A 48,020-nucleotide genomic window follows, 5' to 3' on the forward strand; every position below is an offset into this window, starting at 1 on the left:
GACGAGTCGCGTCGAGGAGTCGATCGCAGCACGGCTGAAGGCTTACTCCGCTTACGTGGCCGCGGGCGCGGCCCGCCAGGCGGGATACAGCGCGTGGATGCTCTTCTACGAGTACCAGCTGGCCGGACGTACGGCGGCGGCGGCCGGCCGGCTCCGCCGGGCAAGGCAGCACCTCGGCGGCGAGCCCGAGTGCGTCGAGCAGTGCTATCTCGCCTGGGTGGAGGCGACCGAGGCGCAGCAACGTGGCGCGTTCGACGAAGCCATGAGCTGTGCCCGCCGTATGGCCGGGATCGCACATCGCTGCGGCAGCCGGGATCTCCTCGCCATGAGCATCCAGGCGCAGGCGAGCGTGCTGCTGGCGCAGGGGCGGGTCGCCGGCGGGCTCGCGCTGCTCGACGACGCCATGTGCGCGGCCATGGCGGGCGAGCTCAGCTCTTTCTTCACCGGGTGGATCTCCTGCCTGGGTCTCCAGCAGTGCATGGCCTCCGCGGATCTGTAACGAGCCGCCGAGTGGACGGACGCGGCGATGGCCTGGTGCGCGTCGATGCCCGAGGAGAACAACTTCCGAGGTCTGTGCCGGGTCACCGGGTGGAGGTGCTCGAGCTGCGCGGGGACTGGCGCCAGGCCGCGGCCGAGGCCGCTGTGACCTGCGAGGAACTCCTGCCCTATGAGTCCCGGATCGCCGCGGAGGCGTTCTACCTGACCGGCGAGATCCAACGGCGCCGTGGCGACCTGCCCGCCGCCGAGGCGTCGTACGACCGCGCGCATAAGCTCGGCCGTGACCCGCAGCCCGGTCTGGCGCTGTTGCGCCTCGCCCAGCGCAAGACCGCATCCTGTGCCGCCGCCGTACGCCTCGCCCTCGCGGGCGAGGACAAGGACAGACGGCCCGGGCGCCTCGGGTACTGCCGGCTGCTCGCGGCTCAGGTCGAGATCTCGCTCGCCGTCGGGCAGCCCGCGGCGAAGTCATCGAGACGGCGCCGATGGACTACGAGTGGAGCCCCAACCGCAAGCGATGAGGCGTGCAGCCCGACGATCCGGCCGCCATCCCGAGTTCGATCCCAGGAGCCTTGAACACCGGCCACCGCCGGACATCGGCCACGAGCCCGTCCGGACGCTACCCGGGCTGCTGCGGTACGAAAGGCAGCAGTACGTCGGAACCGGGCTGGACGACTGAGTAACTGCTCTCCGGAAGTTCTTTCCACAGGCCTGGCAGGTCGCGCAGAGGCTCGGACACGACGATGCGGGTCTCGTCGGACAGCTCTCGCACGAACTCCAGGTCGGGGTGGAGCGCCCGCACCGTGTCCGCTCGGGAGCTGTAGAACAGGCTTCGTGAGTTGCCCTCGCTCGAGTACCGGAAGGCCCAGAGGCGTTCACTGTCGGTCACCGCGATCGTCATCTGGAGCGGGAACTCCACCCCCCGCTCCGCCCCCAGCCGTTCCACCAGGCCGGCCATCTGGGCCACGGCGGCCGGAGCGTCCTGGTCCAGCCCGAATGTGATCGCCAGGTAGAACATGACCTCGGAGTCCGTCGACCCCTCGATGGAGGAGAACAACGCCGGGTCGATGGCGAGGCAGAGATCTCGCCGGAGACGGTGGTAGTCGGTAATGGCACCGTTGTGCATCCACATCCAGCGACCGTGCCGGAAGGGGTGGGAGTTGGTCTGCTGCACCGCCGTACCGGTCGAGGCGCGGACGTGGGCGAAGAACAGCCCTGAGCGGACATGATTGGCGATCTCCCGGAGATTGCGGTTGTTCCACGCCGGGCTGGTGTCCCGGACGATCGCCGGAGTGCAAGCGTCCTGCCCGTACCAACCGACACCGAACCCATCGCCGTTGGTCGTCTCGACTCCCAGCCGCGAATGCAGGCTCTGGTCGATCAGGGAGTGCTCCGGTTTGTAGAGGACATCTTCGAGCAGGACAGGCGTTCCGGAATAGGCGAGCCATCGGCACATGGCCATCAATTCCTTCCGTGGCGCGGCGGATCACTGTGCTCGGTCGCACCGGTCCGAGGCGGTGTCGCACTGCGACACGCCTCCCGCCGCACAGTCCGAGAGTAAGCGAGCCCGTCCCGTCGTGCCTTTCCCGGAGACCGGTGCGCCCCCCGCACCGGTCGAACTGGTCGGTGCCGCCGTGGAGTGGGACGCTGGAGAAGGGTGTGTCTGCCGAGGAGACTCGGGAGGGCCGATGGGACGAGATGTCCCGGCGCTGGTGTTCACCCGTGATGACCGACGCCGGTACCGGAACAAGATGCAGAAGGGCCTCGACGCGTTCGCGCAGATGCTGCGCGAGGCACGCTTCGAAAGCGAGCGGCCTCAGGTGGGTCTGGAGGTCGAGCTGAACCTGGTGGACGCGGCCGGGGAGCCGGCGATGCGGAACACCGACGTACTCGAGTCGATCGCCGATCCCGCATGGTCCACTGAGCTGGGCCGCTTCAACTTGGAGATCAACGTCCCACCCCGACGGCTGACGGCGGGCGGCCCCGACGCGTGGGAGCAGGAGATCCGGGACGCGCTCAATCACGCCGAGGAGCGAGCCGCGGCGGTGGGGGCCCATCTGGTCGTGATCGGGATTCTGCCGACGCTGCAGCAGACGGATGTCACCGAGGAGGCGTTGTCGGAGAACCCGCGGTACCGGCTGCTGAACGAGCAGGTGTTCGCCGCCCGGGGCGAGGATCTGCTCATCGCGGTGGACGGCGTGGACCGGCTGCGGACCTATGCGGACACCATCACTCCCGAGGCGGCATGCACCAGCACCCAGTTCCATCTGCAGGTCTCGCCGGACGAGTTCGCGGACTACTGGAACGCGGCGCAGGCGATCTCAGGGGTGCAGGTGGCCCTCGCGGCGAACTCTCCGTTCCTGTTCGGCAAGGAGCTCTGGCGCGAGACACGTATCCCCCTCTTCGAGCAGGCCACCGACACCCGCCCCGAGGAGATCAAGGTGCAGGGGGTTCGGCCCCGGGTGTGGTTCGGCGAGCGGTGGATCAACAGCGTCTTCGACCTCTTCGAGGAGAACGTGCGCTACTTCCCGGCGCTGCTGCCTCTGTGCGACGCGGAGGATCCGCTGGAGACGCTCGACGGCGGCGATGTGCCCCAACTGGCGGAGCTCACCCTGCACAACGGCACGATCTACCGGTGGAACCGGCCCGTGTACGCCGTCGCCCACGGCAAACCGCATCTGCGGGTGGAGAACCGGGTGCTGCCGGCCGGCCCTACGGTGGCCGACGTACTGGCAAACGGCGCTTTCTACTACGGGCTGACGCGTGCCCTGGTCGACGAGGAACGGCCGGTGTGGTCACAGATGTCGTTCGCGGCCGCGGAGGAGAACCTCCATACGGCGGCACGGAACGGGATCGACGCCCGCCTGTACTGGCCCGGGATGGGCGAGGTGCCGGTGGCCGAACTCGTGCTGCGGCGCCTGCTGCCCCTGGCCCACCGTGGGCTGGAGGCCTCGGGCATGGACGCGGCGTGGCGGGAGCCGCTGCTCGGCATCATCGAGCAGCGGTGTGTCACCGGTCGCAACGGCGCGGTTTGGCAGGCCGAGATGTTCCATCACATCGACCACACCACCCACGTCGACCGTCATGAGGCGCTGCGGCGGATGACGCAGCAGTACATGGACTACATGCATCTCAACGCTCCGGCGCACACCTGGCCCGTGGAATGATCCCGGAAAAGCTCGGATGAGGTCACCGCGACACTGAGCGCCTGAGAGCAGCCCAGACAGGGGGCGGCACCTGACGGCCGCCCCGACGTGCTATTCCCCCTTGCGGCGCCGGAGTCCACAGGCGGAGGCATTTGTTCAGAGGCGCCTGGCGGAGTCGAGGTGGGCGAACACCACGACGTTGTCCACGTAGTCCTTGGCCTTCCTGTCGTATTCGCCGCCGCAGGTGATCAGGCGTAGCTGCGGGGAGGGCGTGTCCGCGTAGACGCGCTCGTTGGGAAAGTGCGCTTTGCTGAAGGTTTCGACGGAGTCGACTTTGAACGTGGCGACGGTGCCGTCCTCGCGGAGGATGTCGACCTTGCTTCCGGGCTTGAGCGTGCGGAGCTGGAGGAACACGGCCGGTCCGGTCTTGGTGTCGACGTGGCCCGCGACGATCGACGTGCCGCGCTCGCCGGGCGTCACACCGTCCTTGAACCAGCCGACCAGATTCTGGTCGTCCGGGGGCGGCGCATTGAGCTGCCCGGACGGGCCGATGGCCAACGGGACGAAGGGCGCATCGACGGCGATCTCAGTGATCGCGAGCCGCTTCGGAACGGAACGGGGCAGCACCAGCTCGTCTTCAGCGGCAGCTGCAGCCTTGGGTGACATGGGAGACGCGGGGGCAGAGGGGGACACGGGGGCTACGACCGCGGGGTGGGCCTGCGGCTTGCCCTCTGCGGGGGTGCCGGAGGAGTTGTACATGAGAAGAAGGCCCAGCCCGAACGCCACAGCGGGCCACAGGAAGGCTCGGGCAAGGGGACTTGAGGCGGGGGCGGTCCGGGGCTGATCCGAACCGTTCGGCTGCTGGGCGGCCATACGAGCGTGCCTTTCGTGTACGGGCGTTGGTGGGGTGAACGGGCGGCAGATGAGGATGCGGCTCAGGTGGGGGCACCGGTGTCGTGAGCGGCGCGTCGCCGGTGGCGTGAGTGGAGCGGGGTGCGGTGGGGTGCGAAAACGCAATCGCCGCGGCCACCGCCCGAGTAGGGCGGCGGCCGCGACAGCGCAGCGACGTGCTAGTGATTCGACCTGATCAGGCCGCCGCACCACCGGTCATGTTGCGACGACGCAGCTTGTACGCCGCGGCGCCGAGACCACCGATCATCAGGACCGAGCCGGCAGCCAGGCTGCCGCCCGACAGGGCCATGGCGCCGCCACCCGTGTGGACACCGCCGTACGGCTTGCCGTGGTTCCCGGAGTCGTGGTTGTCGCTCTTCCAGGACTTCTCCTGGCCGTAGCCGCTGGAGGAGCCGCCGCCCTCCTGGTCCCAGTTCCCCGTGAGGTTCAGGCTCATGGCACCGCCACCGGTGTGGACGCCACCGTCAGGCTTCTCGTGCTTGCCGTAGTCGTCGTCGTCCTTGTCGTGGTCGTCCTTCTTGCCGTGGTCGTCCTTCTTGTCGTGGTCGTCCTTCTTGTCGTGGTCGTCCTTGTCGTAGTCGTCCTTGTCGTGGTCGTCCTTCTTCGAGTCGTGGTCGTCCTTGTCGTGGTCGTCCTTCTTCGACTCGTCGTAGTCGTCCTTCTTCGAGTCGTGGTCGTCCTTCTTCTCGTCGTCGCCCTCGGCTACGAGCATCGCCAGGGCGCCGCCGCCGGTGTGGACGCCACCGTTCGGCTTCTCGCCCTTGTCGTGGTCGTCGTCGTCCTTGTCGTGGTCGTCGTCGTCCTTGTCGTGGTCGTCCTTGTCGTAGTCGTCCTTCTTGGAGTCGTGGTCGTCCTTGTCGTGGTCGTCCTTCTTGTCGTGGTCGTCCTTCTTCGACTCGTCGTAGTCGTCCTTCTTCGAGTCGTGGTCGTCCTTCTTCTCGTCGTCGCCCTCGGCTACGAGCATCGCCAGGGCGCCGCCGCCGGTGTGGACGCCACCGTTCGGCTTCTCGCCCTTGTCGTGGTCGTCGTCGTCCTTGTCGTGGTCGTCGTCGTCCTTGTCGTGGTCGTCCTTGTCGTAGTCGTCCTTCTTGGAGTCGTGGTCGTCCTTGTCGTGGTCGTCCTTGTCGTAGTCGTCCTTCTTGGAGTCGTGGTCGTCCTTGTCGTAGTCGTCCTTCTTGGAGTCGTGGTCGTCCTTGTCGTGGTCGTCCTTCTTCGACTCGTCGTAGTCGTCCTTCTCGTGGTCGTCGTTGCTGGCCAACGAGCCGACGTCGTAGCCCCAGCCCCCGTTGGTGATGGCATTCGCGACGGGAGCGGAGATCGCGAGCACAGCCGTGATGGTGGCTGAGGCGAGCAGGGTGCGGGCAGAGCGCATTGGACACATTCCTTTCGACGCCACCGCGAGGGCCGACACATCGTCGGCTCATCGGATCGCAATAGCGACGTGATCTACCGTCAGCCGGATTTCAAGTTCGCACCAGCCGGGAGCCCGCAATTGAGGGACATCATGGGCTTATCGAGTGGCGCGGAGTCTGATAATCACCCATTGGACGGCACGCCACGCCGAAGCGAGGTTTGGCACTCACCGTCGCGTTCTACCGCCGCCGGTTCGTCACCCTGATGGAGCAGCGAATGACCCGGCGCGAAGCAATTCGTGGCCTTCTCCTTGGTCTCCAGAGCGTTTCGCGCAGGCTCCTGACCTGCAACGCACCGGGAAATGAGCCCAGTCACCGCCCGGGGCGCCGGAACCGGCGGACTTCGCCCAAGCGGTGCCCGTCACGTCTGCAAGGCTCTGAGACTGTGCCGCCCCACTGAATTGCCGGAATAGAGCCACCTACGGAACCCGACGGCACAGCTTCCCGTACACGTATCCCTGCACACGTGACAGTTGGGTACGGCCCCGCCTTCGAGGTCGTCCGGTTCCGAACCCGCCGAACCTTGAGGAGCCACGGCATCAACTACGGGTCCCGCCGTGTCCCTGGCCGAGGAATTCCATGACGGTCCTGGTGAAGCGGATCGGGTCGTCGAGCCATCGGAAGTGGCCGGCGCCCGGCTGGACGGTCAACTCGGCCCGGGGAAACAACTGTGCAATCCCGGCAGCCACGCGGGGAAGCGGACCGCCGTCCACTTCGCCTGCGAGGACCAGTACCCGCGCATCCGATGCGGCCATGGCGGCGTGGGCTGCGGCCGGGGCGAAGGCGCCGGAAGACGCAGGCCGAGTCGGGCGGCGTCAGGGCGGGCTGCCGGAACCCATCGACGGAAGTGCCTGCTCCGTCCAAATGGTCTTCCCGGACCGGTTGTAGCGCGTTCCCCACCGCTGGACCAGCTGCGCGACGATGAACAGTCCGCGCCCGCCCTCGTCGTCCTCCGCGCTGTGCCGGAGGTGCGGTGAGGTGTGGCCGGCATCCGCGACCTCGCACAGCAATGTGCGGTCACGGATGAGTCGCAGGCGCAGCGGCCCGTCGGCGTGCCGGACGGCGTTGGTGACCAGCTCGCTGACGACGAGTTCGGTCGAGAACGACAGCTCGTCCAGTCCCCACTCGTGCAGCTGCCCGGTGGCCAGCTCCCGGGCATGGCCCACGGCGACCGGTTCTGCGGGCAGTTCCCAGTCGGCGACATGCTGGGCGCCCAGTTCACGGGTTCTGACCAGCAGCAGTGCCGTGTCATCCGCCGTCGTGCCGTCGGGCAGGAGTTCCGACAGTACCCGGTCGCACAGTTCTTCCAGAGATCCCCGGCGGTCGCTGAGCACCCTGCCCAGAGTCTCCAGCCCCTCATCGATGTCGCGCTTGCGGGCTTCGACCAGGCCGTCGGTGAACAGGGCCACCATGCTGCCCACCGGCAGTTCGAACTCCATGGACTCAAACGGCAGGCCGCCGAGTCCCAGTGGCGGGCCGGCCGGAAGGTCGGGGAAGGACAGGCGGCCCTCGGGGTCCACGATGGCCGGCGGCAGGTGCCCGGCCCGGGCCATGGCACACCGTCGCGAGACCGGGTCATAGACAGCGTAGAGACAGGTCGCCCCGGTGGTCACGTCGTCGAAGTGGTCGGCGGGCGTGCCTTCGGCTCCCGCCTGATCCTCCGCAGACTGGCCCACCAGGTCGTCCAGCCGGGTCAGCAACTCGTCGGGGGACATGTCCAGTTGGGCGAGTGCGCGTACGGTCGTGCGCAGCCTGCCCATGGTGGCCGCCGCTTGCAGGCCGTGGCCCACCACATCCCCGACGACGAGTCCGACCCGGGTTCCGGACAGCGGTATGACGTCGAACCAGTCGCCGCCGACCCCTGCCAGATCGTCGGTGGGCAGGTAACGGTAGGCCAGGTCCACCGCTGACTGCTGCGGCAGGTGCTGAGGCAGGAGTCGACGCTGCAGGGAGAGGGCTGCGGTTCGCTCACGGGTGAAGCGGCGGGCGTTGTCGATGGATACCGCCGTACGGGCGACGAGCTCGTCCGCGAGCGCGACCTCTCCGCTGTCGAAAGTTGCCGAAGGAGAGCTGCGGACGAAGGTGACGAGCCCCAGTGTGCTTCCCCCAGCCCGCAAGGGCACGACCAGGGCATTCTCGTCGAGTACCCGCCCACCCGAGGCGAGGCTGCGCTCCTGGGGCGAGCCCGGCGGATACTGCACTGAGCGGGGCCGATGACGGTGCGGTTTCGCCCGCTCCCCCGGCCGGCCCGCCCCCGGCCCGCCCGCACCCGGGTCGCCCGGCTCGGCCTCGTCGGCCGACCGGGAAGCGACCCGTACGAGTGCCCTGAGCTCGGAGCTGCCGCCGCCCGGCACCTCCCCCTCCAGTACGGCCTTGGCAAGATCGACGCTGACGGTGGCGGCGAAATCCGGGACGGCCACTTCGGTGATCTCCTCGGCGGTGACCATGGCGTCCAGAGTGGTGCCGATTCCACGGCCTGCCTCCACGAGCAGGGCCAGCCGCCTTTGCGCCTCGTACCGATCGGAGATGTCGAAGGCGTCCTCGCACAGTCCGAGCACCCGCCCGTCAGCGTCCTGGAGCCGGTAGTAGGAGCAGGACCAGAGGTGTTCCCTGCCCGGGTCACTGGGTGGCTGACCGCGAAAGTGCAGGTCGAGGAACGGCTCGCCGGTATCGAGGACGTGGCGCATGACCGCGTCGAGGGTGTCCGGGTACCCCTTGGTGACGAACCTGCCTTCGGAGTACAGCTCATCGGCCCGCAAGCCGCGGAACTCGGCGAGCGGCTGTCCGATCTCCCGCTCGTACGCTGCGTTGCACCAGGTCAGACGGAGGTTGGTGTCGTAGATGGCCAGGCCGACGGGTGACTGCGTGGCCAGTCCGTGAAGCATGGACAACCGCGATTCCCACATCCGCAGACTCCCGAGTTCCGCAGCGACGAGTACGCGCTCCGCGGCTCCGGTACCGGTACCGGCCAGCGGACACACGGCGGTGGCGACCAGCAGCCGCCGGCCGTTCCGATGCAGGGCTACGTGGATCTCGCTTTCGCCGAAAGCGGCCAGTGCCAGCGCCGGATCCTCGGTCGAAGGGAAGCCCGTGTCGGGCGGGGGCGGCAGGAACGTGTCCAGGTGGCGTCCGATGATGTCGTCCGGCGTATAGCCGAAGAGATCCTCGGCCATGGGGCTCCAGCCGATGACGATGTTCCGGGCGTCGAGAACCGCCGTGGCTGCCCTGGTGACGTCGAGGGGGCCACGGAAGTCGGCACTCTGCGCCGCGTGCCACGCGCTCATGGCGCCACACCAGCCCGGTTCATTACCTACAGAATCCGCCCTGCCCAGAAGCTGCACAACCGGGTCGCGGTGCCCGTGTCGCAGATGCGGCGCGGGGCCTGACAGCCGTCCGGCAAGGGACCTGAGGGGCTGGGCAGGGAGGTTTATCCCGGCGAGTTCCCGGAGGCGGCGCGCTGAGGTGCGGCGGTATGCGGTCTAGAGCAGCCGCTCGAAGCACAGGGAAGTCTCCAGGCCGGCGTAGGCGCCGAAATTCGGGATCCGCCCATAGCCGGAGCGGGTGTAGAAGCGGACGGCGGCGGGCTGGCGGTCCCCGGTCTCCAGCCGAAGACTCGTCCATCCTTGCCCGCGCGCCCACTCCTCCAGCGCGCGGAGGATACGCGCGGCGATGCCCGAACCGCGCCGGGCAGGGTCGACGTACATGCGCTTGACCTCGCCGGCCCCTCCCCCGAGGTCGCGCAGTCCTCCGCACCCCACAGCGGTGCCGTCGTCCTCGCACGCCACGAAGAAGACCGCGATGTCGGCTGCCGACGGCGCCACCCCGGGCTCGCTGTCCGGAGTCCCGTACACGTCGGCGATCTCAGCTCGCTGCCGGGCGCGCAGTGCGGTGGCGGCCGGGTCCGTCCAGGACACCTGTTCGATCTTCATGCTGCGAATTCTGCCGAGAACGTGTTTCCGCCGGGTAAACCGACAGCGCCGGCGCTTCGCTGGGTACGACGTTTCTGGCGTGTACGAGACAAGGGTCGCGCGCGGGTGAGTAGGACGTGTTAGATGAAGTCATGGGCGGAACCCTCGGGCGCCTGCGCGCGATCCTCGGAGTGCGAACCGTCGCCGGTCAGGTTTTCGTCCTACAGGTGGCGGTGGTGGTGCTGCTCGTGGTGGCCGCCGTGGTTGCGCTCGTACTGCAGTCCCGTACGGACAGCGAGCGGGAGGCCCGCAACCGGTCGGTCGCCGTTGCCGAGACCTTCGCGAATTCCCCTGGGATCGTGGAAGCCCTGGAAGGTCCCGACCCCACGAGTGTGCTGCAACCGCGGGCCGAGGAGGCACGGAAGCGGTCCGGGGTCGACTTCATCGTCGTGATGAACACGGATGGAATCCGCTACACCCACCCCCTGCCGGACCGGATCGGGAAGCAGTTCGTCGGCAATCTGGAGCCGGCACTGGAGGGGGGAGTCGTCACGGAGACGATCACTGGGACCATCGGGCCATTGGTGCAGGCCGTGGTTCCCGTCACCGCCAGTGACGGCAGAGTCGTCGGGCTGGTGTCTGCCGGGATCACCATCGAGAACGTGAGCGGCGTCGTGGAGGAACAGCTTCCACTGCTGCTCGGCTCCGCTGCCGGGGTACTCGTCCTCGCCACGGCCGGCACGGCGCTGGTGAGCAGACGTCTGCTCCGCCAGACCCGGGGACTCGGCCCCGTCGAGATGACCCGCATGTACGAACATCATGACGCCGTCCTGCATGCCGTCCGGGAGGGCGTTCTCATCCTCGGCGCGGACGGCCGGATCCTTCTCGCCAACGACGAAGCGCGCCGGCTGCTCGACCTGCCTGCCGACGTGGAGGGCCGCCCGGTCGCCGATCTCGGGCTGGACCCCGGCACCGCGCGGCTGCTGACTTCGGGGCGGGTGGCCACCGACGAGGTGCACCTGGCCGGGGACCGGCTGCTGGCCGTGAACCAGCGGTCGACCGACCAGGGCGGCGGGCCGGCCGGCACCGTCGCGACGTTGCGGGACACCACCGAACTGCGCGCCCTGACGGGCAGGGCGGATGTGGCGCGGGGGCGCCTGAAACTGCTGTACGACGCGGGAATGGAGATCGGCACCGGCCTGGACGTGGTGCGCACCTCGCAGGAGCTGGCGGACTTCGCGGTCCCCCGGTTCGCCGACTTCGTGACCGTCGATCTGGCGGACCCGGTCCTGCGCGGGGAAGAGCCGGGGGACGGCACGGACATGCGACGCATCGCGTTCCGGGGCATCCGGGACGACACGCCGCTCTACGCGACCGGGAAGCTGATCCACTTTCTGCCGACAACGCCGCAGGCAGCCGGTTTCGAGACGGGGAAGGCCGTGCTCGAGGCGGACATGACCACCTTCTCCGGCTGGCAGGTACAGGACCCCGAGCGGGCCAGGAAGCTCGTCGAGTTCGGAATCCATTCGATGATCGCGGCGCCGCTGCGCGCCCGGGGCGTCATCCTCGGCGTGGCCACCTTCTGGCGGGCGGAGAAGCCCGAGCCCTTCGAGGACGACGACGTGTCCCTCGCCGAGGAACTGGTCGCCCGCGCGGCGGTGAGCATCGACAACGCCCGCCGCTACACGCGCGAGCACACCATGGCGGTCACGCTGCAGCGGAGTCTGCTGCCGCACGCCCTGCCCGAGCAGAACGCGCTCGACGTCGCCCACCGCTATCTGCCGGCGCAGGCCGGCCGGGGCGGAGTGGGTGGGGACTGGTTCGACGTGATACCGCTGCCCGGTGCCCGGGTGGCGCTCGTGGTGGGGGACGTCGTCGGCCACGGCCTGCATGCCGCGGCCACGATGGGCCGGCTGCGGACCGCGGTCCACAACTTCTCCACCCTGGACCTGCCGCCGGACGAGATCCTGTGGCACATGGACGAGCTGGTATCCCGAATCGACCAGGACGAGACCGACGACGGCGCGGTGGCCCCGGTCACCGGGGCCACATGTCTGTACGCGATCTACGACCCGGGCACCAGGGTGTGCACCCTCGCCCGGGCAGGTCATCTCGAGCCCGCGGTCGTGCATCTCGACGGCAGTGTGGAGTTTCCCGCCATTCCCGGAGGTCCGCCGCTCGGCCTGGGAAGTCTGCCGTTCGAGACGACCGAGTTGGAGCTTCCCGAGGGCAGCAGCCTGGTCCTCTACACGGACGGGCTGGTGGAGGACCACGGCCGGGACATCGACGAGGGCCTGGAGGTGCTGCGTCGCGTACTGGCCCACCCCGACCGGACGCCCGAGGAGACCTGCGACACGGTGCTGGAAGCCCTCTTGTCCAAGCGGCCGCGCGACGACGTCGCGCTCGTCGTCGCCCGTACGCGCGTCCTTGGCGCCGACCGCACAGTCACCTGGGACGTGCCACCCGACCCCTCGGAGGTTGCCCGGGTGCGCGCCGCGGCAGCCCGGACGCTGAGCGAATGGGGACTGGAGGAAGAGGCCTTCACCACGGAGCTGATCCTGAGCGAGTTGGTCACCAACGCCATCCGTTATGGCACGGACCCGATCCGCGTACGCCTGCTCCTTGACCGGTCCCTGATCTGCGAGGTCACGGACGGCAGCAGCACGTCGCCGCATCTGCGGCGGGCGGCCACGACGGACGAGGGCGGCCGGGGACTCTTCCTGGTGGCCCAGTTCGCGGAGCGCTGGGGCACCAGGTACACCGAGTCCGGCAAGGTCATCTGGACGGAACAACTGCTCCCCCAGGACTGACCACCCGCCGTCGAGCGGACATGCCGCGGGTCAGGCCGACGCGAGGCGCAGCACGAGGGACGCTCGACCTCGGTATGGACGACGTTCATCTCCCGCAGAGCCGCGCTCCCCTCGGGGGTGATGATGTGCCTGGCCCGGTCGCCGGGGTCGCGGCGGCGCTGGACCCGTGAATGATCTTGCACTGCTGCCCGCTTCAATGACCCCGAGCCGGGGGTCGGTCGGCGGATACGGATGGGGACCGGGCCCGGGCGATGAGCAGGGCCACGTCGTCGTGGTCCCCGGGGTGGCGCAGCGCGTGCAGCAGCACATCACACGTCTCCTCCAGGGAGCGCAGCGGCTCGCCGAGCAGACCGATGAGCTCGTCCAGTCGTTCGTCGATGGCTTGGTGGCGGGTTTCGACCAGGCCATCGGTGTAGAGGACGAGTACGTCGCCGGGATGCAGATCGACCTCGGTCGTGTGGAAGGTGGCCGCGCCTACCCCGAGCGGGGTGCCGGTGGGCAGGTCGAGCAGTTCGGGGGGCCGCCCGGGGCGTACCAGGACAGGGGGCAGGTGTCCGGCGCTGGAGATGAGGCACCGGTGGTTGCGGGGATCGTAAACGGCGTAGACGCAGGTCGTGATGGTCTGCCCCATGCGGTCGGTGATGCGGTCGAGGTGGTGCAGCACCTGGGCAGGCTCGAGATCCAGTTCGGCCAGGGTCCGGGTGGCGGTGCGGAGCTGGCCCATCGTGGCGGCGGCGCTGATGCCGCTGCCCATGACGTCGCCGACGACGAGCGCCGTCTGGTCGTCGGTCAGCGGGATGACGTCGAACCAGTCGCCCCCCACCTCACTGGCTGCCTGGGCCGGCTGGTAGCGGTAGGCGATCTCCAGCCCGGGCTGGTCCGGTGGCCGCTGGGGAAGCAGGCTGCGCTGCAGGGTCAGGGCGGTGTTGCGCACCTGCTGGTACCACCGGGCGTTGTCGATGCACACGGCCGCGCGCGCGGCCAGTTCGCCGGCCAGCACCTCATCGTCCGCGGTGAACGGCGCCGGGTTGTTACGGGTGCGCTTGAGGTCGAGAACGCCGAGGACCTCGCCTCGGGCGATCAGCGGAACGGCAAGGTAGGAGTGCACTCCAGCGGCGGACAGGAGGCGGGCGGCTTCAGGGCTGCGGGCGATGCGGGTCAGATCGTCGTCGCCGACCTGGGGCACACGGACCGGCCTGGCGGTGTTCACGCTCCGGGTGACCAGCCGGTCGGCCTCGTACCGGGCGACCTCGCCGGGCTGGTCGGCCGCCTCCACCGCCTCGGTGGGGTGAGCGGCGGCCAGCGCCAGAGCGCGGAAGACGGCGGGTCCCTGATGTGCGTCCGCGGACGGGCGGCCGTTCAGGACGAGATCGAGTACGTCCACCGCCGCCACATCGGCCAGATCCCGCACGGACAGCTCCGCGAGCTCCCGGGCGGTCTGGTCGAGGTCCAGCGTCGTTCCGATACGCATGGACGCGTCGGCGACCAGTGCAAGACGACGGCGTGCCTCGGCCGCCTCGGCCCTGGCGAGATACCGCTCGGTGACCTCCACAACGGAGGTCGCCACTCCCAGTACCTTCCCGTTCGAAGTCTCCAGCCGGTAGAAGGACACCGACCACGCGTGCTCACTCTCCGGATCCGCCGGGGTGCGCCCGATGTACTCCTGGTCGAGGATCGGAGTACCGGTGGCCAGGACCTTGCGCATCGCGGACTCGATGGCTTCGGCATCCAGGAACGGCAGGGCCTCGCTGGCACGCCGGCCCACGTGCTCGGCAGCGGGCAGGCCGTTGATGCGTTCCAGCGCCGGGTTGACGGCGACATAGCGCAGGTCGGTGTCGACGACCGACAGTCCGATCGGTGACTGGGAGACCAGTCGGGTGGACAGTGCCAGATCCCGCTCCACGCGGCGCAAGGTGGCCTGGCGCGTCGCCAGGCCCAGGGCGTACAGGTCCCCGTTCTCGTCCTCCAGCCGCATATTGCGGAATTCCACGAGCTTGGTGCTGCCGTCCTTGTGCCGTATGGGAAAGACGCCTGCCCAGCCCCCCTCGCCCGACATGACCCGCGTGAACAGCTGCGCCACCAGTTCCAGATGCTCCTCGTGAACCATCAGCCGGCCCGCGAACCCGCCGAGCGCCTCCCCGGCGGTGTAACCGAACAGCTCCTCCGCCTGCGGACTCCACAGCACGATCCGCCCGTCCCCGTCCAGCACCACAGCGGCGACGCTCAGCACGTCCAGCAGCCCGCCGGGCTCGGACGTCACGGCGCTCGCGGGCCGCCCCGGATCCGCCGGGAAGGACTCGGCTGCACACATCCCATTGCCTCCTCCGCCTGCCCGCACCGCCCGATGTGCCCGGCGCCTGCGCGGCCGGCGCCGCAGCTGTCCGGACCTCCCGGCGCCGTTCCATCGTCTCTCGGCCCCGCCCGAACCTGCACCCCCGCCGCAGGGGACGTCAACCGTGTAGCGGTCGGGACTGCCGGCCGGACTATGCCCCGCTCCGGTCCGCGGAGCGGGTGCACGGTCTGTGGCGGGGCATCAGTACTCACTACGAAAAGACCGCAGCCATCCACCTTGTCGGCATCTCCCTTTGCTCCGCCCGTTGATCCAACGGACCCCCTAGGCAGGTTCCGGGGTGGGGGCTGCGCCCTCGCGCGCCTTGAGGGCGTCGGCGGGATGGGCATAGGACGGCATCAGCCGGCTCACGCCGGTGAGGTCGAGCATCCGGGCCAGTCGGTCGGGAACGGCGGCCAGTGCCAGGGAGCCGTCGACGTCCTTGGCGCAGCGGAGAACGCCGATCAGGGCGTTGAAGCCGGAGGAGTCGCAGAAGGTGACGCCGCCCAGGTCCAGGATCAGGTGCGAGTGGCCTTGCGAGATGAGCTCCAGAGCACGGGCGCGCAGGGCCGGGGCGGTCTCGATGTCGATCTGGCCGCCGACGGTGACCTGGGCGAGGGGGCCATCGGTGGCTGCGACGGCCAGGGTGAAGTTGGTGAAGTTGGTGTCGGTCACGGGTCAGTGCTCCTGGCCGGTGCGGGCGTCATGAGAGGGCGCGGGTGCGCCGGCGGTGTGGGCGGTGGCGACGGTGCCGGGGCCGTCGGCCACGGGGCGAAGAGGTACGGACAGGGCGAGGAGGGCGATGTCGTCGCCGGCGCCCTCGGGTAGGTCCGTGATCAGGGCGACGGTGTCCTCCACCAGCGCGGTCGCGGTCGCAGGGCGGGTGCGCCGGGTGAGAAAGGCGCAGAGTCCGTGTTCGCCCAGCATGCTGCCATCGGCGAGGCGGGCCTCTGTGAGTCCGTCGGTGTACAGCAACAGGCTGTGGCCCGGGGCCAGATGGATGGTGTGGGAGGCGAAGTGGGCTTCGGGGAATGCGCCGACCAGCATTCCGCCCGCGGGGCCCACGCCTTCCACCCGTACCCCGTCGCCCGGACCTTCGGGGTGGAGATGGAGGATCGGAGGGTGGCCGCCGGTGGCGACCGTCACGGTGAAGCCGCCGCGCGGATCGGGGTCGAGGGTGCCGAATACGCAGGTGCAGAACCGGCTGCCGGTGGAAGGGTCCAGCAGCAGCGCGCTGTTGAGCGCGCCGAGCACGTCCTCGGGGTCGTCATGGTGCTGGGCGGCTGCACGCAGGGTGTAGCGGGTCAGTGAGGTGACGGCTGCGGCCTCGGCGCCCTTGCCGCACACGTCGCCCAGGAAGAACGCCCATCGGCTGCCGCCGAGGGGAAAGACGTCGTAGAAGTCCCCGCCGACATCGCGTGGCGAGTCGGTCTGGTAGTGGCAGGCCAACTCCAGCCCAAGAACGGCCGGAAGCGCCGGAGGCAGAAGCGTGCGCTGCAGTGTGGAGGCGAAGGAGGCGATGGCGGCCATGTCGCGTTCGGCCCGCTTGCGCGCCTCTTCCTGCTCCTTGCGACGCTCCTGTTCTCCGCGCAGCAGGTGCAGGGCCGACAGTCGCAGCTCCAGCGCGTCGAGCACCACCGTGGCGAGGTCGGCCAGGGTGGCGGTGTCCGCCTCGGTGATCAGACGGGGGCGCGTATCGAGGATGTTGACCGTACCCAACCGGTGTCCGTCGCTGGTGATGATGGGGGCGGCGGCGTAGAACCGTACTCCCATCGGGCCCGCGACCAGCGGGTTGCTGCAGGCGACCGGGTCGGTGAGGGTGTCGGGGATTACCAGGGATTCGTCGGCCAGGATCGCCGAGGCGCACAGGCCGGGGTCCCGGCCGATCTCCTTTACCCCTTCCAGGCCGTGCGCCGCCTTGAACCAGATCCGGTCGGTGTCGACGATTGTCACGGTCGCCACGGGAACGTCGAACAGGCGGGCCGCCATTGCCGCGACACGGTCGAACGCGCCGTCGGGCGGGGTGTCGAGGATGTCGTAGCGGCGCACCGCCGCCATCCGAGTCGCCTCTTCCCCGGCCGGCGGCGCGCACTTCAGGCCTGGCGCAGCACCGGGCGAGGCCGCAGGTACACGTGTCTGCATTTCTGCCCCCTTCTGACGACCTGACCATCTGACGGCTTATCGCCTCGGCGGCTCGGCCGCCGTGGAGCCGGTTTCCCCGGGCGACCTTATGACAGGGCCGGGCGCCGGAACACCGCGGTGGGGTCGCCGGGCAGGATTCCCGGCCTGGCGAGTCCATGGTCCGCGAGCCGGCCGACCGTCAGGCCGCGGGTACGGCACACGGCGACCAGTTCGGGCAGCGCGCCCAGTGCCGCGCGCCAGGAACCGGCGTGGAGGAAGAGCGGGGTGCTGTCGGGGTCGGGGCCGTCGTCGAACGTGAGCGCCACCCGGCGGGGATCGCCCCGGCCGTCGAGTGCGGGGCTCAGGGCGCTCCGGACCGGCGGCAGCCAGGTGGTGGCGGGGCCGATGTGCCATCCGGCGACAGTGAGCGCCGCGACGGCCAGACACGTACAGGCCGCTCCGCCGGTACCGGCCGACGACGAGTGAGGGACGTGCGTTCGAGGGCTGCTGAGCAGGCCTTCGAGTGCGAATGTTTGCCTCATGACAACTGTGGCACTATGAGGCCGGGCGCATGTCCGGACCGTTGAGGGCGTCTGTCGACCGACCCCATCCCGGGCAGTTGGCGACGGTTTTGCAAGGCGAGGGGCGGGAAACAGCATGGCTGTCGGGCAGGGGGCGGGCAAGAGGGCCACAGGGCGCGGCACCGGGAGGACAGCCCCGGCGGGTGCCGTGGGCGAACCGGAGTTGAGGCAGTTGCTCGCCGGCCTCACCGCCGTACGCGACGGCGACTTCGGCACGCGACTGCCGGCCGACAGCGGCGGTCTCCTCGGCGAGATCGCCACGGTGTTCAACGGCATGGTGGACCAGCTGTCCCTGTTCACCTCCGAGGTCACCAGGGTCGCCCGCGAAGTCGGTACGGAAGGCCGGCTGGGAGGGCAGGCCCACGTGCCAGGCGTCGACGGCACCTGGAAGGATCTGACGGACTCCGTCAACGCCATGGCGGGCAACCTCACCACCCAAGTACGTGACATCGCCCAGGTGGCCACCGCGGTGGCGCGAGGAGATCTCTCGCAGAAGATCACCGTCGATGCGCGTGGGGAGATCCACGAGCTAAAGAAGACCATCAACACCATGGTCGACGAACTGTCCTCCTTCGCCGACGAGGTCACCAGGGTCGCCCGCGAGGTGGGCACCGACGGCCGCCTCGGCGGCCAGGCTCAGGTCCCCGGAGTCGGCGGCACCTGGCGGGACCTCACGGATTCGGTCAATTTCATGGCCGGAAACCTCACCGCCCAGGTGAGGTCGATCGCGCAGGTCGCGACCGCGGTGGCGCAGGGCGACCTGACCCGCAAGATCGACGTGGACGCGCGCGGCGAGATCCTCGAACTCAAGACCACCATCAACACCATGGTCGACCAGCTCTCCGCCTTCGCCGCCGAGGTCACCAGAGTGGCCCGGGAAGTCGGAACCGAGGGACGCCTGGGCGGCCAGGCGGACGTCAAGGGTGTCTCGGGCACGTGGAAGGACCTCACCGAGTCCGTCAACGTGATGGGCGACAACCTGACCGCCCAGGTTCGGTCGATCGCGCAGGTCACGACCGCCGTCGCCCAGGGGGACCTCTCCCAGAAGATCCGGGTGGACGCGCGCGGCGAGATCCTGGAGCTGAAGGAGACCATCAACACGATGGTCGACCAGCTCTCCGCCTTCGCCGACGAAGTGACCCGGGTGGCCCGCGAGGTCGGCACGGAGGGCAACCTCGGCGGCCAGGCCACGGTCCGGGGCGTGTCGGGCACGTGGAAGGACCTCACCGACAACGTCAACGTCATGGCGTCCAACCTCACCAGCCAGGTGCGGTCGATCGCGCAGGTCGCCACTGCCGTGGCCCGGGGCGACCTCTCCCAGAAGATCACCGTCGAGGCCAAGGGCGAGGTCGCCGCGCTCGCCGGAGTGATCAACACGATGGTCACCACGCTCTCCGCCTTCGCGGACGAGGTGACCCGGGTGGCCCGCGAGGTAGGTACCGAGGGCATCCTCGGCGGCCAGGCTCAGGTGCCGAACGTGGCCGGCACCTGGAAGGACCTGACCGAGAACGTCAACTCGATGGCGAACAACCTCACCAACCAGGTCCGCAACATCGCGCAGGTGACCACGGCCGTGGCCCAGGGCGACCTCACCCGCAAGATCGACGTGGACGCGCGCGGCGAGATCCTCGAGCTCAAGACCACCATCAACACCATGGTCGACCAGCTTTCCTCCTTCGCCGCGGAGGTCACCAGAGTGGCCCGGGAGGTGGGCAGCGAAGGACGCCTCGGAGGTCAGGCCGAGGTCGAGGGCGTGTCCGGGACGTGGAAGCGACTGACGGAGAACGTCAACGAGCTGGCGGGCAACCTCACTCGGCAGGTGCGTGCCATCGCGGAAGTCACCAGCGCTGTCGCCGAGGGCGACCTCACGCGTTCCATCACGGTCGACGCGTCCGGGGAGGTCTCCGAGCTCAAGGACAACATCAACTCCATGGTGGAGTCGCTCCGCGAGACCACCCGGGCCAACCAGGAACAGGACTGGCTCAAGACCAACCTCGCGCGCATCTCGGGCCTGATGCAGGGCCGGCGCGACCTCAAGGTCGTGGCCGAGCTCATCATGGACGAACTGACCCCCCTCGTCGGTGCCCAGTACGGCGGTTTCTACCTGGCGCAGGACAGCGACGGGGTCAGCGAGCTCGAGCTGATCGGTTCGTACGGGCACCCCGACCGTCCCGACGACTCCAGTGAGCCGGTGCGCTTCCGGCTCGGCCAGTCGCTGGTGGGCCAGGCTGCCCGTAGCCGGCGCACCATCGCGATCGACGCCCTGCCGGCCGACTACATCACCATCTCCTCCGGCCTGGGTTCGACCAGTCCCTCGAGCCTGATCGTGCTGCCCATCGTTGTCGAGGACCAGGTGCTCGGCGTGATCGAGCTGGCCTCGGTCACCGCTTTCACCGAGGTGCACCGTGACTTCCTCGACCAGTTGATGGAAACGGTCGGGGTCAACGTCAACACCATCGTGGCGAACGCCCGTACCGACGAGCTGCTGGGTGAGTCGCAGCGCCTGGCTGCGGAGCTCCAGGCCCGGTCGGGCGAACTCCAAGTCCGCCAGGAGGAGTTGCAGAACTCCAACGCCGAGCTGGAGGAGAAGGCGGCGCTCCTCGCCACGCAGAACCGCGACATCGAGACGAAGAACCTGGAGATCGAGCAGGCCCGGCAGGAACTGGAGGAGCGCGCCCGGCAGTTGTCGCTGGCCTCCAAATACAAGTCGGAGTTCCTGGCCAACATGAGTCACGAGCTGCGCACCCCGCTCAACAGTCTGCTCATCCTCGCCCAGCTCCTGGCGCAGAATCCCACCCGGAACCTCTCGCCCAAGCAGGTGGAGTACGCCGGCGTCATCCACTCGGCCGGTTCCGATCTCCTGCAGCTCATCAACGACATCCTCGACCTGTCCAAGGTCGAGGCGGGAAAGATGGACATCAATCCCGAACGGGTGCCGCTGCGCCGCCTGCTGGACTACGTCGAGGCGACCTTCCGGCCGATGACCGCCCAGAAGGGCCTGGACTTCCGTATCAGCGTCGCCCCCGGCGTTCCCGGCGAACTGATCACCGACGACTCCCGGCTGCGGCAGGTCCTGCGCAACCTGCTCTCCAACGCGGTCAAGTTCACCGAGGAAGGAGCCGTGGAGCTGCGCATCGACCCGGCGGCCGAGTCCGATGTCCTGCCGGCCGTACGGAAGCACGGCCCGGCGCTGGCCTTCCGGGTCCTGGACACCGGCATCGGTATCGCCGAGCCGCAGCTCGAAGCGATTTTCGGTGCCTTCCAGCAGGCGGACGGTACGACCAGCCGCAAGTACGGCGGCACCGGCCTCGGTCTGCCCATCAGCCGGGAGATCGCCCACCTGCTGGGCGGATCCATCCAGGCGGCCAGCACGCCGGGCGAGGGCAGCACGTTCACATTGCACCTTCCCGTGGCCCGGTTCGACGCACGCGAGTCCGAGTCACTGGAGCCGGCGCTGTCGCCGGACGAGGACGAGTCGCGAGCGCAGGCGGAGCCCACGCGCAGGGCAGTCCCGGGCCGACGCCGCCTGCTGGTGATCGAGGACCGGCCGCATGGACTGCTGTCGCTGGTCGCCGAGAGCGCCGTCGCCGAGCTGGCGGACAATCACAGCCTCGTCGATGCGCGAGGTCCGGTGCATCTGCGGACCGCGGTGGGCCCGGAGGAAGCGGCTGCGGCCCTGGCCGCGGAGCCGTTCCACTGCCTCGTGCTTGGCCTGGACATGCCCGACGGCGCCGCCATGCACCTGCTGGAGGCGCTGAACGGTGACCCCGCCCTGCGGCACGTGCCGGTGCTGGCCCACCACACACGCCGGCTGGAGCACCAGCAGGAGACCCAACTGCTCGAGTGGGCGCGGGTGAAGCCTCTGGAACTTCTGCCCAGCCTCGACGAGCTGCGCGAGCGGATCGCGCTGCATCTGACGGCGGAGCGGCCGGCCGACGTCCTGCCGCTGGTGCGGTCGGCGACTGCCGAGGCTCAGGTCCCGAGACAGCAGGTGGTGGACGAGGGGCCGGACAGCGATCTGTCGGGGCGCGTCGTCCTGATCGTCGACGACGACGCCCGCAACGTCTACGCCCTCACCGGGATCCTGGAGTTGTACGGCTTGCGTGTGCTGCACGCCGACAACGGCCGCAAGGGGCTGGAGGTCCTCTCCGAGCAGAGCGATGTCGAGCTGATCCTCATGGATGTGATGATGCCCGAGATGGACGGCTACGCGGCGACGGCCGCGATCCGGGCCATGCCGGAGTACGCGGATCTCCCGATCATCGCCGTGACCGCCAAGGCCATGCAGGGCGACCGGGACAAGAGCCTGGCCGCGGGGGCCAACGACTACATCACCAAGCCGGTCGACTCGGCCGTGCTCGTGGCCTGCATGCGCCGCTGGCTGAACCGGTGAGCGGGGACGGACAGGGCGTGGAGGCCCTGGCCGCAACCGTCGAGCAGCTGCGCCGCGACCTCGCCCTCGCGCAGGAGTCCGCGGACGCCCGCGCGCTGATCGGGATCGCCACCGGCATTCTGGTCGAGCGCGGACACGGCGGCCCGACGGCGTCCGCGCGGTATCTGGAAGGCCTGGCGGAGGCCGCGCGGCTCCCGCTGCTGGAGCTGGCGGCCGACGTCGTCAACGCCGCGTCCCACGACGCCGTCACCGAGGCGCTGCCCGCCGGGCAGGCGAACACGGACGGAGACAACGTCGCGGGTCCGGTGCTGCGCCTGCGGGCAGCCGAGGCCGGTTCCCTGTCCAGCGACGCCCAGTCCGCGGCCGAGTCACTGCTGGACCAGGCACTCGCCCCGCTCGGCGCCAACGCGCTGGCGCTCTGGGCGGCAGGACGGGACGGCGCACTGATACTGGCCGGCCATGCCGGGTTCCGGCGCGGGGAGGCCGAGCGGTGGCGGTACGTTCCACCCGGCGTCGGCACCGTCGCGCAGCGGGTCCTGACCGAGCGGAGGCCCCAGTGGCACGGTTCCCTGCCCGCCGGCACGCTCGGCATCGGCCTCGGGCGCGGCGGTGCGGGAGCCCGAGCGGTGTTGCCGGCGGAGGTCTCGGGCCGCACACTCGGCGTCCTGGAAGTGTGCTGGCCCCATCCTCAGCCGCCGCTCACGCCCGCCACCACCCGGCAGCTCGACGCGCTCGCCGACCTGTGCGCCCACACACTGCCGGGTACGGACGTACAGGCGGCCGGCGCCGACGGCGAACCCGGTGACGCGGTGAGCGTGCTGATCGACCTGGCCGACAGTCTCCTCGACTCCGCGCTGGTGCTGCGGCCGCTGCTGGACGACCAGGACGCAGTGACCGATTTCCAGATCGCCTACACGAACGGGCACTTCACGGATCTGGCCGGGCGCTCACGTGCCGCGGTCACCGGTATGAGCCTGCTGGAGGCATACCCTCTGACCGCTCGGGAGAACGGCCTGTACGAGCACGTCCTGCGGGTCCACGCCACGGGCGAACCGTTCCGGGCCGAGCGGATGACTCTGGGAGCCCTGGTCGACGACGTACCCCTCAGCACGGTGGCGTCGGTGGGCCTGGGCCGGTACGGCGACACCGTGCTGCTCAGCTGGCGTCTGGAGAGCGAGGCGACACGGCTGGCCGAACTCCTCCAGCACGCGCAACGGCTGGGCCGGATCGGCGGCTTCGAGGAAAACACCGTCACCGGGCGGGTCATCTGGAACACGGAGCTGTTCTCGCTCTTCGGGCTGCCGTCCAGCTCCTCCGTCGTGCCGCTCGAACGGCTTCACAAGCACGCCCATCCGGACGATTCGGTGGCCATCGGCCGATTCCTGCGCACGCTGATGCATCACCGGCACTCCGCGTCCACGGCGTTCCGACTGCAACGTGCCGACGGTGTGGTGCGCTACATCCGCATCGTCGGCGAACCGGTCACCGACCCTTCCGGGCACCTGCTCGCAGTCCGCGGTGCCTACCAGGACGTCTCCGCCCAGCACTGGACCGAGGTCGCGCTGGCCGCCACCCGCGACCGGCTCGCCGACACCGAGCAGCAGTCAGCCGAACGCAACCGGCTCGCTCTGCAACTGCAGCAGGCGATCATGCCCCCCTCACCTGCCCCGGTCGACACGTCCGGACTGCGGGTGGCCGTGCGGTACCGGCCGGCCGAGGAAGGCCACCTGGTGGGTGGCGACTGGTACGACGCGGTGGTGCTGCCCACCAAGCAGGTGCTGCTCGCGGTGGGTGACGTGGCCGGGCACGGGATCAAGGCGGCGACCGGCATGGTGGTGCTGCGCAACGCACTGCGGGGCCTCGCCGCCACCGGTTCCGGACCGGCGCAGCTGCTCGGCTGGCTGAACTCCGTGGCTCACCACCTGACGGACCAGGTGACGGCCACGGCCGTCTGCGGCATCTACGAACCCACGACGCGGCAGTTGCGATGGGCACGAGCGGGGCACCCTCCGCCGGTGCTGGTCCGCGGCGACGAGGCCACGGCCCTGCCCCTGCCGGGCGGGATCCTGCTCGGGGCCACGGCCGAGGCCACGTACGAGGAACACCTGCTCACGCTGGAGGCCGGGGACCGGCTGCTCATGTACACCGACGGACTGATCGAGCGCCGCGACCTCTCGGTGGAGCAGTCGCTGGAGCACCTCTTGTCCGTCGCGCGCCAACCGGCACCGGAGCTCGAGAAGTATCTGGACCGCCTGCTGACCCACAGTCGCTCCGACACCGATGACGACACGTGCCTGATCGGTGTCCACCTCCAATGACATGACCGGCTGACATGCCTCACCCCCCGACCCCACTCCCAAGGCAGGAAACGTGTCCCCCAACGCCGAGAACCTGAACATAGAAGTCCGGATCCACGACGCCCGCACGGCCGTCCTCACCATCGGCGGCGAACTGGACCTCGACACCGCGACTCTGCTGCACACCCATCTGGCCAACCAGATTCATCACGGGCGCCACCGTCTGGTGCTGGACCTCTCAGCCCTGGACTTCATGGACTCGTCGGGTCTGAACGTCCTGATCAAAGCCGCTCGTGAGACGCGGCAGAACGAGGGAGACCTGCATCTGGCGGCCCCCACCCCCGCTGTTCACCGCCTGCTGGAGATCACCGGTATGAGCGCCGCCACTCCCATCCATGCCAGCGTCACCGACGCGCTCGCGTCCCGGTGAACGGAGCTGCCCAGGACGACGCACTGCCGCTCGTGACCGCTCGGGTCGGTGAAGCCGCTGTGCCGGAACCGTGGCCTCGGTGCATGTATCCGCTGCCCGTCGCCCCGGCGGCGATATGGTTGCCGGGTGGAAAGCGCAAAGGGCAGCGGCGGCGACCGGCCGTCCCGGCGGTCCCGGGACGCCGCCGGGGCCGCGGGCGACGTCATCGAGCTGCTCGAAGTGCTGTGGGAGCGGGGCCGGGACGCCGTGTCCGCCCACCCGGTGTCTCCCTCGCAGTTGCGCGTGCTGTACAGCCTGGACCGCGAGGAGGGCATCAACCTCCGCACCCTGGGGGAACTGCTGGGCTCGGCACCGCCGTCGGTCAGTCGCCTGTGTGACCGGCTAGAAGCGCTGGGCTTCATCGAGCGCGCCGCCAGTCCCGTGAGCCGGCGCGAGCTCGAACTCCGGCTCACCGGCCAGGGGAAGGCCTACCTGCGGGAGTTGCGGGTCCGGCGCGAAGAAGCCCTGGTCACCACGATCGCCGCCATGACACCCACCGCACGCAAGGCGTTGGCGGAAGGGCTCACCGGCTTCCAGAAAGCGGTGGACGCGGCGGAGACGGCCCGCAGGCCCAAGCCGGGCGACAGCACCATACGCTCGGCGTGACGCCCGGCCGTCGCCCCTACTGCCCGAAGGCGGCCCCGGTCTGCCGGCCGTACCAGTCGAGGCAGACCACGAGAGCGTCATCGTCCAGGGGGGTCTCTCCGCGGTAGGAGGCGAGTTCCCGCAGCACCGCTCCGGGTACCTGGGTGGGCGGCAGGAAACCGGTCCCGGCGAGGGAGCGGGCCAGGGCGCGCTGCCCGTAGCTTTCACCGCCCGGGGAGAGGGTCCCGTACACACCGTCGCTGCCGAACAGCAGCCGGTCGCCCGGAAGCACCTTGTGCTGCTCGGTGACGTACGCCGTGTCGCCGAACATCCCGAGGGGCAGCTGGGCGTCGAAGGAAATGGCGTCGACCGTGCGGTCCCGCATGCGCCACATGCGCGGAGACCCGGCGTCCACCGCCTCCACGTCACCGCTCGCGAGGTCGAAGCGCAGCAGCAGCACCGCGACATGCGCGGCACCCCGGTACTGGGCGTACACCGCCTGATCGGCGAGAGAGGCCTGGTCGGCCAGCCCGAGACCCGCCCGTCGTGCGTTGCGCAGGGCATTGACGGCCAGGTTGGTCAGCAGCGCGGCCTCGATCCCGTCGCCCATGCCGTTGGTCAGCGTGAGGGTGAGGTGGTCGGCGGAGACGGACCAGTCGAAGTTGTCGCCGAAGATCGCGTACGCGGGTTCGAGGTGTGCCCCCAGGGCGAACTCCGGGCGCGAACACGAACGGCCCGGCAGCAGTTGCCACTGCATCTCCGCGGCGAGGGTGAGGCGCGCGGCACGACGCGCCAGCAGGTACAGGTCCGTGTCGCGCTCCGCGACCAGGATCTCGTGCCCGAGCGCCTCGCAGATGTGCTGGATCTCCGGCAGGAGTGCCTGCGCGTAGCGGCTCTCCGGGAGAGTCACGCTGAGCACTCCCATCCGGTCCCCACGGATGGTGACCGGCAGGTGGACCACTACCGTGCCTGCTTCCCGGTCCGGCACCACGTTCGGTTCCTGTGACCCGAAGACGCGGCCCTGAGGGCTGTCGTGGATCGACACCGGCTCCGTGGTGAAAGGGATCTGCTCGACAGCCTGCAGCGACCTCATCCCGTAGTCGGCGAGCCGCAGCTCCACGCGGCCGGCCTCGTACTGTTCCCGCAGGGCCACCGTGACGACGTCGAGCAGCATGTGGGGTGCGGCGGTGCGCAGTGCACGCTCGACGGCAGCGATTCTGTCCACGTAATCCTGACTTTTCTGGCCCGTACGGATCCCTCGACCGGGTGCCTGGGCACTGTCCGATTTTACGCCGCCGGATCAATAGTTGTCATGCGGCAATATTGGAGCCTAGCGGCTGCGCTTCGCCTCCCGGGGTAGCTGCTCCACCATGAGACGACGGCATCACCTCCTCCACCTGCGAGACCGGGGCGGACCACGCTTCGCCCGAGCGGCCGACAGCGGACTGCTCTGGTACGGCGCCGCCGCGCTTCTCGGTCTGGCCGGCGGGCGCACCGCACGCAGAGCCGCGCTGCGTGGATCGGGGTCCTTCGCCCTCGCGTCCGCGATCACCAGGACGGTCGCCAAGCCGCACGCCCGGTACGAACGGACGGTCGTGGACGCGCTGCCCGTCCTGCGCCGTTTCCTGGGCCGGCCGCACAGCACGACGCCCACCGCGGGCCGGGCGGCCTCGGCCGCCGCCTTCGCCGTGGGGGTCGCCCTGGAGTCCCCGCGCTACGGAGTCGTCGTCGCCCCGTTCGCCGCGGCCGTGGCCGCCTCGCGCCTCCGGTCCGGCGTCCGCGCTTCCGGCGAAGTGCTGGCGGGGATCGCGATCGGCGCCTGCGCCGCCGCCCTGACGTCCCGTTGGTGGCCGGTGATACCTGACACTCCGGCGGTGGCGGTACGTCCCCGCCTCCCCGCTCCCCCACTGCCCGGCGGGGCCGGACTCACCCTGGTCGTCAATCCGGGGTCCGGCGTCGCCGTCGGTGCCGGAAGCTCTCACGCCACGGTGGAACGGCTGCAGTCGCTTCTGCCCGAAGCGCGGATCAGTGAGCTGGGCCCGGAGGACGACCTGGCCGCGCTGCTGGAGGGGGCGGCGAGGGAAGCCGCCGAGAGAGGCGGCGCGCTCGGCGTGTGCGGCGGTGACGGAACCGTAAACACGGCGGCGGAAGCGGCGGTACGGAACCGTGTTCCACTCGCCGTCTTCCCGGGCGGCACCTTCAACCACTTCGCCGCGGACCTCGGGATCGAGTCCATGCAGGACGTGGCGCGTGCGGTGGCCGGCGGGGACGCGATAACCGTCGACCTCGGCCGGGCGTCGTCTCCCGACGGCAACGAGAACAAGGTCTTCCTGAACACCTTCAGCCTCGGTGTGTATCCCGAACTGGTCCACGCACGGGAAAGCCTGGAGGCCAGGATCGGCAAATGGCCGGCCCTGGCCGTCGGCCTGGCCCGGGTACTGGCGAGCAGCCGCCCCATCACCGTCGCCGTCAACGGCCGCCCCCGACGGCTGTGGCTGCTCTTCGCGGGCAACGGCGTCTACCAGCCCTCGGGCTTCGCCCCGACCTACCGGACACGACTCGACGACGGCCTGCTCGACGTCCGCGCCGTGGACGGCAGCACCTCATGGGCCCGCACCCGGCTGCTCCTGGCGGTGCTCACCGGGACACTTCACAACTCGCGGGTGCTCGTCACCGCCCAGCTGCGCATGCTGCGGGTGGACGCACTGGAGGGAGACCCCCACTTCGCGTACGACGGCGAGGTCGCCCGAGTCGCCGAGGGAAGCCTGGTGCTGGAGAAGACACCGCGCGCACTGACGGTCTACAGCCCCGCCGGCGCCCAGGACCCCTGGCTCGGCTGAACCTTCCGAGGCCGCCGGGCCGACCGCCGGGCCGACCGCTCGCACCCGGCCGGCCGGTCGACGACGTCTGAACTGGACTCGGACCCGGGGTGCTGTTCCCATGGTTCTACGCACCACCGAAGCGAGGAACCATGGCCGAGGATGTCAAGGACGTACGGCCGCCCCGTGGTCTGAAACCCGATGCGATCGGCTTCGTCGACGCACTCGTCATCGGTCTGAACTCCACCTCCCCCGCGTACTCCCTGGCGGCGGTCATCGGTCCAGTCGTCGCGCTCGTGGGCATCTACGCCCCTGGCGTGGTGCTCGCGTCCTTCGTGCCGATGCTGCTCATCGCGTCGGCGTTCTTCTACCTCAACAAGGTGGACCAGGACTGCGGCACGACGTTCTCATGGGTCACCCGGGGCATGGGTCCCTGGGCCGGCTGGCTCGGCGGGTGGGCCATCATGATGACCGGCGTGCTGGTGGTCGGGTCGCTGGCCGATGTCGCCGTACGGTTCGGTCTGCTCGGCGTCGGTCTCGACAGCTGGGCCGACAGCGATCTCGTGGTCCAGTCGCTCACGGTGCTCGTCATCCTCGTGATGACGGCCATCTGCGTCATCGGCACCGAGGCGTCGGCCAGGGTGCAGAACGTCCTGATCCTCGCCCAGGTCACCTTTCTGCTGGTGTTCGCGGTGGTGGCGATCTACCGCGCCTACGCCGGCACGAGCACCCTCGACTCGATCACGCCGGACATCGACTGGCTGAACCCGTTCGGAGCCGGCGGCGCGGCGCTGACCGGCGGTCTGCTGCTGGGCGTGTTCATGTTCTGGGGCTGGGAGTCGGCGGTCAACCTCACCGAGGAGGTCAGGGGTTCCGCGAGTGCCCCCGGAAGGGCCGGAATCTGGTCGACGATCGTGCTGCTGGTGACGTACCTGTCGGTCGGCATCGCGGTCGTGGCGTACGCCGGACCGGCGTTCCTGACCGAGAACGCCGACGAGGAGGAGTCGATCTTCGCCCTGCTCGCCGGTGAGGTGATGGGCGGCTGGGACTGGGTGGTGCTGCTGGCGGTTTCGACGTCCGCACTGGCCTCGACCCAGACGACGATCATCCCGGCCTCGCGCACGGCGTTGTCCATGGCCCGCCGTCACGCTCTGCCGTCACCGTTCGCACGTATCCACCCTCGGTTCCGTACGCCGCACGTGGCCACCTGGTGGGTCGCCGGCGTCGCCATCGCCTGGTACCTCGTCGTCAACCGGATCAGCGAGAACGCCCTCTTCGACTCGCTGACGGCCCTGTCGCTGCTCATCGCCTTCTACTACGCGCTCACCGGCCTTGCCTGCGCGGTCTACTACCGCCGCCACCTGACCGAGAGCGTCCGCAACTTCGTCCTCATCGGAATCGGCCCGCTCGTCGGCGCGGCGCTGCTGGCCTGGCTGCTCGTGGAGTCGGTCATCGACATGTCCGACCCCGCGAACTCCTACAGCGGGGTCTCCTGGTTCGGACTCGGCCCCCCGCTCGTCATCGGCATCGGCATCGCGGCCACGGGAGTGGTCATCATGTGCGTGTGGCGTCTGATCTCGCCCGAATTCTGGGCGGAGCGGCCCGGGGTGGCCGACCCCGAGCTGGTCCGCGGCAGGGAGTCCTGAGATGACGGTGGTCCTGGGGTACGACGAGTCGCCGGGCGCGGCGCGGGCGTTGCGCGTCGCCATCGAAGTGTCGGCCGCGTTCGGCGAGCCGCTCGTACTCGTGTACGGCGCCGCAGCCCCCGGCAGTCCGGGCGAGGAATACCGGAGCCACCTCGAAGCGATTCGGCAGGCCGCGCGCACGGCGCTCGAATGTGCCGTCGAGGCGGCCGACGAGTCGGGTGTGCCGACGACGGTGGAAATCCTCGAAGAGAAGCCGGCGCAGGCACTGCTCGACGCCGCGTCACGTCATCACGCGCGGGTCATCGTGGTCGGCACCTGGGGCGAGAGCCCGATGCGCGGTGCGCTGCTCGGCTCGACGCCGCACAAGTTGCTGCACCTGTCCCGCATTCCGGTGCTCTGCGTTCCGACCGAGGACTGAGCCGTCCGGAACGGCGCAATGATCGCGGGAAGCCGGGGTACGCGGCCTGAGGGGAGACCCACGGCTCCCGTTCTGCGGAGCCGTGACAGACCGCTGAACCGAAGGAAGGACGCAACTGATGTCGCAGGTGGAAGAGTCCATCGAGGTCCACGTACCGGTCCGCATCGCTTACAACCAGTGGACGCAGTTCGAGACGTTCCCGGAGTTCATGGACGGCGTGGAGCGTATCGAGCAGCGCACCGCGACGCTCACCCACTGGGTGACCAACGTGCACGGTGTGAAGCGGGAGTTCGATGCCGAGATCACCGAACAGATCCCTGACGAGCGGGTCGCCTGGACCACTGTCGACGGGGAGAGCCGTCAGGCCGGCGTGGTCACCTTCCATCACCTCGGCGAGAACCGGACCAAGGTGATGCTGCAGATGGACTTCGCCCCCGAGGGGCCGGCCGAAACTGTCGGTGACAAGCTCGGCTTCGTCCAGCGGCAGGCCAAGGGCGACCTCGAACGCTTCAAGAAGTTCATCGAGTCCCGCGGCAGCGAGACCGGAGCCTGGCGCGGCGAGGTCTGAGGCGGCCTCGACCGCCGAGCGGCCGGCAGGTACGCGTGGATGGGGCCCTCGCCGGCCGACGAGGCCGGCGAGGGCCGCGCGTTGTTCAGCCGCTCCTGTTGGGATCACCTGCCACGGGGTAGAGGTGCGATATGGCTATTGATCAGCAGGGACCTGCCCTTCCGCTCGAGCGGGGGGAGCTCTCGGCAGCGGTGATCGGCTACCTGCGGGGAGACGGGGCACTGCCCGGCAGCGATCCGGTGCAGGGGGCCGCCCCCTACGGCGATGATCTCCAGCTCGCCCTGTACGTGTGCTACGAGCTGCACTATCGCGGCTATGCAGGAGTGGATGCCGCCCTCGAATGGGATCCGGCGCTGCTGGGGGTGCGGGCATCGCTCGAGAAGCGGTTCCTCACGGCTTTGCGCGCCGACGCCACCCGCCACGACGACGTGGACGAGGCATTGGCCGAACTACTGGTGGAGCCCGTCCACGGCACCGGCGTCTCGCATTTCCTGCAGGACGAGGGTGAACTGTGGCAAGTGCGCGAGTATGCGGCGCACCGGTCCCTGTACCACCTGAAGGAGGCCGATCCGCACGCCTGGGTGCTGCCCCGGCTGTGGGGACGGGCGAAGGCCGGCATGGCCGCCGTGGAGTTCGACGAGTACGGCGGGGGACGGGCGGAGCGGGTGCACGCTCAGCTCTTCGCCGACCTCATGGCCGATCTGGACCTCGAAACCGCCTACGGCCACTATCTCGACGCCGGTTGTGCGGAAGCCCTGGCCACCGTGAACCTCATGTCACTCCTGGGGCTGCACCGCCGCCTGCGCGGAGCGCTGGTGGGTCACTTCGCCACCGTCGAGGTCACGTCCTCACCCGGGTCCCGCAGGCTTGCGCTCGCCATGAAACGCACCGGCGCGGGTCCGGCGGCGGAGTTCTTCTACACCGAGCACGTCGAGGCCGACGCCGTGCACGAGCAGGTGGTCCGCCATCAGGTGATCGACGGTCTCCTGCAGGAGGAACCGCATCTCGCGGCCGATGTCGCGTTCGGCATCGACGCCACCGGCTACCTCGAAGGCCGGCTCGGCGACCACCTCCTGACGGCCTGGCGGGCCGGGAAGTCGTCGCTGCGCATCGCCGCCGTGTAATCCACCCCGGGCCCCTCTCAGCGCACGAGAGCGGCTGATCATTCCGCCCGATCCGGGTACCAGGGCAGGGTGAGATTCATTTCCCTGCCGGGCGTGTACGCCCCGCAAGACGACACCGCCCTGCTGGCCGGCGCCCTGCACGAGGAACCCCTGCGGGCGGGAACCCAGGTTCTCGACGTCGCCACCGGCACCGGCGCGCTCGCCCTGGCTGCCGCGCGCCGAGGCGCCGACGTGACCGCCGTGGACATCTCCCGGCGGGCCGTGCTGACCGCCCGGCTCAACGCCCGCCTGGCCCGCCTGCCGGTTCGCGTACTGCGCGGGAATCTCCTTGCCCCCGTGGCTGGACGCGCGTTCGACCTGATCCTGACGAACCCGCCCTACGTGCCTGCCCCGGATGCCGCACTGCCCCGACGCGGGGCCGCACGGGCCTGGGATGCCGGGCACGACGGGCGGCTGGTCCTGGACCGGATCTGCCGGGATGCGCCGCCCCTGCTCAGACCCGGCGGTGTACTCCTGATCGTGCACTCGGTGCTGAGCGACGAGGAGAACACCCTGCGGCAACTGCGAGCGGCAGGCCTGGACGCCACGGTCACCGAGCGGCGTTACGTCGCCTTCGGCCCGGTACTGCGCAGCCGTCAGCGCTGGCTGCACGCCCGCGGCCTGCTCGAAACGGACCAGAACAAGGAAGAACTGGTGGTCATCCGTGCCCGACGAAACCGATAGGCCTCGCCGTATCACCGTCCAGCGGGAGGGCCCGATCCTGGTCGAGGGCCCTGTTGAAGTCGTCCTGGAGGACGGCACCACCGCGAGGTCGGACCGGTTCTGCGTCGCACTGTGCACCTGCCACCGCAGCCGCCGGTACCCATGGTGCGACACCAGCCACCGCCCACGCACCCGCGGATAACACGCCGCCGGCAGGGTCCGGAGGTCGCACGTATCGGTGGCCCGTGGGGGGAAGATCTGTAGTGCGGGCTGGGAGCCGACCGAACATGACCGCCCTCTGCGGCGGTTGCCACGAGGAGAGCCGACGTGATTGGGACTGCAGACATCCGCGAGTGGCGCAACCGTGACGTGGTGGACGCCGACGGGCGCAAAGTGGGGTCGCTGGAGGCGGTGTACGTCAACACCCGCACCGACGAACCTGCTGTCGCGACGATCGTGACGGGATTGCCGACCCGCCGCCGGCTTGCCTTCGTACCCCTGGCCGGGGCAGTCGTCGGCCCCGACTACGTCAAGGTCGCCTATCCGAGATCGCTGGTGAAGGACGCGCCATCGATGGGCACCGACGACATCCTGCCGGCCGAGGACGAGAAGGCGATTTTCGATCACTACGACCTGCCCTATCAGCCGGGCGCAGGCGGAGAACGCGTGCTGGCCCGGCGCTGATCCCCGACCTCGCACGTCCTCGTAGAAAGCCTCCGATCATGGCTCTGGTGCTCTTCCTGGTCATTGTCGCCCTGGTGCTCGGCATCATCGGTGTTCTCGTCGAGGGGCTGTTCTTTTTGCTGATCCTCGGCGTCGCGGTATTCCTGGCCGATGTGGCCTATGCCGCTCTTCACTGGCGGCGCACCGGACGCCGCCCGGTGCGCTGAATCTGAACTCCGTCAGGAAATTCCGATTCCGATGTATGGCGGAACCTCCTCGGGGCACACGATCGCCTGGAGGTTGATAACTATGGTCCCCCTGCTTCTCGTTCTACTGCTCGCCCTGATCCTTTTCGGTGCGGGCTTCGCCCTCGAGGCACTGTGGTGGATAGCGGTCATTGTGCTGGTCGTGTGGGTGCTGGGCTTTATTGTCCGGCCGGCCGCCAGTGGCGGCCGACGCGGCCGCTGGTACCGCTGGTAGACGCTTTCACCCGCATTTCCTTCCAGGGAATGTCCGGAGAACAATGCACTTCGCAGTGCTGCGTAAATACCGCCGCTGCGTGAAATCGTCGATGAAGGAGACGCTCAATGAGTGAGAACATCTGGGGTTACCAGCCGACGACCGGTCATACCGTCGGCAACACCCTGATCGGCTACAAGGTCGAGGCGACGGACGGATCCATCGGTAAGGTCGACAAGCACTCCGACGATGTCGGTTCGGCGTACCTCGTCGTCGACACGGGCGTATGGGTCTTCGGCAAGCACGTCCTCCTGCCGGCCGGTACGGTCACGCGGGTCGACGCGGCGGAAGAGAAGATCTACGTCAACCGGACCAAGGCCGAGATCAAGGACGCCCCCGAGTTCGACAAGGACAAGCACATCGGCGATGCCGGGTACCACGAGCAGATCGGCGGTTACTACGGCGGTCACCGCGCCTGACAGACCGCGACGCCGGTGGGGCCGGCCGGACTTCTCCGGCCGGCCCCACCGGCGTGCTGCGTGCGACGTGCGTTACGGCACGGGCTCCCGGTCACATGTATCCGCCCTCTCACCGCCCACCACACTGTCAATGCGATCATTCCGGCGGGCGGCCGCCGTGGGGCCGGTCCCCCGGGGGTTGACATCGAGTGCACTTCACCCCCGGCGTGGTCAGCGGCGACCTGCCCGGCTACCTGCGCTCCGAGCCCGGCCTCGCGTTGGTCGCCTACTCACCCCTGCTGTCCGGCGGTTACGTACGCGAGGACAAGCCGCCGGGCCCCGCCTTCGACCACTGGGGCGCACCCGCCTGCCTGTCGGTGCTGGGGGAGGTGGCCGGGGAAACCGGCGCGACCGTCAACCAGGTGGTGCTTGCCTGGCTGATCGGTGCCGAGATCCCACGGGCGCGACGATCAGGGCGAAGCCCAGGCCACTGGCCCCCTGGACGAACGCGGCTTCGGTTCGTCCCTCGCCTTCGGTGAGCCGTCGGAGATCTTCCGCCGGGTCTGGGTGCCGCTGGAGAACGCGCTCGACGAAGAATCCGCCTACGTAGCAGCCAAGTTGGCGGCGCTGGAGTCGCTTCGCGGCGGTTTCACCACCGTCACCGACGCGGGCACCCGCGCGCCCGTGGCCGTGGGCGCGCGAGGGTCGCTCCGCGAGTTCGGCGTGCCGTGTCAAGGGGCAGGGGTGGTCGCCCGCGACCACCGAGCACGGTGATGACGGCGAACACCGCCATCGCGGTACCGCCGACCACGGCCGACGGGACGACGCTGATCGCCCGGGTGACGGGCGCGATGAAGCCTATGAGAATGAGGACGACTCCGGACGCGGCGGTCACGCACCGGCTGCGCACACCTATGACACGCACGATCCCGATGTTCTCGCCGCTGGTGACCATGAGCGGCAGACCGAGGAAGCCGCCGAGGAGAGACGTGAACGCGTCACCGCGGATGGTCTTGGGGACGTCGGTGCGCTGATCGATCTCCTTGCCGACGGCCTCGGCGCTGCTGCGTCCTACGCCGTCGACGCACCTGAGCAGCCCGCGACTTGGTCACCCACGCCGGCTCAGGGCATGCGGCTCCCCAGCGCTTCGACGGCTCCGACCACCCGGTCCCAGAACAGTTCGCGGTCCAGGGTCACCGCGACGCGCGCGTTGACGGGCCGGCCGAGGTAGCCGTGCAGGTCCACCACCGTCGCGCCCCGGGTGTGGTGTCCGTGCAGTTCGACCGCCACGCTCGCGTCGACGCAGTGCACGATCGCCGGGTCGATGACACGGGCCACCGCGACCGGGTCGTGCAGCGGCGGGGACTCGAAACCCCACAGTCGCCGGTAGGTGGATCCGAAGAAGGTCATCAGCTGGGCGCAGGTACGGCCGAGATCGGTGCCGAGACCTTCGAAGCGGGCGACCACCTCGGGGGTGGCGAGCGCCTGATGGGTGACGTTGAGCCCGCACATGGTGACCGGCACGCCGCTTCGGAAGACGATGTCCGCTGCTTCGGGGTCGGCGTAGATGTTGAACTCGGCCGCCGGGGTCCTGTTGCCCCGTTCGGTGGAGCCACCCATGAGTACGATCTCGCGGATGCGTGCGGCAGTGTCGGGATACCTGGTCAGCAGCAGGGCGATGTTCGTCAGCGGCGCGGTCGGGACGAGTGTGACGGGTTCCGGATGCCCGGTCAGGATCCGGTGCATGAGGTCCACCGCGTGTTCCGGAGCCACGTCCACCGTTGGTGCCCCGAACTGCGGGCCGTCGAGGCCGGACTCCCCGTGGACGTCGTCGGCCACGAGTTGCGGCTGGACCAAGGGGCGTGCGCAGCCGGCTGCGAGAGGTACACCGGTGATGCCGGCGACGGTGCAGACCCTGCGCGCGTTCAATGTGGTCTTGTCGACCGTCTGATTGCCGGCCACCGTGGTGATCGCCAGCAGGTCGACCGATGGGTCTCCTGCGGCGAGCATGAGCGCGACGGCATCGTCGTGCCCCGGATCGCAGTCGATGATGATCGGAACAGGCACAGCGCTCCTCGGCGTCCGGAACAGCGGCGTCACCAGTGTGCCCCCGAGGAGAGCAAGGCGCGGCCCGGACGCTTCACCGCCCCGGCCGCCTCCGGGCCGCCCTGGCCGCTCCCGCCGCCCTCGCGGCCCTCGCCTCCCGCACCGCCCCTGATGCCACTGCTGTCGCGTGAGCGGCCCGGATGGTGAGCCTCCCGGCCCACCGGGTGCCGGGGTGGCGGTGCACCAGCCAGGCACAGGTCAGACCGATCGCGGCTCCGGCAGCGACGTCACCGGGGTGGTGCGCACCCCTCTGCAGACGCTCCGCCGCGACCATGGCGGCGGGGACCGCCGCCCGCGCCCCTGTCCACGGCGACCGGAAGGCGGCCGCCGCCGCAAAGCCGACTGCTGCGGCCGTGTGCCCTGAGGGGAACGAGGAGCCGTGCGGGCGGTCGTGGACGCCCGCATGGGGGATGAGCCGCCCGGGCGGTCTGCGCCGCTCGCAGAGGTGCTTGCACAGGTTCGAAGCGGCGTCTGCGGTGATCATGCTCGTCAGGCCCGAGAGGGCGGCGTCGCGGTCCGCCTTCCTTCCCGTGGCTGCCATCAACGCCGCGACTGCCCACCAGAGCTTGGTGCGCTCGGCCGCGGACTCCACGGCCGGCAGCAACTGCCGCGCCCGAGGGGACTTCCACGCCGCGAGACGACGGGTCAGCGCCTCGTCGAGCCGGCGCACCCGGTCAAGTCCGGCCATGACAGCAGGGTGCCCACCCGCCGTGCCGCCACACTTCCGTCACCCGGCTTCCACCATCGAGCGCCCAGCCCCAGCACCAGCACCCAGCCCACGCACCTCGACCGCGCTGCCGCGCTTCCCAATTCATTGCATTCGTAACTTCTGGCTCCCGGGCGACCTGCCCGGCCCCTCACGCACGGCGTGCGCCGCCATCCCGGCGAGGGCCCCCGGGGCCGACCCGCTCACACCCGCGCTCGAAACCGGGTCACCACCGATACCCGACTTCGGCCTCCTGCGATACCACTGCCCACCGGGTATGGGACCAGCGAAGAGCGACGCACAGGCACGCCCTCCGAATAACTGGGGTGAATCGGGTAGACAGATCGCATGAACCTACTCAGTTGGCAGGACAGCAGGACGCTTCCCGCTTCCCTCGCAGCCGAGGGGGAAAGGGATTTGCTGGTGGGAATTGCCCCCTTCATTGTCGGACTCGTGGTGGTCGCGCTCCTGATCGGACTGGTGTGGTGGGGCATCCGGCGGAGGCACGATGCCCCGTCCCGTTCGAAGGAGCGGGGACAACGGCGAGAACCCGCCCGGCAGCAGGGTCGAGAGCTGGAACCGGACGAGTTTCCACCGGACGGCCAACGGCTCCACCCGCACGAGATGAAGGGCTTCGGCAACCTGGGCGACCAGGCACAGCCGGAGGACAAGGACGGTCGGGGCGGCCCCGACAAGAGCGGCGGAGCCTTCGGCAGTGGCGGTCCGGGCGGCTGATCCGCGCAACGCCTCAGGGCTCCCACGCGGCCTCTGAACACACCGGGCCGGTTCTGCGTACCAGTGGTCGCACGACCGAACCCGTGGTGCGCAGCGCTCCGCCGTGGCCCTCTCCCGAGACCCTGAGGATCAGCCCATGACCGACCCCGTCAGCCTTCCCCTCCAAGCCCTCCCCGATGGAGAGGCCGAACTGCGTCTGGTACTCCGGCTCGCATGGGACGACGTCGCCGCGCTCGGCCAGGAAGCCGGCCGGCTCGCCGCCCAGATGCAGCGCCCGGTCAGCCTTGACGAGGCTGCCAGCCACCGCCTGCGTACGCGGTCGGCCGCTCACGCGAGGCCCGCTCCGGAGCGCGGCCAGCCCCTCACCGCGCCCTCCACCGTTTCCACTCTCACCGCCCGCTCACCCGGTGAACACGCCCGCCAGGCGATAGACAAGATCAACCGGACCGCCGGCGCCGACCACGGCACCGCCCAGACTTCAGCCTGATCACGTCGGCTCACCGCCGGCCCGGTTCCCGCGCACGGCCGACGGGGGCGATACCCCTGTCGGCCCGGGGCGGTGCTCACCCGCCCGATGCTGGACCGGGCGCCGTACGGGCGTACGCCGTCACACTTCCTCGCCCATGTGCTTGCGGTCGGCAGCGGTCCATTTGCGGGTGTCACGGGGCTCGACGTACGGCTCCTCCTCCTTGGGGTGGCCGCCGATGATCGCGCGTTCCCGCGCCAGCTCCGCGTCGAACTCCAGGCCGAGAAGAATGGCCAGATTCGTGATCCACAGCCAGACCAGGAAGATGATCACTCCGGCCAGGGTGCCGTACGTCTTGTTGTAGGAACCGAAGTTCGCGACGTACAGCGCGAAACCCGCCGAGGCGATCAACCAGATGACCAGCGCCAGGAAGCTGCCCGGGGTGATCCACTTGAAGCCGCGGCCCCGCGCGTTCGGCGACGCCCAGTACAGGACCGCGATCATGATGGTGACCAGCAGGACCAGGACCGGCCACTTCGCGATCGACCACACCGTCAAGGCGGTGTCCCCCATCCCCAGCGCCGTGCCCAGCTGCCTGGCCAGGGTGCCGGTGAACACGACGATCAGCGCGCTGACGCACGCCAAGATCATCAGCACCACCGTCAGCGCCAGGCGCAGCGGGGTGACCTTCCATGCCGGGCGGCCCTCAGGGATGTCGTAAACGGCGTTGGAAGTGCGGATGAACGCGGCCACATACCCCGAAGCCGACCACAGGGCCATCAGCAGGCCGACAATCGCCAGAACGGATCCGGTGCCGCCGCTGGACTGGAGCTGTGTCACCGCGTTGGTGATGATGTCGCGTGCGGAGCCGGGCGTGAGCTGTTTGAGGTTGTCCAGAATGCTCTTCGTGGCCGACTCACCCGCGACGCCGAGAAGGGAGACCAGCACCAGCAGGGCCGGGAACAGCGCCAGGATGCCGTAGTAGGTCAGCGCCGCCGCCCGGTCCGCGAGTTCGTCGTCCTTGAACTCCGCGACCGTGCGCCGCAGCACGGCCCCCCACGATTTCTTGGGCAACTCCCTCGGCTCGTCCGGGGCCGCCGACTCCACCTCCGGATCCGGTCCCGCCCGGCCGCCGCCCGGCTCGGCGTCCTCGCGCTCCGGGTGCCGCTCATCCTGCTGACTCTTGGTTCGCCATATGGGTGCCATGTTGTACGGGTATCCGCAAAACCGGTCCGGTGAACCCGCCTCAACCACCACGCATCGACATGTTTCGCCCTGGAGGCATCAGACTCTGGAGCGGTACGCCCGCATCGCAGCGGTAGGAAGACCCCCGCGATGCCCGCCGCCCCCACCAGCGACCACAGCACCGGCCCGCCGGCACTCGTGCCGAGCGGGAGGCCGCGGAAGGCGTCCGACAGATGCGGGTGAACGCGAAAACCGACTGGTCCCCCTACTTGCCGGAGCCCGGTTCCGCCAGGCGCCGGTGTGCGGCGGCCTTCAGCTTGTCGGGCAGCACCTTGCTGGCGACTCCTTGCGCCTTGGTCTTCAGCGACCCGGCGACGACCTTGCCCCGTTCGCTCATGAGGGCGTCGAAGCCGTCCTTGGCGACCTTGGCCGGATCGTCCTTCGGCTGCCGGCCGACCCTGGTGTCGTCCATACCGGCGCGGTGGAAGAAGCCCGTCGCGGTGGGGCCGGGCATCAGCGAGGTCACCGTCACCCCGGTGTCCCGGAGCTCGTCCCGCAGCGCCTCGGCGAAGGACCGCAGGAACGACTTCGACGCGTTGTACACCGCATGGAACGACCCGGGCATCGTGGAAGCGATGGAGGACGTGATGAGCACCCTGCCGTCGTGCTCGGCAACCATGTCCGGCAATAGGCGTTTGGCCAGGTGCACGGTCGACGTGATGTTCAGGTCGATGATCCTGGCCTCGTCCGCCAGGTCGTTGTCGAGGAATGCTCCGCCCTGGCCGACACCGGCGTTGAGAGCGGCGGCGCTGACAGGCCGACGGGTCGCAGCGATCGAGGCGTAGAGCTGTTCCACACCGTCGAAGGTGGCCAGGTCCGCGCGGACGACCTGGACGTCGGCACCGGCGGCCCGGAGCCGGTCGGCCGCGCCCTCCACGCCCGGGTCCTCGGCGTTGACCAGGAGATCGAATCCGTTTTCGGCGAATTGCTTGGCGAGTTCGAACCCGATGCCACTGGAGGCGCCGGTGACAACTGCCAGAGGCCTGACTTCGTTCATGCGTGGCGGCTACCCCACCGGGCACGCTCGTACCGTCGACCACACTCCCGTGACCCAGTGTGAACAAAGTCTGACGGTTTGATCTATTTCATGCGGGTTACTGGTGGACAGACAGCCCAGCCCCCGTGCTCATGCCCGTTCACAGGAGGAATCGTGGAAGAGTCCCACCCCGTCGAGGAAGAGGCAGTCGTCCCGGGACGCCCCGCCAGTGAGGCTCCCTCGCGGGAGGAACCGACCCGGCCCCGGGAGCCGCTGCCACCCAAGCCCGACCAGAGCGGCCCCGAGGCCGTCTCCCCCACCGGCAAGCCCACCGGCGCTCCCCCGGCCTCCCGGAGCCAGGGCGGCGCCTACCTGACGACCGCTCAGGGAGTGCGGCTGTACGACACCGACCACTCTCTCAAAGCGGGCCCGCGCGGGCCGGTTCTCCTGCAGGACCACCACCTGCGCGAGAAGATCATGCACTTCGACCACGAACGCATCCCGGAGCGCGTCGTCCATGCCCGGGGTGCGGCGGCGCACGGGGTCTTCCGGAGTTACGGCACCGCCGCCTCCGTCACGAAGGCCGCCTTCCTCGCGGCTGATGTGGAGACACCCGTCTTCGTCCGCTTCTCCACGGTGCTGGGCTCCCGGGGGTCCGCCGACACAGTCCGTGACACCCGCGGATTCGCGACGAAGTTCTATACGGACGAAGGCACCTTCGACCTGGTGGGGAACAACATTCCGGTCTTCTTCATCCAGGACGCCATCAAGTTCCCGGACGTCATCCATGCCGCGAAGCCGCACCCCGACCGGGAGATCCCACAGGCCCAAAGCGCACACGACACGTTCTGGGACTTCGTCTCGCTGCACACCGAGGCCACCTTCCACACCATGTGGAACATGTCCGACCGCGGCATTCCGCGCTCCTACCGGATGATGGAGGGCTTCGGCGTCCACACCTTCCGCCTGGTCGACCAGGAGGGCGGGACGACGCTGGTGAAGTTCCACTGGAAGCCCAGGGCAGGTGTGCATTCTCTACTCTGGGAAGAGGCCCAGATGATCAGCGGTCTCGATCCCGACTTCCACCGCCGCGACCTCGCCGACGGCATCGAGGCAGGTGCGTTCCCCGAGTGGGAACTCGGTATCCAGGCTTTTCCGGACACCGCCGATCAGACCTTCGAGAGCATCGACCTGCTCGATCCGACCAAGATCGTTCCGGAAGAACTGGCGCCGGTCCAGCCGATCGGCCTGCTGACGCTCAACAGGAACCCGGAGAACTACTTCGCCCAGACCGAGCAGGTCGCCTTTCATCCCGGACACCTCGTGCCCGGCATCGACATCACCGACGACCCCTTGTTGGCGGGCCGCCTCTTCTCCTACCTCGACACCCAGATCTCCCGCCTCGGCGGGCCGAACTTCGGCCAGATCCCCATCAACCGGCCGCAGGCCCCTGTCAACGACATGCTGCGCGACGGCATGCACCAGACCGCGGTCCACACGGGCGTCGCCCCGTACCGGCCCGACTCTCTGGACGGCGGCTGCCCGTTCCTGGCCGGCGCCGACACCCGAGCCTTCGTCGAAGTACCGGTGTCCACACCCGAGGCGGCCAAAGTACGCGATGCCCCGGCCTCGTTCGCCGACCACACGAGCCAGCCCCGGCTGTTCTGGCTGAGTCTCAGTCCGGTGGAGCGCGAACATCTCATCGCCGCCTACACCTTCGAACTCGCCAAGTGCTACGAGAACGCCATCAAGGAGCGCATGCTCGAGGTTCTCGCCGGGATCGATTCCGAACTGTGCGCGCGGGTGGCGGAGGGCCTCGGACTGACCGCGCCCCAGCCCGGCAAGCCGTTCCCGCTCACCGAGCCCAGCCCGGCTCTCTCGCAGATGGGCCAGACCTGGCCCGCCGCCGGGCGGATCGTCGGCATCGTCGCCGACGACAGCTGCGACGTCGCCGCCGTACGGGCCGTACGGAAGGCGGTGTTCGACGGCGGCATGGTGCCCCTCCTCATCGCTCCCACCGGCGGAGTACTGGAAGGAGACGGCGCGGCCCCGCTGCCCGTCCAGCGCACTTTCGCCACCGCACGGTCGGTGGAGTTCGACGCACTGCTGCTGGCCTGCGCTCCGGCGCCGGGCGCGGACGCGTACGGTGCGCGGGACGCCAAGGCCGCACACGCCACACCGGGCACCTCGGATGTGGACCCGCGCGTGACGCTCATGGTCGGCGAAGCCTTCCGCCACGCCAAACCGCTCGGGCACTGGGCGGACGGCCAACGCGTACTGGAGGCGGCCGGATGCCCCGGCGACTCCCCCGGTGTGGTCGGTGGAGAACCGCAGGAGGTTCTGGACGAGGTCACCACCCTGCTCACGGAGCACCGGGTGTGGGCACGTTTTCCCGTCTCGGCGTGAGCCGCCGCGGCGTACCGGCACCCGCTGCACGACCGAGGGCTCAGAGTCCCTCAAGTCTGTCGAGAGAGGAGCAACCATGTCCGACGAGGCACGAGGCGACGACGTCTACCAGCCCGAGCACTCAGACGTGGACAACCCGCCCACCGACGATCTCGACCTGGAGAACACGATCGGGGAACGTGGGCTGGACGACATGATGGAGGAGGGGTACTCCCCGCCGGAGCGCCCCCTCGGGGTGACCAAGTACGGAACCACCGGCCGTGAACAGCGCGAAGGCGAGTCCCTCGACCAGCGTCTGGCCCAGGAAACGCCCGACGTCCAACCGCCCGACGGGGACGGGATCGGCGATCTGCCCGCTGGTGAGGGCGAGCCCGTGGACGATCAGGCCGGCGACACCCGCGCCGGCCGCCTCACACCGGCCGACGAGCCGCCGCCGCGCCGCAATATCGACGTCGTGGCGCGCGACGTGGGTGTCGACGGCGGCGCGGCGTCGGCGGAGGAAGCCGCGATGCACGTCGACACGGGCGAGGACACCGGTGAGGAGGACGACGTGCGGTAGTCGGAGGAGGACGACGTGCGGTAGTCGCGAAGGCGACGACGGGCGTGGTCGTCCAGGCCGCAGGCGCCGCGGACGCGCGGTGCCTCGCGCCGTCAGCCCGGCCCCTCGCGGGAATCCTCCACGTCACGCTTGTCCAGGGGACGGTTGGCCGGGCCATGAACGACATCGCCGTCGATACTGAAGCGCGAGCCGTGGCACGGGCACTCCCACGTCCGCTCGGCGTTGTTGAAGGCGACGACGCAGCCGAGATGGGTGCAGCGGGCGGTGACGGCGTGCGCGGTGCCACTCTCGTCGCGGTAGACCGCGCAGCGCTCTCCGGCGACCCGCACCACGGCGCCCGTGCCAGGCGCGATATCGGCGACCGAAACGGGAGTGGGTGTACGCAGCCGGTCCCCCACGAAGTGCTTGCCGACCACGGCCTGGTGCTTGAGGAACTCCGGCGCCTCACGCAGCGCGGTCTTCAGCCGCCGCGGGTCGTAGATGCCTGCCCACGGCAGTTGCTTCCCCTCGATGAGAGAGGCCAGAAGCCGTCCCGCCATCACTCCGCCGCTCATGCCCCAGCCGCCGAAGCCGGTGGCGACATAGGCGTGGTCCCCGCCCGGGTGCATCCGTCCGACCAGAGGCACGGTGTCCGTGGGGTCGTTGTCCTGCGCCGCCCAGCGATGGGTGACGCCGAAGCCCACGAAAAGGTCCTGAGCCCAGGCCGCCAGTCGCGCGAAGCGTTCGACGGTGTCACCGGTACCCGGAGTGAAGGACTCGCCCGTGACGATCAGCAACCGCCGGCCCTCTCCGTACGGGGCTGTGCGCACCGAGCGCGTGTTCTGCTCCTCCGTGATGTACATGCCGCGGGGGTCCCGGGTGTCCTCGACGGGACCGGCGACAACGAGTTCGCGGCGCGGAGAAAGCCTGGTGAAGAGCATCGCCCGGTCGAAGAGCGGATAGTGCGTGGCGACGACGACGTTCCGCGCGGTGACCGTCATTCCGGCGGCGGTGCGGACACGGCAGGGCTCGCCCTCCTTCAGGTGGGCCACCCGAGTCCGCTCGTGAATACGACCGCCGCGCGCCTCCACGTCATCGGCCAGGGCGAGAAGGTACTTGCGGGGATGGAACTGTGCCTGGTCCTCCACACGGACCGCGCCCGCGACGGCGAACGGCAGGCCCGTCTCGTCCACGTACGAGGCGTTCAGGCCAGCTTCGGCCGCGGCTTCCGCCTCGGCCCGCAGGCCGTCGGTGCCGGCCGGATCCTCGCAGTACGTGAAGGCGGGCGCCCGCTCCAGTTCGCAGTCGATGCCGAGCTCGTCCGCGACACGGGCGACGTGCTCGACCGCCTCGCTCTGCGACTGCGCGTACAGCCGGGCACCCTCCGGTCCCCTGGTCCGGCGCAGTCGGTCGTAGATCAGCGTGTGCAGTGCGGTCAGCTTTGCCGTGGTGTAGCCGGAGACGCCCGCCGCGACCCGGTCGGCCTCCAGCACCGCGACGCTGCGCCCCGTACGGGCGAGTTCCCAGGCGGTGCTGAGACCGGCGATGCCGGCCCCGATCACGGCGACGTCGACCTCGATGTCGTCGGAGAGCGGGGGGCGCGGGGGTGCGTGCGCCGTTTCCATCCAATGCGACTGGTACACACCGGGAAGGGTCGTCATGCAGGGCGGATGTCCAGAAAGTTCCGTCCGATGCGTCTCGGGCCGGAGTTTCTCAGTCCTCGCCCCTGACGATGTTCCACTCGGGGTTGCTCTCCCGCGCCGCCTCCGGGGCGTCACGCCCCGTCTCCGCGACGGCCGAGCGGCATGTGCGTATGCGCTGCTCACGCGCGATACGGCTGCGGCTGCTGCTCACTGGTTCGGTGCCGGTCCGCGTATCCACGGCTGACAACTCCTCTCTCCTCTGTCTCTTCCTGTGCGTCCTGGCGGTGCGCACGCTCCTCGGATACCCCTTGGCACGCCGCCCATACGGTCCTGGCGCCAGCGTGGTGAATCCGCGCAAAACGGGCAGGTGTCAGATCGCGGCATGCGCCGAGGGCAGGCTTCCGCCTGCTCCGGGAAGGAGAGACATGAGCGAGCAGACGCCGTCCCAGGCCGAGGGCGAGCGGGACGAGAACGAAGCGGGCCGGCCCCAGACGCCGAGGACGACTCCGTCACAGGCAGAGGGCGAGCGGGACGACACGGACGACGATGCGGACGACGGAACGGACTCCGAGTGACTGCTCGGCGTGACTGCCGCGGCGTCCGTGCGCGCCGAGGCGGTGACGCGCCGGGCAGCCGCGCCGGATTCCGCGCCCAGCAGAAGGCGGCCAAGCACGATCACGTGCGGGAGCTATCCGGCTCACTGCCCGATCGGGCTGACCACCATGCTGCGCGAGCACGTGAGCTGCCGGCGCGGCCAGATCCGTTTCACGTCCCGGCCAAATACTCCAAGAGCCAGACGCGCCGCCTGGTCGACCCCAGCGTGTACAAGGCCGGGCAGTCGCAGCTGCGCAGAAGTGCTGAAGACCCTGGGCTCTTCTGGTACCGGGAAGCCGGGGCGTGGCACGACGTCCGTGCCGAGGACCTCAACGACTATCTGTGGCGGCGGTCCGGCGCCGACCTCACGGCCAAGCTTCCGGACCTGGAACGCGACGGTCCTCATGGCCGTCGCGCTCGCCGTCTCCGCCCAGGTCTCGACCCAGTCCACCACCGCACGCAGGCGCGCGGTCGTCCGGGGCGTGAAGGAGCTCTTCCACGAAGGCATCACCGTCGCACCCGACCTCGGCCAACTGGGCCGGGACACCGACTTGGGACAGCCGGCCACCCCGGGACCGGTGGAGGAAGCCGTGCGCCGGGTCCTGGACGAACAACGCGTCAGGGTTTGAGCAGCGTCTTGATCATGCCGTCCTCCTTGCCCTGGAACATGGCATAGGCCTGTGGCGCGTTCTCCAACGGCATGGTGTGGGTCGCGAATCCCTCCACGCCCAACGGGTCGCCGTCCGTCAGCAAAGGGAGGATGTCATCCACCCAGCGCCTGACGTTCGCCTGCCCCATCCGCAGCTGGATCTGCTTGTCGAACAGGGTCAGCATCGGCAGCGGGTCGGCCATCCCCCCGTAGACGCCCGCGAGGGAGATGGTGCCACCTCGCCGGACCACGTCGATCGCGGTGTACAGGGCCTGCAGGCGGTCGACGCCGGCGTGCTCCATCAGCGTCTCTGATCAGCTAAGCGATTCCATGTCAGACGTTGTGTCTGGCAAGGGGGTTTCCCACCGTGGGGCGGTAGCGTGAGCGTGCAGGTGGAAGCCCGCGCCCAGTGCTGCCCCTCGCGGCCTGTGTCGGCTGGTGGTGGGGTCCGCAGTCCGGGTTCTTGCACACGAACACGGCCTGGCTCTCCCGGTTGCCGGGCGTGGTGAAGCCGCACGCTGAGCAGCGCCTGGAGGTGCCGGGGGCAGGGACCTTGTGCAGGGTGCCGCCGAGCTGGGCGGTCTTGTACGTCAGCATGGTGACCGTCCGGCCCCATGCCTCCCCGCTGATGGAGCGGTTCAGCCCAGACTTCTGGGCAACGTTCTTCCCCGGTTCCTCGATGGTTCCCCTGGCCGACTTGACCATGTTCGTGATGGTGAGCGCTTCGACCACGACGGTGCCGTATGTGCGGGCGATGACGGTGGTCGTCCGGTGCTGCCAGTCCAGGGCCCGGCGCTTGGCTTTCGCGCGGAGTCCTGCGATCTGGTCGTAGGTGCGGTGCAGCCGGCGGCTGGTGCGCTCGCCGGGCTTGCGGTGCTGCTTACGCTGCGCGGCGCGCTGCTCCAGGTGCACAAGCCTGGCCTTCTCCTTGCCGGTCAGCCATTCGCCGTGCTCGTACGTTTCGCCGTCCGAGAGGGCTATGGGCACGGTGACGCCCACGTCGATGCCGACGTCCGGCCCCTGGTGGGGATCGGGCTTGACCGCCAAGGCCTGAACACGCAAGGCGATGTGCCAGCCGAGCGCGTCCTTGATCAGTCGTGCCCCGGTGATCCGGTTCTCCGCGCCTGCACGCGTGCCGACCGGAAGGTCTTTGGTCCACCGGAAGCGGACCCGGCCCACCTTGGGAATGTTGACCACGCCCCAGCGGCGGTGCACGCGGGTGATGTTCAGGTCCCGGCCCTGCGGGACGTCCACGGACATCACCGTGCGCAACCGGCCCTTGAAGTTCGGGGCGTCGGCGCGGCCCTCCCAGCAGTTCTTCCACGCCCGGAAGTACGTCTTGAGTACCGCTTGCGCGACCTGGGCGGGGAGGACGGCCAGGAAGTCGATGTCCTCGCGGGCCTGGCGGATCGCGGCATCCGCGTTCGGATGAGTCCGCATTTCCTTCGGCATCATCCGCCACCACGCGTGGAGAAGATTCCACATGGTGCGGGCCGCGTGCGCCTGACCATCCGCCGCGCGAACCCCGGCAGGAGACAGTGAAAGCCGGGCACGGTGCCCGAACTGCCGTTTGACCAGGGTGTCTTGACTCACGACCGAGAGCATAGCATTGGTTTATGTCACCGCGCTGGAATCCTAATC

At 69.4% G+C, this 48,020-nt stretch carries 43 protein-coding genes and 4 pseudogenes; 27 read left to right on the plus strand and 20 right to left on the minus strand.

Annotated features, from left to right (window positions below; genetic code table 11):
- The first annotated feature begins 55 nt into the window (after nt 1-55).
- Together AB0M62_RS24945 and AB0M62_RS24950 are read left to right on the plus strand one after the other, a co-directional pair.
- Nucleotides 56-499 carry a hypothetical protein gene (locus tag AB0M62_RS24945; RefSeq protein WP_366076505.1) on the plus strand — a complete coding sequence of 148 codons (444 nt, stop codon included), beginning with the start codon at nt 56-58 and terminating at the stop codon, nt 497-499.
- Nucleotides 500-588: 89 nt separating this feature from the next.
- Nucleotides 589-1,071, plus strand: a complete 483-nt coding sequence (locus AB0M62_RS24950) for a hypothetical protein (protein WP_366076506.1) — start codon at nt 589-591, stop codon at nt 1,069-1,071.
- 43 nt (nt 1,072-1,114) lie between these two features.
- Here the strand turns inward: AB0M62_RS24950 and AB0M62_RS24955 are convergent, their stop codons facing one another.
- Nucleotides 1,115-1,951 (minus strand): class II glutamine amidotransferase, encoded by an 837-nt coding sequence (locus AB0M62_RS24955; protein ID WP_366076507.1) that lies wholly within the window; start codon nt 1,949-1,951, stop codon nt 1,115-1,117.
- A gap of 232 nt (nt 1,952-2,183) precedes the next feature.
- On the opposite strand from AB0M62_RS24955, the gene AB0M62_RS24960 reads away from it, so the two are divergent.
- Nucleotides 2,184-3,662, plus strand: coding sequence for a glutamate--cysteine ligase (locus AB0M62_RS24960; protein WP_366076508.1), 1,479 nt, complete (start codon nt 2,184-2,186; stop codon nt 3,660-3,662).
- Nucleotides 3,663-3,797: 135 nt separating this feature from the next.
- Here AB0M62_RS24960 and AB0M62_RS24965 read toward each other — a convergent pair whose 3' ends face one another.
- From AB0M62_RS24965 to AB0M62_RS24985, 5 genes are all read right to left on the minus strand, one after another.
- Entirely contained in the window at nt 3,798-4,514 is a 717-nt protein-coding gene (locus tag AB0M62_RS24965) for a class F sortase (RefSeq protein WP_366076509.1), read from the minus strand.
- Nucleotides 4,515-4,728: 214 nt separating this feature from the next.
- Nucleotides 4,729-5,925, minus strand: a complete 1,197-nt coding sequence (locus AB0M62_RS24970) for a hypothetical protein (protein WP_366076510.1) — start codon at nt 5,923-5,925, stop codon at nt 4,729-4,731.
- Between the two features lie 579 nt (nt 5,926-6,504).
- Complete coding sequence (locus AB0M62_RS24975; RefSeq protein ID WP_366076511.1) at nt 6,505-6,654, minus strand: hypothetical protein; 150 nt, start codon at nt 6,652-6,654, stop codon at nt 6,505-6,507.
- Between the two features lie 126 nt (nt 6,655-6,780).
- The gene (locus AB0M62_RS24980; RefSeq protein WP_366076512.1) at nt 6,781-9,249 is read right to left on the minus strand and encodes a SpoIIE family protein phosphatase; all 2,469 of its coding nucleotides are present in this window, start codon (nt 9,247-9,249) and stop codon (nt 6,781-6,783) included.
- Nucleotides 9,250-9,444: 195 nt separating this feature from the next.
- Nucleotides 9,445-9,894 carry a GNAT family N-acetyltransferase gene (locus AB0M62_RS24985; RefSeq protein ID WP_366076513.1) on the minus strand — a complete coding sequence of 150 codons (450 nt, stop codon included), beginning with the start codon at nt 9,892-9,894 and terminating at the stop codon, nt 9,445-9,447.
- Between the two features lie 131 nt (nt 9,895-10,025).
- On the opposite strand from AB0M62_RS24985, the gene AB0M62_RS24990 reads away from it, so the two are divergent.
- Entirely contained in the window at nt 10,026-12,683 is a 2,658-nt protein-coding gene (locus AB0M62_RS24990; protein ID WP_366076514.1) for a SpoIIE family protein phosphatase, read from the plus strand.
- A 193-nt stretch (nt 12,684-12,876) separates the two neighbouring features.
- Here the strand turns inward: AB0M62_RS24990 and AB0M62_RS24995 are convergent, their stop codons facing one another.
- The 4 genes and pseudogenes from AB0M62_RS24995 to AB0M62_RS25010 all read right to left on the minus strand — a co-directional run.
- A complete protein-coding gene (locus AB0M62_RS24995; RefSeq protein WP_366076515.1) occupies nt 12,877-14,994 on the minus strand; it encodes a SpoIIE family protein phosphatase in 2,118 nt (705 codons plus the stop codon).
- A 303-nt stretch (nt 14,995-15,297) separates the two neighbouring features.
- Entirely contained in the window at nt 15,298-15,687 is a 390-nt protein-coding gene (locus tag AB0M62_RS25000) for an STAS domain-containing protein (protein WP_366076516.1), read from the minus strand.
- Nucleotides 15,688-15,690: 3 nt separating this feature from the next.
- Complete coding sequence (locus AB0M62_RS25005; RefSeq protein ID WP_366076517.1) at nt 15,691-17,154, minus strand: GAF domain-containing SpoIIE family protein phosphatase; 1,464 nt, start codon at nt 17,152-17,154, stop codon at nt 15,691-15,693.
- Nucleotides 17,155-17,405: 251 nt separating this feature from the next.
- Nucleotides 17,406-17,576 (minus strand): annotated as a pseudogene (locus AB0M62_RS25010) (polysaccharide deacetylase family protein); the annotation flags it as partial.
- A 214-nt stretch (nt 17,577-17,790) separates the two neighbouring features.
- Here AB0M62_RS25010 and AB0M62_RS25015 point away from each other — a divergent pair.
- From AB0M62_RS25015 to AB0M62_RS25030, 4 genes are all read left to right on the plus strand, one after another.
- On the plus strand, nt 17,791-22,107 hold the full coding sequence (locus tag AB0M62_RS25015; RefSeq protein ID WP_366076518.1) for a HAMP domain-containing protein: 4,317 nt from the start codon (nt 17,791-17,793) through the stop codon (nt 22,105-22,107).
- On the plus strand, nt 22,104-24,425 hold the full coding sequence (locus AB0M62_RS25020) for a SpoIIE family protein phosphatase (protein ID WP_366076519.1): 2,322 nt from the start codon (nt 22,104-22,106) through the stop codon (nt 24,423-24,425). Before AB0M62_RS25015 ends, AB0M62_RS25020 begins: the two co-directional genes overlap by 4 nt.
- Before the next feature lie 52 nt (nt 24,426-24,477).
- Nucleotides 24,478-24,834, plus strand: a complete 357-nt coding sequence (locus AB0M62_RS25025) for an STAS domain-containing protein (RefSeq protein WP_366076520.1) — start codon at nt 24,478-24,480, stop codon at nt 24,832-24,834.
- 126 nt (nt 24,835-24,960) lie between these two features.
- On the plus strand, nt 24,961-25,479 hold the full coding sequence (locus AB0M62_RS25030) for a MarR family transcriptional regulator (protein ID WP_366076521.1): 519 nt from the start codon (nt 24,961-24,963) through the stop codon (nt 25,477-25,479).
- A gap of 16 nt (nt 25,480-25,495) precedes the next feature.
- Here the strand turns inward: AB0M62_RS25030 and AB0M62_RS25035 are convergent, their stop codons facing one another.
- Nucleotides 25,496-26,683 (minus strand): PP2C family protein-serine/threonine phosphatase, encoded by a 1,188-nt coding sequence (locus AB0M62_RS25035; protein ID WP_366076522.1) that lies wholly within the window; start codon nt 26,681-26,683, stop codon nt 25,496-25,498.
- 145 nt (nt 26,684-26,828) lie between these two features.
- Here AB0M62_RS25035 and AB0M62_RS25040 point away from each other — a divergent pair, with 145 nt between their 5' ends.
- The 13 genes and pseudogenes from AB0M62_RS25040 to AB0M62_RS25100 form a co-directional block, all read left to right on the plus strand.
- Entirely contained in the window at nt 26,829-28,298 is a 1,470-nt protein-coding gene (locus AB0M62_RS25040; RefSeq protein WP_366076523.1) for a diacylglycerol kinase family protein, read from the plus strand.
- 131 nt (nt 28,299-28,429) lie between these two features.
- Nucleotides 28,430-29,923: an APC family permease gene (locus AB0M62_RS25045; protein ID WP_366076524.1), complete on the plus strand. Its 1,494-nt coding sequence runs from the start codon at nt 28,430-28,432 to the stop codon at nt 29,921-29,923.
- Between the two features lies 1 nt (nt 29,924).
- Nucleotides 29,925-30,341, plus strand: a complete 417-nt coding sequence (locus AB0M62_RS25050) for a universal stress protein (RefSeq protein WP_366076525.1) — start codon at nt 29,925-29,927, stop codon at nt 30,339-30,341.
- Nucleotides 30,342-30,459: 118 nt separating this feature from the next.
- Nucleotides 30,460-30,909 (plus strand): SRPBCC family protein, encoded by a 450-nt coding sequence (locus tag AB0M62_RS25055; protein WP_366076526.1) that lies wholly within the window; start codon nt 30,460-30,462, stop codon nt 30,907-30,909.
- A gap of 131 nt (nt 30,910-31,040) precedes the next feature.
- Nucleotides 31,041-32,033: an iron-containing redox enzyme family protein gene (locus AB0M62_RS25060; RefSeq protein WP_366076527.1), complete on the plus strand. Its 993-nt coding sequence runs from the start codon at nt 31,041-31,043 to the stop codon at nt 32,031-32,033.
- 69 nt (nt 32,034-32,102) lie between these two features.
- Nucleotides 32,103-32,756 (plus strand): HemK2/MTQ2 family protein methyltransferase, encoded by a 654-nt coding sequence (locus AB0M62_RS25065; protein ID WP_366076528.1) that lies wholly within the window; start codon nt 32,103-32,105, stop codon nt 32,754-32,756.
- Nucleotides 32,737-32,937: a CDGSH iron-sulfur domain-containing protein gene (locus tag AB0M62_RS25070; protein ID WP_366076529.1), complete on the plus strand. Its 201-nt coding sequence runs from the start codon at nt 32,737-32,739 to the stop codon at nt 32,935-32,937. Before AB0M62_RS25065 ends, AB0M62_RS25070 begins: the two co-directional genes overlap by 20 nt.
- 125 nt (nt 32,938-33,062) lie before the next feature.
- On the plus strand, nt 33,063-33,419 hold the full coding sequence (locus AB0M62_RS25075; protein WP_366076530.1) for a PRC-barrel domain-containing protein: 357 nt from the start codon (nt 33,063-33,065) through the stop codon (nt 33,417-33,419).
- A 38-nt stretch (nt 33,420-33,457) separates the two neighbouring features.
- Nucleotides 33,458-33,625, plus strand: a complete 168-nt coding sequence (locus AB0M62_RS25080; RefSeq protein WP_366076531.1) for a hypothetical protein — start codon at nt 33,458-33,460, stop codon at nt 33,623-33,625.
- Between the two features lie 82 nt (nt 33,626-33,707).
- Nucleotides 33,708-33,878 (plus strand): hydrophobic protein, encoded by a 171-nt coding sequence (locus AB0M62_RS25085; RefSeq protein ID WP_366076532.1) that lies wholly within the window; start codon nt 33,708-33,710, stop codon nt 33,876-33,878.
- A gap of 107 nt (nt 33,879-33,985) precedes the next feature.
- Complete coding sequence (locus AB0M62_RS25090; RefSeq protein WP_366076533.1) at nt 33,986-34,336, plus strand: PRC-barrel domain-containing protein; 351 nt, start codon at nt 33,986-33,988, stop codon at nt 34,334-34,336.
- A 218-nt stretch (nt 34,337-34,554) separates the two neighbouring features.
- Nucleotides 34,555-34,773, plus strand: a pseudogene (locus AB0M62_RS25095) (aldo/keto reductase); the annotation flags it as partial.
- A 55-nt stretch (nt 34,774-34,828) separates the two neighbouring features.
- Nucleotides 34,829-34,996, plus strand: a pseudogene (locus AB0M62_RS25100) (amidohydrolase); the annotation flags it as partial.
- On the opposite strand, the gene AB0M62_RS25105 reads toward AB0M62_RS25100, so the two are convergent.
- From AB0M62_RS25105 to AB0M62_RS25115, 3 genes are all read right to left on the minus strand, one after another.
- Entirely contained in the window at nt 34,974-35,411 is a 438-nt protein-coding gene (locus AB0M62_RS25105) for a solute carrier family 23 protein (RefSeq protein ID WP_366076550.1), read from the minus strand. The pseudogene AB0M62_RS25100 and the gene AB0M62_RS25105 sit on opposite strands and share 23 nt — an antisense overlap.
- Before the next feature lie 26 nt (nt 35,412-35,437).
- Nucleotides 35,438-36,382: a nucleoside hydrolase gene (locus tag AB0M62_RS25110; protein ID WP_366076534.1), complete on the minus strand. Its 945-nt coding sequence runs from the start codon at nt 36,380-36,382 to the stop codon at nt 35,438-35,440.
- Nucleotides 36,383-36,455: 73 nt separating this feature from the next.
- The gene (locus tag AB0M62_RS25115) at nt 36,456-37,109 is read right to left on the minus strand and encodes a phosphatase PAP2 family protein (RefSeq protein ID WP_366076535.1); all 654 of its coding nucleotides are present in this window, start codon (nt 37,107-37,109) and stop codon (nt 36,456-36,458) included.
- A gap of 366 nt (nt 37,110-37,475) precedes the next feature.
- Here AB0M62_RS25115 and AB0M62_RS25120 point away from each other — a divergent pair, with 366 nt between their 5' ends.
- Together AB0M62_RS25120 and AB0M62_RS25125 are read left to right on the plus strand one after the other, a co-directional pair.
- A complete protein-coding gene (locus AB0M62_RS25120; RefSeq protein ID WP_366076536.1) occupies nt 37,476-37,862 on the plus strand; it encodes a DUF6479 family protein in 387 nt (128 codons plus the stop codon).
- Nucleotides 37,863-37,998: 136 nt separating this feature from the next.
- Nucleotides 37,999-38,349: a hypothetical protein gene (locus AB0M62_RS25125; RefSeq protein ID WP_366076537.1), complete on the plus strand. Its 351-nt coding sequence runs from the start codon at nt 37,999-38,001 to the stop codon at nt 38,347-38,349.
- A 120-nt stretch (nt 38,350-38,469) separates the two neighbouring features.
- Here AB0M62_RS25125 and AB0M62_RS25130 read toward each other — a convergent pair whose 3' ends face one another.
- Complete coding sequence (locus tag AB0M62_RS25130) at nt 38,470-39,534, minus strand: YihY/virulence factor BrkB family protein (RefSeq protein WP_366076538.1); 1,065 nt, start codon at nt 39,532-39,534, stop codon at nt 38,470-38,472.
- A 244-nt stretch (nt 39,535-39,778) separates the two neighbouring features.
- The gene (locus AB0M62_RS25135) at nt 39,779-40,570 is read right to left on the minus strand and encodes an SDR family NAD(P)-dependent oxidoreductase (protein ID WP_366076539.1); all 792 of its coding nucleotides are present in this window, start codon (nt 40,568-40,570) and stop codon (nt 39,779-39,781) included.
- Nucleotides 40,571-40,723: 153 nt separating this feature from the next.
- On the opposite strand from AB0M62_RS25135, the gene AB0M62_RS25140 reads away from it, so the two are divergent.
- Together AB0M62_RS25140 and AB0M62_RS25145 are read left to right on the plus strand one after the other, a co-directional pair.
- A complete protein-coding gene (locus tag AB0M62_RS25140; protein WP_366076540.1) occupies nt 40,724-42,955 on the plus strand; it encodes a catalase in 2,232 nt (743 codons plus the stop codon).
- A 76-nt stretch (nt 42,956-43,031) separates the two neighbouring features.
- A complete protein-coding gene (locus AB0M62_RS25145; RefSeq protein WP_366076541.1) occupies nt 43,032-43,514 on the plus strand; it encodes a DUF5709 domain-containing protein in 483 nt (160 codons plus the stop codon).
- Between the two features lie 92 nt (nt 43,515-43,606).
- Here the strand turns inward: AB0M62_RS25145 and AB0M62_RS25150 are convergent, their stop codons facing one another.
- Both AB0M62_RS25150 and AB0M62_RS25155 read right to left on the minus strand, forming a co-directional pair.
- On the minus strand, nt 43,607-45,154 hold the full coding sequence (locus AB0M62_RS25150; protein ID WP_366076542.1) for an FAD-dependent oxidoreductase: 1,548 nt from the start codon (nt 45,152-45,154) through the stop codon (nt 43,607-43,609).
- A 52-nt stretch (nt 45,155-45,206) separates the two neighbouring features.
- On the minus strand, nt 45,207-45,374 hold the full coding sequence (locus tag AB0M62_RS25155) for a hypothetical protein (protein WP_366076543.1): 168 nt from the start codon (nt 45,372-45,374) through the stop codon (nt 45,207-45,209).
- 187 nt (nt 45,375-45,561) lie between these two features.
- Here AB0M62_RS25155 and AB0M62_RS25160 point away from each other — a divergent pair, with 187 nt between their 5' ends.
- Both AB0M62_RS25160 and AB0M62_RS25165 read left to right on the plus strand, forming a co-directional pair.
- A complete protein-coding gene (locus tag AB0M62_RS25160) occupies nt 45,562-45,711 on the plus strand; it encodes a hypothetical protein (protein ID WP_366076544.1) in 150 nt (49 codons plus the stop codon).
- 423 nt (nt 45,712-46,134) lie between these two features.
- Nucleotides 46,135-46,359: a hypothetical protein gene (locus AB0M62_RS25165; RefSeq protein ID WP_366076545.1), complete on the plus strand. Its 225-nt coding sequence runs from the start codon at nt 46,135-46,137 to the stop codon at nt 46,357-46,359.
- Here AB0M62_RS25165 and AB0M62_RS25170 read toward each other — a convergent pair.
- Together AB0M62_RS25170 and AB0M62_RS25175 are read right to left on the minus strand one after the other, a co-directional pair.
- Nucleotides 46,349-46,690: pseudogene (locus AB0M62_RS25170) on the minus strand (glutathione-dependent formaldehyde dehydrogenase); the annotation flags it as partial. The gene AB0M62_RS25165 and the pseudogene AB0M62_RS25170 overlap by 11 nt on opposite strands.
- A 22-nt stretch (nt 46,691-46,712) precedes the next feature.
- On the minus strand, nt 46,713-47,972 hold the full coding sequence (locus tag AB0M62_RS25175) for a transposase (protein ID WP_366076546.1): 1,260 nt from the start codon (nt 47,970-47,972) through the stop codon (nt 46,713-46,715).
- Nucleotides 47,973-48,020: the final 48 nt, after the last annotated feature.

It is taken from the genome of Streptomyces sp. NPDC051219 (assembly GCF_040682335.1).
Classification (GTDB): domain Bacteria; phylum Actinomycetota; class Actinomycetes; order Streptomycetales; family Streptomycetaceae; genus Streptomyces.

Coding starts and splice junctions, on each gene's coding strand:
- AB0M62_RS24955 (WP_366076507.1), bottom strand. CDS start 1,951: ATGTGCCGATGGCTCGCCTATTCCGGAACGCCTGTCCTGCTCGAAGAT.
- AB0M62_RS24960 (WP_366076508.1), top strand. CDS start 2,184: ATGGGACGAGATGTCCCGGCGCTGGTGTTCACCCGTGATGACCGACGC.
- AB0M62_RS24965 (WP_366076509.1), bottom strand. CDS start 4,514: ATGGCCGCCCAGCAGCCGAACGGTTCGGATCAGCCCCGGACCGCCCCC.
- AB0M62_RS24970 (WP_366076510.1), bottom strand. CDS start 5,925: ATGCGCTCTGCCCGCACCCTGCTCGCCTCAGCCACCATCACGGCTGTG.
- AB0M62_RS24980 (WP_366076512.1), bottom strand. CDS start 9,249: ATGAGCGCGTGGCACGCGGCGCAGAGTGCCGACTTCCGTGGCCCCCTC.
- AB0M62_RS24985 (WP_366076513.1), bottom strand. CDS start 9,894: ATGAAGATCGAACAGGTGTCCTGGACGGACCCGGCCGCCACCGCACTG.
- AB0M62_RS24990 (WP_366076514.1), top strand. CDS start 10,026: ATGGGCGGAACCCTCGGGCGCCTGCGCGCGATCCTCGGAGTGCGAACC.
- AB0M62_RS24995 (WP_366076515.1), bottom strand. CDS start 14,994: ATGTGTGCAGCCGAGTCCTTCCCGGCGGATCCGGGGCGGCCCGCGAGC.
- AB0M62_RS25005 (WP_366076517.1), bottom strand. CDS start 17,154: ATGCAGACACGTGTACCTGCGGCCTCGCCCGGTGCTGCGCCAGGCCTG.
- AB0M62_RS25015 (WP_366076518.1), top strand. CDS start 17,791: ATGGCTGTCGGGCAGGGGGCGGGCAAGAGGGCCACAGGGCGCGGCACC.
- AB0M62_RS25040 (WP_366076523.1), top strand. CDS start 26,829: ATGAGACGACGGCATCACCTCCTCCACCTGCGAGACCGGGGCGGACCA.
- AB0M62_RS25045 (WP_366076524.1), top strand. CDS start 28,430: ATGGCCGAGGATGTCAAGGACGTACGGCCGCCCCGTGGTCTGAAACCC.
- AB0M62_RS25050 (WP_366076525.1), top strand. CDS start 29,925: ATGACGGTGGTCCTGGGGTACGACGAGTCGCCGGGCGCGGCGCGGGCG.
- AB0M62_RS25055 (WP_366076526.1), top strand. CDS start 30,460: ATGTCGCAGGTGGAAGAGTCCATCGAGGTCCACGTACCGGTCCGCATC.
- AB0M62_RS25060 (WP_366076527.1), top strand. CDS start 31,041: ATGGCTATTGATCAGCAGGGACCTGCCCTTCCGCTCGAGCGGGGGGAG.
- AB0M62_RS25080 (WP_366076531.1), top strand. CDS start 33,458: ATGGCTCTGGTGCTCTTCCTGGTCATTGTCGCCCTGGTGCTCGGCATC.
- AB0M62_RS25085 (WP_366076532.1), top strand. CDS start 33,708: ATGGTCCCCCTGCTTCTCGTTCTACTGCTCGCCCTGATCCTTTTCGGT.
- AB0M62_RS25090 (WP_366076533.1), top strand. CDS start 33,986: ATGAGTGAGAACATCTGGGGTTACCAGCCGACGACCGGTCATACCGTC.
- AB0M62_RS25115 (WP_366076535.1), bottom strand. CDS start 37,109: ATGGCCGGACTTGACCGGGTGCGCCGGCTCGACGAGGCGCTGACCCGT.
- AB0M62_RS25120 (WP_366076536.1), top strand. CDS start 37,476: ATGAACCTACTCAGTTGGCAGGACAGCAGGACGCTTCCCGCTTCCCTC.
- AB0M62_RS25125 (WP_366076537.1), top strand. CDS start 37,999: ATGACCGACCCCGTCAGCCTTCCCCTCCAAGCCCTCCCCGATGGAGAG.
- AB0M62_RS25130 (WP_366076538.1), bottom strand. CDS start 39,534: ATGGCACCCATATGGCGAACCAAGAGTCAGCAGGATGAGCGGCACCCG.
- AB0M62_RS25135 (WP_366076539.1), bottom strand. CDS start 40,570: ATGAACGAAGTCAGGCCTCTGGCAGTTGTCACCGGCGCCTCCAGTGGC.
- AB0M62_RS25145 (WP_366076541.1), top strand. CDS start 43,032: ATGTCCGACGAGGCACGAGGCGACGACGTCTACCAGCCCGAGCACTCA.
- AB0M62_RS25150 (WP_366076542.1), bottom strand. CDS start 45,154: ATGACGACCCTTCCCGGTGTGTACCAGTCGCATTGGATGGAAACGGCG.
- AB0M62_RS25160 (WP_366076544.1), top strand. CDS start 45,562: ATGAGCGAGCAGACGCCGTCCCAGGCCGAGGGCGAGCGGGACGAGAAC.
- AB0M62_RS25165 (WP_366076545.1), top strand. CDS start 46,135: ATGGCCGTCGCGCTCGCCGTCTCCGCCCAGGTCTCGACCCAGTCCACC.